At 73.2% G+C, this 56,683-nt stretch carries 55 protein-coding genes and 1 tRNA gene (2 of these 56 running past the window's edge); 33 read left to right on the top strand and 23 right to left on the bottom strand.

The window, feature by feature from the left end:
• The 8 genes from IRY44_RS00785 to IRY44_RS00750 all read left to right on the top strand — a co-directional run.
• On the top strand, nt 1-347 hold the 3' portion of the coding sequence (locus IRY44_RS00785) for a septum formation initiator family protein (protein ID WP_194798557.1). It extends 289 nt beyond the left edge of the window; the window shows 347 of its 636 coding nt (coding positions 290-636); the start codon falls outside the window, past its left edge; its stop codon occupies nt 345-347.
• Nucleotides 348-370: 23 nt separating this feature from the next.
• Nucleotides 371-928, top strand: coding sequence for a DUF501 domain-containing protein (locus IRY44_RS00780; protein WP_194798556.1), 558 nt, complete (start codon nt 371-373; stop codon nt 926-928).
• 1 nt (nt 929) lies between these two features.
• Nucleotides 930-1,439: an amino-acid N-acetyltransferase gene (locus IRY44_RS00775; RefSeq protein WP_194798555.1), complete on the top strand. Its 510-nt coding sequence runs from the start codon at nt 930-932 to the stop codon at nt 1,437-1,439.
• A gap of 52 nt (nt 1,440-1,491) precedes the next feature.
• Nucleotides 1,492-2,433 carry a Ppx/GppA phosphatase family protein gene (locus tag IRY44_RS00770; RefSeq protein ID WP_194798953.1) on the top strand — a complete coding sequence of 314 codons (942 nt, stop codon included), beginning with the start codon at nt 1,492-1,494 and terminating at the stop codon, nt 2,431-2,433.
• A 35-nt stretch (nt 2,434-2,468) separates the two neighbouring features.
• A complete protein-coding gene (locus IRY44_RS00765; protein WP_073824963.1) occupies nt 2,469-2,672 on the top strand; it encodes an Arc family DNA-binding protein in 204 nt (67 codons plus the stop codon).
• Nucleotides 2,669-3,046, top strand: a complete 378-nt coding sequence (locus IRY44_RS00760; RefSeq protein WP_116504050.1) for a type II toxin-antitoxin system death-on-curing family toxin — start codon at nt 2,669-2,671, stop codon at nt 3,044-3,046. The genes IRY44_RS00765 and IRY44_RS00760 overlap by 4 nt, the downstream gene beginning before the upstream one ends.
• Nucleotides 3,047-3,202: 156 nt before the next feature.
• A complete protein-coding gene (locus IRY44_RS00755; protein ID WP_026268078.1) occupies nt 3,203-3,535 on the top strand; it encodes a PadR family transcriptional regulator in 333 nt (110 codons plus the stop codon).
• Entirely contained in the window at nt 3,532-4,479 is a 948-nt protein-coding gene (locus IRY44_RS00750) for a hypothetical protein (protein ID WP_194798554.1), read from the top strand. The genes IRY44_RS00755 and IRY44_RS00750 overlap by 4 nt, the downstream gene beginning before the upstream one ends.
• A gap of 82 nt (nt 4,480-4,561) precedes the next feature.
• Here the strand turns inward: IRY44_RS00750 and IRY44_RS00745 are convergent, their stop codons facing one another.
• The gene (locus IRY44_RS00745) at nt 4,562-4,879 is read right to left on the bottom strand and encodes a helix-turn-helix domain-containing protein (RefSeq protein ID WP_073824954.1); all 318 of its coding nucleotides are present in this window, start codon (nt 4,877-4,879) and stop codon (nt 4,562-4,564) included.
• 194 nt (nt 4,880-5,073) lie between these two features.
• On the opposite strand from IRY44_RS00745, the gene IRY44_RS00740 reads away from it, so the two are divergent.
• From IRY44_RS00740 to IRY44_RS00705, 8 genes are all read left to right on the top strand, one after another.
• A complete protein-coding gene (locus IRY44_RS00740; RefSeq protein WP_135243364.1) occupies nt 5,074-5,760 on the top strand; it encodes a dienelactone hydrolase family protein in 687 nt (228 codons plus the stop codon).
• Between the two features lie 19 nt (nt 5,761-5,779).
• Nucleotides 5,780-6,493 (top strand): uracil-DNA glycosylase, encoded by a 714-nt coding sequence (locus IRY44_RS00735; protein WP_194798553.1) that lies wholly within the window; start codon nt 5,780-5,782, stop codon nt 6,491-6,493.
• A gap of 20 nt (nt 6,494-6,513) precedes the next feature.
• Nucleotides 6,514-7,245, top strand: coding sequence for a DUF4129 domain-containing protein (locus IRY44_RS00730; RefSeq protein WP_194798552.1), 732 nt, complete (start codon nt 6,514-6,516; stop codon nt 7,243-7,245).
• A gap of 20 nt (nt 7,246-7,265) precedes the next feature.
• Entirely contained in the window at nt 7,266-7,826 is a 561-nt protein-coding gene (locus tag IRY44_RS00725) for a hypothetical protein (protein ID WP_194798952.1), read from the top strand.
• Nucleotides 7,826-8,824 (top strand): MoxR family ATPase, encoded by a 999-nt coding sequence (locus IRY44_RS00720; protein WP_194798551.1) that lies wholly within the window; start codon nt 7,826-7,828, stop codon nt 8,822-8,824. Before IRY44_RS00725 ends, IRY44_RS00720 begins: the two co-directional genes overlap by 1 nt.
• Complete coding sequence (locus tag IRY44_RS00715; RefSeq protein ID WP_194798550.1) at nt 8,824-10,185, top strand: DUF58 domain-containing protein; 1,362 nt, start codon at nt 8,824-8,826, stop codon at nt 10,183-10,185. The genes IRY44_RS00720 and IRY44_RS00715 overlap by 1 nt, the downstream gene beginning before the upstream one ends.
• Nucleotides 10,182-10,745 (top strand): hypothetical protein, encoded by a 564-nt coding sequence (locus tag IRY44_RS00710; protein WP_194798549.1) that lies wholly within the window; start codon nt 10,182-10,184, stop codon nt 10,743-10,745. The genes IRY44_RS00715 and IRY44_RS00710 overlap by 4 nt, the downstream gene beginning before the upstream one ends.
• Nucleotides 10,746-10,848: 103 nt before the next feature.
• Complete coding sequence (locus IRY44_RS00705) at nt 10,849-12,180, top strand: NAD(P)/FAD-dependent oxidoreductase (RefSeq protein ID WP_194798548.1); 1,332 nt, start codon at nt 10,849-10,851, stop codon at nt 12,178-12,180.
• A gap of 58 nt (nt 12,181-12,238) precedes the next feature.
• Here the strand turns inward: IRY44_RS00705 and IRY44_RS00700 are convergent, their stop codons facing one another.
• The gene (locus tag IRY44_RS00700) at nt 12,239-14,068 is read right to left on the bottom strand and encodes a hypothetical protein (RefSeq protein ID WP_194798547.1); all 1,830 of its coding nucleotides are present in this window, start codon (nt 14,066-14,068) and stop codon (nt 12,239-12,241) included.
• Nucleotides 14,069-14,158: 90 nt separating this feature from the next.
• Here IRY44_RS00700 and IRY44_RS00695 point away from each other — a divergent pair.
• A tRNA-Leu gene (locus IRY44_RS00695) sits at nt 14,159-14,239 on the top strand.
• Between the two features lie 53 nt (nt 14,240-14,292).
• Here the strand turns inward: IRY44_RS00695 and IRY44_RS00690 are convergent.
• The 4 genes from IRY44_RS00690 to IRY44_RS00675 all read right to left on the bottom strand — a co-directional run bounded on the left by IRY44_RS00690 (nt 14,293) and on the right by IRY44_RS00675 (nt 17,827).
• Nucleotides 14,293-15,063 carry a protein phosphatase 2C domain-containing protein gene (locus IRY44_RS00690; RefSeq protein WP_194798546.1) on the bottom strand — a complete coding sequence of 257 codons (771 nt, stop codon included), beginning with the start codon at nt 15,061-15,063 and terminating at the stop codon, nt 14,293-14,295.
• A gap of 259 nt (nt 15,064-15,322) precedes the next feature.
• On the bottom strand, nt 15,323-16,000 hold the full coding sequence (locus tag IRY44_RS00685) for a VWA domain-containing protein (protein ID WP_194798545.1): 678 nt from the start codon (nt 15,998-16,000) through the stop codon (nt 15,323-15,325).
• Nucleotides 16,001-16,028: 28 nt separating this feature from the next.
• Complete coding sequence (locus IRY44_RS00680; protein ID WP_194798544.1) at nt 16,029-17,477, bottom strand: hypothetical protein; 1,449 nt, start codon at nt 17,475-17,477, stop codon at nt 16,029-16,031.
• The gene (locus IRY44_RS00675) at nt 17,474-17,827 is read right to left on the bottom strand and encodes a hypothetical protein (RefSeq protein WP_194798543.1); all 354 of its coding nucleotides are present in this window, start codon (nt 17,825-17,827) and stop codon (nt 17,474-17,476) included. The genes IRY44_RS00680 and IRY44_RS00675 overlap by 4 nt, the downstream gene beginning before the upstream one ends.
• Before the next feature lie 195 nt (nt 17,828-18,022).
• Here IRY44_RS00675 and IRY44_RS00670 point away from each other — a divergent pair, with 195 nt between their 5' ends.
• The 3 genes from IRY44_RS00670 (at nt 18,023) to IRY44_RS00660 (ending at nt 20,102) form a co-directional block, all read left to right on the top strand.
• Complete coding sequence (locus IRY44_RS00670) at nt 18,023-18,880, top strand: Bax inhibitor-1/YccA family protein (protein ID WP_194798542.1); 858 nt, start codon at nt 18,023-18,025, stop codon at nt 18,878-18,880.
• A 125-nt stretch (nt 18,881-19,005) separates the two neighbouring features.
• Entirely contained in the window at nt 19,006-19,764 is a 759-nt protein-coding gene (locus IRY44_RS00665) for a Bax inhibitor-1/YccA family protein (protein WP_194798541.1), read from the top strand.
• A gap of 17 nt (nt 19,765-19,781) precedes the next feature.
• Nucleotides 19,782-20,102 (top strand): hypothetical protein, encoded by a 321-nt coding sequence (locus IRY44_RS00660; protein ID WP_194798540.1) that lies wholly within the window; start codon nt 19,782-19,784, stop codon nt 20,100-20,102.
• A gap of 103 nt (nt 20,103-20,205) precedes the next feature.
• On the opposite strand, the gene IRY44_RS00655 is transcribed toward IRY44_RS00660, so the two are convergent.
• From IRY44_RS00655 to IRY44_RS00640, 4 genes are read right to left on the bottom strand one after another with little or no spacing between them, the layout of a single operon-like run.
• Nucleotides 20,206-21,690, bottom strand: coding sequence for a CYTH and CHAD domain-containing protein (locus IRY44_RS00655; RefSeq protein WP_194798539.1), 1,485 nt, complete (start codon nt 21,688-21,690; stop codon nt 20,206-20,208).
• A 40-nt stretch (nt 21,691-21,730) separates the two neighbouring features.
• Nucleotides 21,731-22,993, bottom strand: a complete 1,263-nt coding sequence (locus IRY44_RS00650) for an acetyl-CoA C-acetyltransferase (RefSeq protein ID WP_073824922.1) — start codon at nt 22,991-22,993, stop codon at nt 21,731-21,733.
• 58 nt (nt 22,994-23,051) lie between these two features.
• Nucleotides 23,052-23,864, bottom strand: a complete 813-nt coding sequence (locus tag IRY44_RS00645) for an SGNH/GDSL hydrolase family protein (protein ID WP_194798538.1) — start codon at nt 23,862-23,864, stop codon at nt 23,052-23,054.
• Complete coding sequence (locus IRY44_RS00640; RefSeq protein ID WP_194798537.1) at nt 23,861-24,907, bottom strand: SGNH/GDSL hydrolase family protein; 1,047 nt, start codon at nt 24,905-24,907, stop codon at nt 23,861-23,863. Before IRY44_RS00640 ends, IRY44_RS00645 begins: the two co-directional genes overlap by 4 nt.
• A gap of 142 nt (nt 24,908-25,049) precedes the next feature.
• Between IRY44_RS00640 and IRY44_RS00635 the strand changes: the two genes are divergently transcribed.
• Complete coding sequence (locus tag IRY44_RS00635) at nt 25,050-25,406, top strand: YkvA family protein (protein ID WP_194798536.1); 357 nt, start codon at nt 25,050-25,052, stop codon at nt 25,404-25,406.
• A 76-nt stretch (nt 25,407-25,482) separates the two neighbouring features.
• A complete protein-coding gene (locus IRY44_RS00630) occupies nt 25,483-26,853 on the top strand; it encodes a cystathionine beta-synthase (RefSeq protein ID WP_194798535.1) in 1,371 nt (456 codons plus the stop codon).
• Nucleotides 26,854-26,888: 35 nt separating this feature from the next.
• On the opposite strand, the gene IRY44_RS00625 is transcribed toward IRY44_RS00630, so the two are convergent.
• From IRY44_RS00625 to IRY44_RS30545, 9 genes are all read right to left on the bottom strand, one after another.
• Entirely contained in the window at nt 26,889-27,398 is a 510-nt protein-coding gene (locus IRY44_RS00625) for a GNAT family N-acetyltransferase (RefSeq protein WP_194798534.1), read from the bottom strand.
• Nucleotides 27,395-28,324 carry a ribonuclease Z gene (locus tag IRY44_RS00620; protein ID WP_194798533.1) on the bottom strand — a complete coding sequence of 310 codons (930 nt, stop codon included), beginning with the start codon at nt 28,322-28,324 and terminating at the stop codon, nt 27,395-27,397. Before IRY44_RS00620 ends, IRY44_RS00625 begins: the two co-directional genes overlap by 4 nt.
• Nucleotides 28,325-28,634: 310 nt before the next feature.
• The gene (locus IRY44_RS00615; protein WP_194798532.1) at nt 28,635-29,819 is read right to left on the bottom strand and encodes an osmoprotectant NAGGN system M42 family peptidase; all 1,185 of its coding nucleotides are present in this window, start codon (nt 29,817-29,819) and stop codon (nt 28,635-28,637) included.
• On the bottom strand, nt 29,816-31,654 hold the full coding sequence (gene ngg / locus IRY44_RS00610; protein ID WP_194798531.1) for an N-acetylglutaminylglutamine synthetase: 1,839 nt from the start codon (nt 31,652-31,654) through the stop codon (nt 29,816-29,818). The genes IRY44_RS00615 and ngg overlap by 4 nt, the downstream gene beginning before the upstream one ends.
• Nucleotides 31,655-31,656: 2 nt before the next feature.
• The gene (locus tag IRY44_RS00605) at nt 31,657-33,447 is read right to left on the bottom strand and encodes an N-acetylglutaminylglutamine amidotransferase (RefSeq protein WP_194798530.1); all 1,791 of its coding nucleotides are present in this window, start codon (nt 33,445-33,447) and stop codon (nt 31,657-31,659) included.
• 354 nt (nt 33,448-33,801) lie between these two features.
• Nucleotides 33,802-34,464, bottom strand: coding sequence for a peptide-methionine (S)-S-oxide reductase MsrA (gene msrA, locus IRY44_RS00600; RefSeq protein WP_064447692.1), 663 nt, complete (start codon nt 34,462-34,464; stop codon nt 33,802-33,804).
• Nucleotides 34,465-34,540: 76 nt separating this feature from the next.
• The gene (locus IRY44_RS00595) at nt 34,541-34,954 is read right to left on the bottom strand and encodes an HIT family protein (protein WP_194798529.1); all 414 of its coding nucleotides are present in this window, start codon (nt 34,952-34,954) and stop codon (nt 34,541-34,543) included.
• Between the two features lie 121 nt (nt 34,955-35,075).
• Nucleotides 35,076-35,438 carry a hypothetical protein gene (locus tag IRY44_RS00590; protein ID WP_269696151.1) on the bottom strand — a complete coding sequence of 121 codons (363 nt, stop codon included), beginning with the start codon at nt 35,436-35,438 and terminating at the stop codon, nt 35,076-35,078.
• Nucleotides 35,408-35,656: a hypothetical protein gene (locus IRY44_RS30545; protein ID WP_228531232.1), complete on the bottom strand. Its 249-nt coding sequence runs from the start codon at nt 35,654-35,656 to the stop codon at nt 35,408-35,410. Before IRY44_RS30545 ends, IRY44_RS00590 begins: the two co-directional genes overlap by 31 nt.
• A gap of 95 nt (nt 35,657-35,751) precedes the next feature.
• Here IRY44_RS30545 and IRY44_RS00585 point away from each other — a divergent pair, with 95 nt between their 5' ends.
• The 4 genes from IRY44_RS00585 to ilvA all read left to right on the top strand — a co-directional run bounded on the left by IRY44_RS00585 (nt 35,752) and on the right by ilvA (nt 40,494).
• A complete protein-coding gene (locus IRY44_RS00585; protein WP_194798528.1) occupies nt 35,752-36,894 on the top strand; it encodes a cystathionine gamma-synthase in 1,143 nt (380 codons plus the stop codon).
• Between the two features lie 16 nt (nt 36,895-36,910).
• Nucleotides 36,911-38,323 carry an amidase gene (locus IRY44_RS00580; RefSeq protein WP_194798527.1) on the top strand — a complete coding sequence of 471 codons (1,413 nt, stop codon included), beginning with the start codon at nt 36,911-36,913 and terminating at the stop codon, nt 38,321-38,323.
• A 147-nt stretch (nt 38,324-38,470) separates the two neighbouring features.
• Nucleotides 38,471-39,277: a DUF4328 domain-containing protein gene (locus IRY44_RS00575; protein WP_370584810.1), complete on the top strand. Its 807-nt coding sequence runs from the start codon at nt 38,471-38,473 to the stop codon at nt 39,275-39,277.
• Complete coding sequence (ilvA, locus tag IRY44_RS00570; protein WP_194798525.1) at nt 39,274-40,494, top strand: threonine ammonia-lyase; 1,221 nt, start codon at nt 39,274-39,276, stop codon at nt 40,492-40,494. The genes IRY44_RS00575 and ilvA overlap by 4 nt, the downstream gene beginning before the upstream one ends.
• Before the next feature lie 171 nt (nt 40,495-40,665).
• On the opposite strand, the gene greA is transcribed toward ilvA, so the two are convergent.
• Both greA and IRY44_RS00560 read right to left on the bottom strand, forming a co-directional pair.
• Complete coding sequence (gene greA / locus IRY44_RS00565; protein ID WP_013284133.1) at nt 40,666-41,166, bottom strand: transcription elongation factor GreA; 501 nt, start codon at nt 41,164-41,166, stop codon at nt 40,666-40,668.
• 145 nt (nt 41,167-41,311) lie between these two features.
• Nucleotides 41,312-41,746, bottom strand: coding sequence for a DUF4307 domain-containing protein (locus IRY44_RS00560; protein ID WP_194798524.1), 435 nt, complete (start codon nt 41,744-41,746; stop codon nt 41,312-41,314).
• Nucleotides 41,747-41,990: 244 nt separating this feature from the next.
• Here IRY44_RS00560 and mca point away from each other — a divergent pair, with 244 nt between their 5' ends.
• The 7 genes from mca to purE all read left to right on the top strand — a co-directional run bounded on the left by mca (nt 41,991) and on the right by purE (nt 50,760).
• Nucleotides 41,991-42,872, top strand: coding sequence for a mycothiol conjugate amidase Mca (gene mca / locus IRY44_RS00555; protein ID WP_135243394.1), 882 nt, complete (start codon nt 41,991-41,993; stop codon nt 42,870-42,872).
• Nucleotides 42,873-42,920: 48 nt separating this feature from the next.
• A complete protein-coding gene (locus IRY44_RS00550) occupies nt 42,921-43,205 on the top strand; it encodes a hypothetical protein (protein WP_194798523.1) in 285 nt (94 codons plus the stop codon).
• A 216-nt stretch (nt 43,206-43,421) separates the two neighbouring features.
• A complete protein-coding gene (locus IRY44_RS00545; protein WP_194798951.1) occupies nt 43,422-45,917 on the top strand; it encodes a bifunctional diguanylate cyclase/phosphodiesterase in 2,496 nt (831 codons plus the stop codon).
• A gap of 111 nt (nt 45,918-46,028) precedes the next feature.
• Nucleotides 46,029-46,925 (top strand): hypothetical protein, encoded by an 897-nt coding sequence (locus IRY44_RS00540; RefSeq protein WP_194798522.1) that lies wholly within the window; start codon nt 46,029-46,031, stop codon nt 46,923-46,925.
• A gap of 85 nt (nt 46,926-47,010) precedes the next feature.
• Complete coding sequence (locus tag IRY44_RS00535; RefSeq protein WP_194798521.1) at nt 47,011-49,047, top strand: thioredoxin domain-containing protein; 2,037 nt, start codon at nt 47,011-47,013, stop codon at nt 49,045-49,047.
• A gap of 64 nt (nt 49,048-49,111) precedes the next feature.
• Nucleotides 49,112-50,269: a 5-(carboxyamino)imidazole ribonucleotide synthase gene (locus tag IRY44_RS00530; RefSeq protein ID WP_194798520.1), complete on the top strand. Its 1,158-nt coding sequence runs from the start codon at nt 49,112-49,114 to the stop codon at nt 50,267-50,269.
• Nucleotides 50,269-50,760, top strand: a complete 492-nt coding sequence (gene purE, locus IRY44_RS00525) for a 5-(carboxyamino)imidazole ribonucleotide mutase (RefSeq protein WP_194798519.1) — start codon at nt 50,269-50,271, stop codon at nt 50,758-50,760. The genes IRY44_RS00530 and purE overlap by 1 nt, the downstream gene beginning before the upstream one ends.
• A gap of 291 nt (nt 50,761-51,051) precedes the next feature.
• On the opposite strand, the gene IRY44_RS00520 is transcribed toward purE, so the two are convergent.
• A complete protein-coding gene (locus tag IRY44_RS00520; RefSeq protein ID WP_194798518.1) occupies nt 51,052-55,965 on the bottom strand; it encodes an SCO7613 C-terminal domain-containing membrane protein in 4,914 nt (1,637 codons plus the stop codon).
• A gap of 161 nt (nt 55,966-56,126) precedes the next feature.
• A protein-coding gene (locus IRY44_RS00515; RefSeq protein WP_013284143.1) for a UDP-glucose/GDP-mannose dehydrogenase family protein crosses the window boundary here: on the bottom strand, nt 56,127-56,683 show its end. The gene runs 871 nt beyond the window's last position; 557 of the gene's 1,428 nt are visible here — the last part of the coding sequence; the start codon falls outside the window, past its right edge; the stop codon is at nt 56,127-56,129.

The following is a 56,683-nucleotide window of genomic DNA, read 5'->3' as shown; positions in this document are numbered from 1 at the left end:
TCGCGCTCGCCCTGGCGTACACCTATCCGGTCCGGGTCTACCTGGACCAGCAGGCCGACATCGAGCGGATGGAAGCCGCGCAGGCCGCCCAGCGGGCCGAGATCGAGCGGCTCACCGCCGAGGCGGCCAAGTGGAAGGACCCGGAGTACGTCAAGACGCAGGCCCGGGAGCGGTTCTTCATGGGCAAGCCGGGCGAGACGCTGCTCGTGGTGCTCTCCGACCCGGAGGGCGCCGCGAAGGACGCCGGCAAGGACGCGAAGCCGGGGGCGCCGAAGCAGCCCGAGCCCTGGTACGACACCCTGTGGTCGAGCGTTCGGGCGGCCAACGCCGATCGCGGGGACAAGTGAGCTTTGATTCGAGAGGCACAACCTTGAGCGTCGTACCACCGCAGGAGCCGGCGGCGGACTCCGTACCCCCGCCGGAACGCCAACCGGCCACCGAGGCCGACCTGGCCGCGGTGGCCGCGCAGCTCGGACGCCCGCCGCGCGGTACCCGCGCGGTGGCCCACAGGTGTCCCTGCGGCCTGCCCGACGTGGTGGAGACGACGCCCCGGCTGGCCGACGGCACGCCGTTCCCGACGCTGTTCTACCTGACCTGCCCTCGCGCCACGGCGGCGTGCAGCCGGCTGGAGTCGGCCGGGCTGATGAAGGAGATGGCCGAGCGGCTCGCGGAGGATCCGGAGCTGGCGGCGCGGTACCGGGCGGCGCACGAGGACTACCTGACCCGCCGGGAGGCGATCGGCGAGGTGCCGGAGATCGCCGGCATCTCGGCCGGTGGCATGCCGGGGCGGGTCAAGTGCCTGCACGTGCACCTCGGGCACGCGCTCGCCGCCGGGCCGGGGGTCAACCCGTTCGGCGACGAGACGCTGGCGCTGGTGGAGAAGTGGTGGGCGGCCGGCCCCTGCGTGGACGTGCCGCCGGTCCAGTGAGATGAGCGCCGACGAGATCACGGTCCGCCGGGCCCGCACCACCGACGTGCGCGGCATCCGGCGGCTGGTGGACACCTACACCGACGACCGGCGGCTGCTCAGCAAGGCAACGGTGACGTTGTACGAGGACGTGCAGGAGTTCCGGGTCGCGGTGACCTCGGACGGCACGGTGGTCGGGTGCGGCGCGCTGCACGTCATGTGGGAGGACCTGGCCGAGATCCGGACGGTGGCGGTCGACCCGTCCTGCCGGGGCCACCGGATCGGGCACCGGATCGTCGGTGAGCTGATCGACTCGGCGCGCGACCTGGGCATCCGCCGGATCTTCGTGCTCACGTTCGAGACCGGCTTCTTCGGCTCGTTCGGCTTCCGCGAGATCGACGGCGCGCCCGTGCCGCAGCCGGTGTACGAGCAGCTCCTGCGCTCGTACGACGAGGGCGTCGCGGAGTTCCTGGACCTGGAACGGGTCAAGCCCAACACGCTGGGCAACACTCGAATGCTGCTGCGCCTCTGATCGCGCGGGCCTGGGGTCGGGCTGCCGTAGGGTGGGCGCCGTGAGTGCGCGTGTGGCCGCCATCGACTGCGGGACCAACTCGATCCGACTGCTGATCGCCGACCTGCCCGAGGCGTCGGCCGGGGAGGCGGCGCCGCTGCGCGACGTCACCCGGCGGATGGAGATCGTGCGGCTGGGGCAGGGCGTCGACCAGACCGGCAAGCTCGCCCCGGAGGCCATCGAGCGGACCCGGGTGGCGCTCGCCGACTACGCGGCCGAGATCGAGAAGTCCGGCGCCGACCGGGTACGCATGTGCGCCACCTCGGCCTCCCGCGACGCCTCCAACGCCGCCGACTTCCGCGCGATGGTCGAGCGCACGCTCGGCGTACCGCCCGAGGTGGTGACCGGTGACGAGGAAGCGCGCCTGTCGTTCACCGGCGCGGTGCGCGGCCTGCCCGCCGACGCCGAGCCGCCGTACCTGGTGGTCGACATCGGCGGCGGCTCGACCGAGTTCGTCGTCGGCACCCGCGCCGACGGTGTGCGCGGCGCGATCTCGGTGGACATCGGCTGCGTCCGGATGACCGAACGCCACCTGCACGGCGACCCGCCGACCGCGGCGCAGATCACCGCCGCCGAAGCGGACATCGCCGCCGCCGTCGACCGCGCGCTCGCCGCCGTGCCCGGCCGCGAGGCCGCCACGCTGGTCGGGCTCGCCGGTTCGGTCACCACCGTGGTCGCCCTGGCGCAGGGGCTCCAGGAGTATGACCCCAGCCGCATCCACCACGCCCGCATCTCGTACGAGCAGGTGGCCGAGGTGACCGCCGACCTGCTCGGCAAGAGCAGCGAGCAGCGGCTGGCGTACCCGGTGATGCACCCGGGGCGGGCCGACGTGATCGGCGCGGGCGCGCTGGTGCTGCGAGTGATCATGGAACGGGCCGGGATGCCGTCGGTGGTCGCCTCCGAGCACGACATCCTCGACGGCATCGCCTGGAGCCTGGGGGCGATCTCGAGATAGGTGGTTCCCCTGCGTGCGGCCGGTATGATTTCCATATGGTCACCACTGTCAATCTTCCCGACGGACTGCACGAACGGCTCAAGCAGCTTGCCGAGCAGGAGCACCGGTCGATGAACGCCACCATCGTTGTCGCAGTCGAGGAGTACGTCTCGGCGCGCAGTCATCGTGCCCGCGTGCGGGATCTCGCGCGGGAGGTTGCCGAGCGTGACGCCGAGCTGCTGCGGCGGTTGGCGGAGTGATCCACTATCTCGAGGTCGACGACCTCGTGGAGATCGCCTCGATCGTGTTGGGTGGGACGCCGCAGGTCCGTGATTTCGGTCTGCTCTCTTCGGCGGTGGTCCGCCCGGCCACCGTGGCGTTCGGCCAGGAGGCTTATCCCGATCTCTGGACCAAGGCCGCCGCGCTGCTGCACTCGGTCTGCATGAACCACGCGCTGATTGATGGGAACAAGCGTCTCGCCTGGGCGGCGGGGCGGGTGTTTCTGGCCCTCAACGAGGTGCCGATCCAGGATGTCGACGTTGATCAGGCCGAGGCTCTCGTGATGTCGGTGGCGAGCGGCACCCTGACCGAGGTCTCGGACATCGCCCGCGAACTCCGCAAGCTCTACGTCTGAGCCGTCGACGGAAGGTTGCCCTTCCGGCGGTGATCAAGGAGTTTGTGTCCGATCCGGGCGCCTCTGAGGACGCCAACTCCTTGATCACCGGCCCCGGTGGGCGACATGGTGCTGTGTCGTTGACGGTAGTGCGGATTGCGCACTAGTGTGCGGAGCGTGGATACCACGCAGCTCCTCAAGGGCGTGCTCGACCTGGCGGTGCTCGCCGTGCTCAAGGACGAGGACGGGTACGGCTACGACATCCTGCGGCGCCTGCGCGAGGCCGGTCTCGCCGAGGTCGGCGACGCCTCGGTCTACGGCACGCTGCGCCGGCTGTTCGCGGCCGGTCTGCTCACCACGTACGTGGTGCCGAGCGAGTCCGGGCCGCACCGCAAGTACTACTCGCTCAACGCCGCCGGGCGTGACCAGCTCACCCGCTCCGGCAAGACCTGGCGCTCGTTCGCCACCACCATGGACGCACTGCTCGACGATCGGGGGATGGCGGCATGACCGTCACTGGGCAGGAGATCACGGACTACGTCGACCGGGTTCGCGCGGCGCTCGTCGACCTGCCGCCCGGGGTCCGTGACGAGCTGACCGAGGACCTGCCGGAACACCTCGCCGAGGTGGCCGCCGAGGGCGAGGGCGCGCTCGTGGACCGGTTGGGCACGCCCGAGGCGTACGCGGCCGAGCTGCGCGCCGCCGCCGGCGCCGGGGAGGGGCGGCGACCGGCGCGCTTCCACCGGCTGGCCGAGGCGCGGGAGCAGGCGGCCACGCAGCTCCGCCTGCTGGACCGCCAACTCGGCCCGGTGCTCGGGCACGAGACGGTGAGCGACTTCCTGCGTCCGCTGCGCCCGGCCTGGTGGCTGGTGCGCGGCTGGCTGGCCGCGCTGATCGTGGCCTGGATGGTGGACGGCCGGTCCGGCCTGGTGCCCCGGCTGGACGGCAACAGCTCGATGGGGATGCTGCTGCTCATCGGCGCGATCGTCGCGTCCATGTGGTGGGGTCGTCGCTCGGCCGGGATCACCGGGTGGCGGCGACAACTGCACCAGATCGCCACCGCCGCGCTGCTGTTGTTCTCCATCGCCGTGCTGGCCCAGGTGGACGAGCGCGCCGACACCGACGTCTACGGCAGTTACGAGCAGACGTCGGTGGACCACCGGTACGAGCGGATCGAGGACGTCTTCGTCTACGACCAGCAGGGGCGGCTGATCCGCGACGCGCGGCTCTTCGACCAGAACGGCGTGCCGATCACGCTCGGCTGGCCGAGCTGCATGGCCGACACGGGCGCGGTGCCGGAGATGCGTAACACCTACCCGTACTGTCCGGAGCGGGCCCCGTTCGGCCCGCCGGTCTCACCGTCGATCGCCCCGCCCGCATTCGCGCCCACGGACAGCGCCACCCCGACCGCGCCCACCACCAGCGCTTCCCCGGAACCCACGTCAACCCCCTGAGCGCGCTCGACCGCGCGAGATCTTGGAAGGAAACGGCCCTCATAGGGGCCGCAATCTTCCAAGATCTCGCGCGGAGCCGCTGTTAGGCGATGGCGGCGATGTCGCCGTCGTCGAAGTAGATCGCCTGATGGAGTCGGCCACCCAGGGCGGCGGCGAACCGGGCCACCACGTCCTGACCGGAGATCTTTCCCTGCTCGATCTGGGAGATCCGTCCCTTGGTGACGCCCATGCGGTCAGCCACCTGCTGTTGGGTCAACCCCCGCGCTCGGCGCACTTCCGCGAGTCGGTGACCGATGACCTCGGCGAGGAGTTGCTGCTTGCCCGCGTCGACCGCCTCTTCGCCTCCGGCCCGGGCGACGTGGTCGACGCGGATGTCCTGCCATCGGGAGTAGTCGCTCATGCCTTCCCCTCCTCTCGCGTCCGGCACCATGCGACCAGTTTAGCGATCGCTATACCTGTGGGGCGGTTCAACAGGAGGTGAATGCCACTGTTGTTCCGTCTTCCCCGCGCCGGTGACGGCGTGGCACGCTACCGGCACGTAGCAGCCAACTGGGCGACCAGCCAATGATGACTGACCGCTAGGAGGACGGGCCCATGGGCGAGATGGTGAGCTTCACCGGCAACGGGGGGACGAGCGAGGGGTATCTCGCGATACCCTCCGGCGGTGCGGCCAGCCCGGCGGTCATCGTCATCCAGGACTGGTGGGGTCTCGTACCCCACGTCCGGGCCGTGGTGGACCGCTTCGCCGAGGCCGGCTTCGTCGCCCTCGCGCCCGACTTCCGGCACGGCGGGCCGGCCGTGAAGCCGACCGAGCCGCGGCTGATGCTGAACAGCTCCCAGATGGACGAGGCGGCCAGCGACATCGCCGCCGCAGCCGAATACCTGGCGAGCCGGTCCGAGGTCGCCGGCAAGGTAGGCTGCGCCGGGTTCTGCGCGGGCGCCAGCCTGGCCCTGTGGTCCGCCACGTTCTCCGAGCGCATCGTCGCGACCGCCGGGTTCTACCCGCGCCTGCCCTGGGAGGGCATGGCCACCGACTGGGCCGACTACGCCGGGAAGGCAGCGCTCATCCACTGCTCCGAGGCCGACGGCCTGTCCGCCGCCGACGGGGTGCAGAGCGTACGCCGGTCCATCGAGTCCGCCGGTGGCACCTGCCAGACGTTCGACTACCCGGGCACCGCGCACGCCTTCTTCAACGAGGACCGGCCCGAGCACTTCGACCAGCGGGCGGCCGCCACCGCCTGGGCCCGCACGCTGGAACTGTTCCGGGCGAAGCTTGGCTGAGTCGCGTACCCCGCAGGACGTGGCCGCCCGCGCCGCGCGGGCGGCCGACCTGGCCGACCTCGACGGCGCGGTCAGCGACTGCTTCGCCTGCCCACGCCTGGTGACGTGGCGGGAGGAGGTCGCCCGGGTCAAGCGGGCGGCCTTCCGCGACCAGGACTACTGGGGACGGCCGGTGCCCGGCCTCGGGCCGGCGGACGCCCGGATCGCGATCCTCGGCCTGGCGCCGGCCGCGCACGGCGGCAACCGCACCGGCCGGATCTTCACCGGGGACCGGTCCGGTGACGTGCTGTTCGCCGCGCTGCACCGCGCCGGGCTGGCCAACCAGCCGACGAGCGTGTCCGCCGACGACGGCCTGACGCTGCGTGACACCCGTATCTTCGCGGCCGTGCGGTGCGCGCCGCCGGACAACAAACCCACCCCGGACGAGCGGGACACCTGCGCGCCGTGGCTGCACCGCGAGGTCGAGTTGATCCGGCCCACGCTGCGCGTCGTGGTCGCGCTCGGGGCGTTCGCGTGGGCCGCGTGGTGGCCTGTGCTACGCCAGGTGTACGGGCAGCGACCGCCCACTCCGCGACCGGTGTTCGGTCATGGGGCACACTGGTCCGGCGAGTCGGTGCCGGCGTTGCTGGGCTGCTATCACGTCAGCCAGCAGAACACGTTCACCGGCCGGCTCACACCGGCGATGCTGGACGACGTGTTCACCCGGGCGAAGGACCTGGCCGGGGCGGACTGAGGAACACCTGAGGCGGTGGGATGGATTTCGGCGTACTGCGCAGGTGGTGGCCGGTCGCCGCGGTGACGGTGCTGCTCGCGCTCGCCGCGTTCGCCGCCGGTCACTCCGCCATCGGGGCCAGCCGGATCCCGCCCGCCGCCGACACCATCCCGTACGTGCCGGACTACCCGTCGCCCGAGGCCGTGCCGTCGATTCCTGTCGAACCCCGCGACGTGGGTGAGTCCACGTCGGGCGGTGTGCCCGACTGGCTGGCCACCACCGCTGTGGCGTTGCTGTTCGCGGCGGTGCTGGGCGCCGTCGGGTACGTCCTGTGGAACGTGCTCCGGGGCGCGCTGCGGCGCACGACTCGCGCGGTTCCGGTGCGGCGCTCGCGGCGTACCGCGGAGGGGACCGCCCGTGAGGTGGTGGCCGCGCTCGACGCGGGACTCGTCGAACTGGACGACCGCTCCACCGACCCGCGGACCGCTGTGATCGCCTGCTGGGTACGCCTGGAGGAGGCGGCCGAGGACGCGGGTGTGCCCCGGCACACCGGTGACACCCCGACCGACCTGGTCGGCCGGCTGCTGCGCGGCGACCCGGCGGCCGGGATCCCGGCGATCGCCAGTGCCGACGTGCTCGACGGTTTCGCGCACGTCTACCGGGAGGCCCGCTACGCCACGCACCCGGTCGACGAGCGCACCCGGGACCAGGCCCGCGCCGCGCTGCGCCGGTTGCGCGGCGAGTTGACCAGCCTGGCGGGGGAGGCGTCGTGAGCACCAGCATCGACGACCTGATGTCGTTCGGCGAGGAGCCCGCCGGGGAGGACGTCCGCCCTTCGGGGAGTGGCCGGGCGCGCCTGCTGCTGCGGACGGCCGCGGTCACCGCGGCCGTCGTCGTGGTGATCGTGGTCGGGCTGCGCGCGGTCGGCCTGAAGGTGCCGATCTGGATCATCGTGGCCGGGGTGCTCGCCGTGCTCGCCGTACGCCGGGTCACCGCCGCGCTCTCGCCCCCGCCGCCGCCCCGCGCAGGCGCCCGGGCGCCCGCCGGTGAGGAGCCCGGCACCTGGAACTGGTCCGCCCGGGACGCGCTGCGTACCGCGATCAACGGCTGGGAGCGCCCGCTGGACTGGTCCTCAGACAACCGGGAGCGGTTCACCGAACGCATCCTGCCCCGCCTCGGCGAGCTGGCCGACGAACGGCTGCGTCAACGGCACGGCGTCACCCGTGAGTCCGACCCGGCCCGCGCCCGAACCCTGTTGGGCGAGCCACTGTGGACGTTCCTCGCCACCCCCGTCCGCCGCCCTCCGTCGCCGCGCGACCTCGCGGCGATCGTCGCCGAACTGGAGAAGATCTGATGAACGACGTGGACCGGAGCATGGCCCCCGCCGAGGTGGGCCGGCTCGCCCGGGCCGTGCTGGAGGCGGTCGGCACCGTCGTGGTCGGCAAGCGGGACGCGCTGGAGCTGGTGCTGGCCGGCATCCTCGCCGGTGGTCACGTGCTGCTGGAGGATCTGCCCGGCCTGGGCAAGACGCTCACCGCGCGCTGTTTCGCGCAGGCGCTCGGGCTGGACTTCCGGCGCCTCCAGTTCACCCCGGACCTGCTGCCCGCCGACGTGACCGGCTCGTTCCTCTACGACCAGAGCAGCGGCGACTTCGCCTTCCGGGCCGGGCCGGTGTTCACCAACCTGCTGCTCGCCGACGAGATCAACCGGACGCCGCCGAAGACGCAGTCGGCGCTGCTGGAGGCGATGCAGGAGAAGCAGGTCTCGGTGGAGGGCGTGACCTACCGCCTCGACGAGCCGTTCCACGTGCTCGCCACCGCAAACCCCATCGAGTACGAGGGCACGTACCCGCTGCCGGAGGCGCAGCTCGACCGGTTCCTGCTGCGGGTCTCGTTCGGCTACCCCAGCCACGACGAGGAGTGGGACGTGCTGCGCCGCCGGATCGCCCGTCGCCGCGAGGAGGCGGAGATCAAGCCGGTGGTGGACGCCGCCACGCTGCGCGCCATGCAGGCCGCGCTGGAGGACGTGGTGGTCGAGGACTCGGTCGGCCGCTACATCGTGGCGCTCACCGCGGCCACCCGGGAGCACCCGTCGGTGCTCGTCGGCGCGTCCCCGCGCGGCTCGCTGGCGCTGCTGCTGCTGTCCCGGGTCCGGGCGGTGCTCGCCAACCGGGACTACGTGGTGCCGGAGGACGTCAAGGCCGTGGCGGCGCCCGCGCTGGCGCACCGGATCACGCTGAGGCCGGAGATGTGGCTGCGGCGCGTCGACCCCTCGTTCGTCGTCGGCGAGGTGCTGGAGTCGACGCCCGCCCCGGCCAGCGGCGCGCTGCCCAGCTACGCCGCCGGACGCTGATGGACCGGTCCGACGCGGCGAGCGGCTGGGCGCCCACCTGGGCGCTGGGCCGGGCCGTGCTGCTCACCGGCGTGCTGCTCGTCGCCGCCGTCCTGCTCGGCCGCATCGACCTGGTGGTGCTCGCCACGCCGTTCGCGCTCGGGACCGCGTACGCGCTGCGCCGCCGCCCCGCCGGGCTGCCCGAGCTGGAACTGGGCGTGGGAGACACCCACTTGGTCGAGGGCGCGCCGCTGGCCGCCACCGTCGACGTCGCCAACCCCGACCTGATCGGGTACGACCTGGCGGTGGTCCGGACCCGGATGTCGCGCTGGCTTCGGGTGGAGCAGGTCGGCTTCGGCGGCGCCGGGCTGGACGTGAGCCGCTCCGGCGGGGCGGACCGCCCGTTCGTCACCTCCGTACCTCCGGGGAGCGCCGTCGACCTGGAACTGACCGGCACCGCCCTGCGGTGGGGACGGCACCCGATCGGCCCGGCCGGGGTGCGGGTCGCCGCCGCCGACGGGCTGCTGGTCTCCCGCGCGGTGATCACCGACCCGATCCGGGCGCGGGTCTATCCGCGTACCGAACCGTTCGACGCGGTCGAGGCGATGCCCAGGGCCGCCGGGCTGGTCGGCGCGCACCGGTCGCGGCGGCCGGGCGAGGGCGGCGAACTGGCCGGGGTACGCGTGTTCGCACCCGGCGACCGGCTGCGCCGCATCGACTGGCGGGTGTCGCTGCGGGCCCGCCAACTGCACGTCGCCGCCACGCTCTCGGACCGGGACGCCGAGGTGGTGGTGCTGCTGGACGTACTGGCCGAGGCCGGGCGCTCCGGTGGCGTGAACGGCACCGCGTCGGTGCTGGACACCACCGTGCGGGCCGCCGCCGCGATCGCCGAGCACTACCTGCACCGCGGTGACCGGGTGTCGATGCTGGAGTACGGCCCGGCCGCCCGCCGGCTGCGTCCGGCGACCGGCCGGCGGCAGTACCTCACTGTGCTGGAGTGGCTGCTCGACGTGCAGGCCGAGTCGTCCCCGCACGAGCCGTACGACCAGGTCTTCGGCCCGCAGGTGCTCTCCTCGGACGCGCTGGTGGTGGTGCTCACCCCGCTGCTCGACGAGCGGTCCGCGCAGATGCTGGCCCGGCTGGCCCGGGGCGGCCGGTTCGTGGTGGCGGTGGACACGCTGCCGGCCGAGCTGCCGATGCCGAAGGAACGCGGCTGGGCCGAGGTGGCGTACCGGCTGTGGCGGCTGGACCGGGACACGATGATCGGCCAGCTCCGCGAGCACGGGGTGCCGGTGGTGCGCTGGGCGGGCGCGGGCAGCCTCGACGAGGTGCTGCGCGACGTGGCCCGGCTGGCGACCGCCCCGAAGGCAGGTTTCAAATGACGGACGCTCTTGTGGAGCGGGTGCGAGCGCTGCGGTACGCCGTCGCCCGGGTCAGTCCGCTGCCGTTGCTCGTACGCGGCGGCATCTTCCTCACCGTGCTGGCCGGCTTCCTGCTCGCGTACCCGGTGCAGGCCCTCACCCCGCGTTCGCTGCTGGCCATGACGGTGGCCGCGGTGCTCCCGGCGGCCGGGCCGCGCCGGATCTGGCCGACGTTCACCGCGCTGGTGACAGTCGGCGGCTGGCTGCTGGCCACGCTCGGCTTCGACCGGCCACCGGCGCTGTGGCGGCTGCTCGCCGTGGCGACGCTGCTCTACCTGGCGCACTCGCTCTGCGCGCTGGCCGCGCTGCTGCCCTACGACGGGCTGATCGATCCGGACGTGGTGCTGCGGTGGCTGGGCCGGGTGGGCGGCGTGGTGCTCGCCAGCGCCGTGCTCGGCGTGGTGCTGGCGAGGCTCGGGGGAGTGGGCGGCACCGACGGCTCCCAGGCCGCGACAGTGGCGGGACTGCTGGTGGCGGTGGGGCTGAGCGGCTTGCTGGGCTGGTTGCTCCGACGCAGGTGACGCAGCGTTCCGGCGACGTTGCGCAGGTCACACCGGTTGTGCTCCGTCACAGAAGGGGGTCTCGCGCGGGATTACCCGAAGCACCCGGGGAAAGATAGATGACGTGAACCCGAAGCGGATCCTTGTCGTGGGTGCCGGTCACGTGGGCCTGTACGCCGCTCTGCGCCTGTCCAAGAAGCTGAGCAGGCGTGAGGCGGAGGTCATCGTCGTCGACCCGCAGCCGCACATGACGTACCAGCCGTTCCTCCCGGAGGCATCGGCGGGCAACATCTCCCCTCGGCACGCCGTGGTGCCGCTGCGGCGGGAGTTGCGCAAGTGCACCGTGGTGGCGGGCACCGTCACCCGGATCGACCACGACCGCATGACCGCCGTGGTGCAGCCGATCAGCGGCCCGGCCCGGGAGATCCAGTACGACCACGTGGTCGTCGCCCCCGGCTCGGTCTCCCGCACCCTGCCGATCCCCGGCCTGCACGAGCACGGCATCGGGTTCAAGACCATCGGTGAGGCCATCTTCCTGCGCAACCACGTGCTGGACCGGCTCGACGTGGCGGCCTCCACCACCGACCCGGCGGTCCGCAGCCGTGCGCTGACGTTCACCTTCGTGGGCGGCGGCTACGCCGGCATCGAGGCGCTCGCCGAGATGGAGGACATGGCCCGGGACGCGCTGCGCTACTACCCGGAGCTGAAGCCGGAGGAGATGCGCTGGGTGCTCGTCGAGGCGACCCAGCGGGTGCTGCCCGAGGTCGACCGGGACATGGGCGCCTACACGGTGCAGCAGCTGATGAAGCGGGACATGGACATCCGCCTCGACACCCGGCTGGAGTCCTGCGTCGACGGTGTGGTGAAGCTCTCCGACGGGGACAGCTTCCCGTCCGACACCATCGTCTGGACCGCCGGTGTGAAGCCGTCGCCGATGCTGGACGCGACGGACTTCCCGCGTGACGAGCGCCGCCGGGTCACCTGCCGGCCGACGCTGCAGATCGTGGACGGCGACCGGGTGGTCGAGGGCGCGTGGAGCGCCGGCGACTGCGCCGCCGTACCGGACCTGACCAAGGAGCCGGGTAACTTCTGCTCCCCGAGCGCCCAGCACGCGGTGCGGCAGGCGGCGCGGATGGCCGACAACATCGCGAACGTGATCCGCGGGCGCGAGCCGGTCGACTACAAGCACAAGCACGCCGGCAGCGTGGCGAGCCTCGGCCTGCACAAGGGCGTGGCGCAGGTCTACGGCATCAAGATGACGGGCTGGCCCGCCTGGTTCATGCACCGGACGTACCACATGTCGCGGATCCCCTCGTTCAACCGCAAGGTGCGCGTGGTGGTCGACTGGACGCTGGCGTTCTTCCTCAAGCGTGAGGTGGTCGCGCTGGGCCAGCTGCACGACCCGCGCGAGGAGTTCGCCGAGGCGTCCGCCCCGCCGGTCGCCGCGCGCGTCTGACGCCTGCCGGACGGAAGGCCCTTCCCGTACGCGGGAGGGGCCTTCGCCGTGTCCGGGATCAGAACCGCCAGGTCCAGGCGTCGGCGAGCCGCGTACCCGGCCGCCCGAACAGCTGCTCCACGGTGCGGCGCAGCATCTCCGCGTGCGGCGTGTCGTCGGTCACCGCCACGCACGAGGCGTGCCAGAACTCGACGTCCCGCGCGGCCTGGCGGCGTTGCCGGTCACCGATCGCGGGTGCCACGCCCCGGCGGGCCACGTCGGCGAGCAGCGTCGAGGTGGGACGCTGCCAGGTGCCCATTGTCGCCTCGCCGTGCGGGCCGTACGGGCCGATGAAGAAGCCCTCCGGCATGGCGAACGCGACGCCGGTGGCGGTGGCCCAGCGCATCGGCCAGGGAGCCTGCGGAGTGGCGGTGGGCACCGGCACCAGCACCCCGCCGGGGCGTACGCACTTCCGCCAGTGGCCGCCGGTGACGAACTCGGGCAGCGGCGGCCGGTCCATCGTGGGCAGCGGCGTGGGAAGGACACTGAGCAGCGCCGCGCCGACCGCGAACGGGACGACCCGGCGGGCCCGCCCGGGTTCACCGAGCGCCCGGTGCACGGCGAGGGTGAGCACGGTGCCGACGAGCGGCAGCACCGCCAGCGCGAAACGCATCGGCAGCGCGCCGTCCACCACCGGCAGCCCGGCCAGCAGCGCGTACGGGCCGGGGATCCCGGTCCGCTCACCGCCCGCCACCACCTCCGGGCCGAGCGCGAGTGCGGCCATCACCAGCGCCCCGGCCACGAGCGCCACCACCGGGGCCCGCCGCCCCAGCCAGGCCGCGCAGGCGGCGGCGACCAGCAGCAGCGGCCAGCCCAGGAACGTGGTGAACTCGGCCGGGCCGGTGGTGAGCCGTACCGCCTCCGGGCTGCCGAACACCGTCAGCGCGGACAAGCGGGTCCAGCCGATCAGATCGGCGGAGAAGTAGGCGGGCGGGAACATGCCGTCCGCGACACCCTGCGGGCCGGCGAACTGCACCCACAGCGGGTACGCCAGCACCGGCAGCGCCAGCCCGGCGGCGACGAGCAGGCCACCGGCGAACCCGGAGCCGGCCCGGCGCAGCAGGTCCCGGTCGGCCAGCCCGTACGCGACTGCGGTCACCGCCAGGGTGAGCGCGGCGAGGAACAGCACCTCCTCGCCGACGAAGACCTGCACGGTGACGACCGCGGCGAGCCCGGCCGCGGAGGAGGCCGTCCGGCGTCGGTCCGGGCCCTCCGGGCGACCGGCCGGGTCGGCGGCACGCAGCAGCCGGACCACGAGCCAGACCAGCACCGGGACCAGCCACTGCGCGGTCATGTGCAGGTGGCCGTTGCTCTGCGAGACCATGCCCGGCCCGAAGCCGCAGAGCGCCGCGCCGAGTACGGCAGCGAGCCGGCGGGCCCGCAGGACGCGGACGAACAGCAGGTACCAGGCGAGCGCCGTCCCGGCCATGTTCACGGCGACGAGCAGCGCGAACGTGACAGGCGCCCCGAACGCCAGCGTGGCCGGGGCGAGCAGCACGCCGAGCGCCACCACCGAGGTGTTCGCCATCAGGTTGACCCCGTCCGGCGCGTTCAACCGGCCGGTGACCAGGCCCAGCTCGCCGCGCAGGGCACGCGCGTCCAGCGCCAGGAACCACTCGTACAGCGTCTGGTCCGCCGGGTTGAGCGCGAGTGCGCGCGTGCCCGGCGCCGGCCAGAGGCCGTGGGTGAGCCAGGCGGCGAGCGCGACGAACGCCAGCCCCACGAGCAGGTCCGCGCGGTGCCGCCGGACGGCGGCCGTCACCCGCCGCGCGACCCCCGCCGGACCGGCCGTCCGGCGGTGATCGGGCCGGAGGGCCGGGCGGGCGGCGCTGGTCACGGCCTCGACCATAACGGCCGCACCCGCCGGGGTACGCCGCGTCGCGGCCGAGCCGCTACGGTGAGATCTGCACCGCCGCGTGGCGACGCGCCGGTGTCACCCGCCCGGGTGGTGGAACGGCAGACACGGCCGCCTTAAAAGCGGCTGCCGCAAGGCGTGCGGGTTCGACCCCCGCCCCGGGCACACGACAGCTCCCCTCATGATCACGAGCGGCTCGCCGCGGGCCCGCAACGGGTTCACCGGAGGCGGGCCGGATCCTCACCCTGGTCTTCCTCGGCCGGGCCGTTCGCCGCCGCGTCGGCGGGAACATCGTCGCGCCAGACCAGCACCGCCGTTCTGTCGTCGTGCGAGCCCTGCCGCCGATAGCGCAGAGTGTCGCCGACGCCGAACGGCAGATGTGGTACCTGCCACTGCCCGCCCAGCCACTCCCGGAGTGTGCCGGAGTGGCGCAGGTCGTTCGCCAGCCCGTCGGTCCCGAGGACCACCACGGCGGCCGAGGGCAGCTCGGCCACCTCGATGTCCTCCTCTGCCTGATACGGCATCGTCGCCGTCACCAGGTTGAGTGGGCCGGTCTCGGCCGGGAATGCCTCGGTGAAGACGCCGGTCCGGAGAGTGAAGGCGGACACATCCCCGATCCGGGCGACGACGCAGCCACGCTCCGAGAACACCGCTACCGCGCCGACGCAACCCGCCGCCCTGGGATCTATGCCGTACGCCTCCCGGACCTTCTGTTCCATTCGTTCGCTCGCCCGGACGAGTAGCCGAGCAGGATCCGCCTCGGTCGGCTCGTCGGCCTCGGCTCTGCCCGCCGAGATCAGCACCGACTCGACGAAAAGGTGCGCACCCAGTTGCGAGTACGGTTTGGAGCCCAGACCGTCGGCGACGGCTACGTACAACCGGCCGGATTCGCCGAGCATGAAGTTGTACGCGTCCTGCCGCGGTTGCCCGGACTGCAGGTGGCCCACGCCGATCATCGACGCGCCGGCCACCCGGTAGCCGCCGGCCACGATGCCGTCCAGGGCGATCGCGGGTGGGCGGAGGGTGAGGCCGGCCTTGAGCCGCCCGTGCTGGACGTCTGCGACCCGCCCGATCACCGGGGCGGCCGACGGGAGGTCGGCCGGCTTCGGCTCGTCCTCCGGGAGGGGCGCCGGCTGCACCGGAACCGGCTGTTCCGGTGCCGAGGATGGCTCGGACGGGGTGAGGTCCGGCTCAGCCGGTGCCTCGCCTCCGCTCCACAGGTGGGCGAACGGGAAAGGCATGCCGGCCTCAGATCGTCAGGGCCGGGAGGGGCGTGAAGTGGTCGCTCGGCGCCTCCAGGTACAGCCCTTCCTGCTTGGTCGGGTCGGCGAGGCTCGTCGAGGTGGTCCGGATGCTCCCGATCAGCGCGTTCATGATCTCGCGGACCTGGCTGACCGGGTCGGCGTCCTTGGCCATGAAGGCGAACCGGGTGGCGATCTTCTGGAGCTCCTCCCGGTGCGCGTCGGCGAGACCGAAGGCGACCACCTCGGGCGCGAACTTCCATCCCGGGTCCCGCAGGCTCTTGAGCGCTTCGGTCCAGTCTTCGGCGGCCTGGTGCGCCCCGTCGCTCATGAAGAACACGACCGGCCGGTAGACCGGCGTGCCCTTGGGCAGGGAGCGCATACCGGCCTCGATCGCCTGCCGGGCGCCACGGAAACCGGCTGCGAAGTTGGTGCCGCCCTCGACCAGCAGTTCGGGCAGCGGAGCTTCGGCGATGTCGCAGAGGGGGAGGGCTACCCGGCTCTCATCCGAGAACGTCACCACGGCGATGCGGGCGATCTCGCCGACCGTCGGGTTGGACCGCATCTCGTGCTGAATCTCCGGCAGGGCCTTGTTCACCGCCTCGATCGGGCCACCCGACATCGAGGCGCTGACGTCGACCAGCAGGAAGACCGGGAAGATGGTGAAGAGCTCGTTCGATGACATGTTGGTTCTCCCTTTCCGGGGTGTGATGTCAGGCGGCCAGGCCTACCAGCCACGACAGGAGAGCGAAGCCGCTCAGACCGAGGCCGAGGCAGCTGCTGACGATGGCGGCGGTGCGGCCGGGGTAACCGGAGTAGGTCCTGATGGACTGGGCCAGGACGAGACCACAGACGATTCCGCCGACCGGCCACAGGCAGAACGACAGCAAGGCCAGCGGCAGGTACCAGGCGACTCCGCCGCCCATCGCCCAACGTGCCAGTGCCCCTGGATCCTTTCCGGGTGTCGGCGCGTAGGGCGGTGGGGACACGTATTGAGGCGGCGGGTACTGCGGAAGAGGCGGCTGCGGTATGGGCGGCCTCTGATACACCTGCGCTGGTCGATGTGGCGGCGGAGGTGGGGGCCGATGCCAGTAGGGCTGCTGTTGCGGTTGTGGTGGCCGGTACTGCTGATACGGCGGCGGCTGATGCCGTGTCCCGGACGACGGTTGCGGAGGGCTGGGCGGCGGTAGCGGGGTAAAGGTTCCCGGCGTCACGCCCTGCCGGGGTCTCGGCGCGTTCAGCTCCTTGTCCAGCCGGGCCAACGCGGTCTCGTCGTACTTCCCGCCGGCCACGTAGACCTCGATCAGGACCCTGACCCACTCGGCCGGCTCCGGCCGCTTGCTCGCGTCCAGCGGATCGGTCAGTCCTCGCCGCATCAGCGCAGCAACTCGCGGATCGAGGTCCGACGGGATCTGGCCCGGTGCCGACCAGGTGCCGTCCTTCTGCTTGCCGAGCGCGCCCCCCTTGATCAGCAACAGCCCGCGGTAGAACGCCAGCGCCAGGCAGTACCAGTCGCTGTAGTGGTCGTGCGCCGGCACGACCTTGTCCACCACCCGCGGGTCGGTCCAGTAGACGGCCTGCACCCCCACCTTCGGCGGCGGATCCTGCGGCACCATGCCGTCGCAGTCGATCAGATACGCCTCCGGCGTCGGGGTGACCGTCCAGGCGACGTTCTTGGCGTTGATGTCGCCGTGCACCAGCCCTTTGCTGTGCACGAACGCGAGGATCTCGGCCATCCGGAGCAGTACGATCAACCGTTTGGTGGCGGGCGGTGGTTTCGACCGGATCATGACCAGGAAGTCGAGCGTGTTGACGGTGCCGAGCGTCGGGTGGAAGTAGCGCTGTGGGATGGCCGGCAGCACGCATCCGATGATCTGGCGATCGGACTGGCGGACGATGTCGACCGGCCAGTTGACAGACGACTCCGGCCGAGCACCGATCTCCAGCCCCTGCTGGATCAGCACGTCCCGGCCGATCTCGACGAGCTGCTCCAGGTGCACGGCCGTCGGGGCCTTGTCCGGGGAGTGGTACTCCTTGTAGACCCAACGCGGGTCGGTGAGACGGTAGATGGCTCCGACACCGCCCTTGCTGATCGGGCCGCCGACCACCGTGTACGTCCCGTGATCACCGTGGGCGATCCGCCGGGCGGCGGGGGTGGTCATGAACTGCCCAGCCCGGAGAGGCTGTCGATGGTGCCGTCGACCCGCCCCGAGTTGCCGCAGCGCGGGCAGTTGAAGACTTCCCAGCTGCGGTCATGGCAGCTGAGCTCACGGCACCGCCCGCAGCGGACGAAATTGTCCGCTGCGCAGTACACGCAGCCCGGATAAGCCGCGCCGAGGCTGAACGACCCGTTGATCGAGCCGTTCCCGTGCTGCGGTGGCACCACGCTGCCGGGCCGTTGCTTCGAACCGGCTGTCGCCACGTACGACTCGCCGTCCCACCGGAACCGGATCACCGCAGGCAGGCGCGTCGAGCTGCACACCATGCTGACGAAGAGAGCATCGTCCGTCATCGGCCTGAGTCCTTCCCTGTACACATCCACCGTTCTCTGACGGACAGGGCTTCCCCGGCCGACGAAAGCCCGTCGGCGCCTGGTACGGAACTCTCAGCTTTCCCACAGCTAGCCGTGGCGCGCGCGATTGCGCCCACGTCTACCCTGGAGTAGCACGTCTTTCGTGCGATCGACCCCCTGAGGGAGGCCTGAGAAGTGAAGACGTCGAACCCGGTGCTCGCCCGGCTCGGCCAGGCGGCAGAGCGTGAGCGGGCGGCCGGGTACGCCCAGCCCGGGCCGTACGGTCAGCCCGGATACCCCCAGCAGTACCCGCAGCAGCAGTACCCCCAGCAGCCCTACGCCCAGCCCTACCCGGGCGGCTACGGCCAGCCGGTGGCCCCGCCCACCGTGACCCCGATGACCCTCGACGACGTGGTCGTCAAGACGGTCCTCATGCTCGCCATCCTCGGCGCCTCGGCCGCGGCGGCCTGGGTCCTCGTGCCGGACTCGCTTGTCGGCGTCGCGTGGATCGGCGCCGCGGTGGTCGGCCTGGTGCTCGGCCTGATCATCTCGTTCTCGCGGATGGCCAACCCGGCGCTCGTCGTGGCGTACTCGGTCATCGAGGGCGTCTTCGTCGGCATGGTCAGCAAGGCGTTCGAGTCGCTCTACGACGGCATCGTGCTCCAGGCGGTCGTGGCCACGTTCGGCGTCTTCTTCCTGATGGCGATGATCTACAAGGCGCGGATCATCCGGGCCACGCCGAAGTTCGCCCGGATCATGGTGGCGATCATGGCCGGCCTGTTCGGCGTGATGCTGGTCAACCTGGTGCTGGCGCTGTTCGGCGTCAACACCGGCCTGCGTGACGGCAGCCCGCTCGCGATCGGCTTCAGCCTGGTCTGCATCGTGGTGGCGTCGCTGAGCTTCGTGCTCAACTTCGCCGACATCGAGGAGGGGGTCCGGATGGGCCTCCCGCAGCGCTACTCCTGGACCGCCGCCTTCGGCATCGTGGTCGGCCTGGTCTGGCTCTACATCGAGATCCTGCGGCTGCTCAGCTACTTCCAGGGCGACGACTGACATCACGCCCTCCCCGACGACGCCCGCCTGCCGCATCCGCGGCGGCGGGCGTCGCCGTTTCCCCGTCCCCGCCGGGCCGCCCGGGGCAGAGTGGGATCCGGGTACGTGGGCGGGAGGTGGTCACGGTGCGCAGTGCCAACCCGGTGCTGGACCGGCTGGACGACGTCGGCCGCGTCGAGCGGCAGGTGCTCAGGGCCGGGACCGCCGACACGATGACGGTGGCCGACGTGGTCAGCCGGACCGTGGGTCTGCTGCTGGTCACCGGCGTCACGGCGGCGGTGTCCTGGGTGGTGGTGCCGCAGGCCGCGTGGATCTCCGCCGCGCTCGCCGGGAGCGCGCTGGCCAGCCTGGCCCTGGTGCTCGTCATCTCGCTGAAGCAGATCACCAGTCCACCGGTGATCGTCGGGTACGCGGTGCTCCAGGGACTGCTGCTCGGGGTGGCCAGCCGCGCCTTCGAACTGGTCTATCCGGGCATCGTGGCGCAGGCGGTGGTCGGCACGTTCGGCGTCTTCCTCGGCATGGCGGTGCTCTACCGGGCCCGGCTGGTACGCGCCACCCCGCGCCTGGCCCGGCTCGTCATCGGCATGCTCGTCGGGATCGTGGCGATCGGCCTGGTCAACCTGTTCGCGTACCTGTTCACCGGGCGGCAGGGGGTGGTCGTCTACAGCCTCAGTGACCGGGTGGGCTGGTTGCCGTACCTGTTCTCGGTGGTGGCGATCATCGCGGGCGCGCTCAGCTTCATCCTCGACTTCGACCTGGTCGAACGGTCGGCCGCGAACCGGCTGCCCAGCCGTTACGCCTGGTACTGCGCCTTCGGTCTGCTGGTCGGGCTGATCTTCCTGTACTGGCAGATCCTCCGCCTGCTCAGCTACGTACGCCGCTGACCGTAGACTCGGCGGCGATGAGCGCAGCGGAACTGGACCGGGCGGTGACCCTGCTGGTCCGACAGGTCGGGCACTGGCAGCAGCCGCGCTGGTCGGCCAAGGCGGACGGCGGCAACGTGTCCCGGGCCGACCTGGTGCACAAGCTGGTCCAGGAGATCGCCAACCTGGCCGCCGACGCGGCCGGTGAGCCGCGCCGCGACGTGCCCCGCCTCCCCAGCGACCTGGCCCTGCCCGACCAGCTCCGCGTGGTCACCGCCGACCTGACCCTCGCCGCGCCCCCCGACCAGATCCTGGCCACCGCCACGGAAGCGGTGACCCGAACCCGCGCCGCCCTCTGACCCCCCGCCCTGACCCCGTTGATCATGAAGTTGGCGGCGACAAAACGGACGCTGATCCCCGTCAACTTCATGATCGACCGAGTGGGGGCCGGGAGAGGGCGGGTCAGGGGTTCAGCCAGCGGCGTACCTTGCGGTGTCTTGAGCGGTCGCGCGCCCGCAGGACGGCCGGGCGGTCGTGGCCGGCGGCCTCGGCCTGCCTCGCGTGCAGCAGGCCGTACGTGAACGCGTTCTCGCCGTCGGCGTACGCCTGGAGCGCCTGCCGCCGCAGCACCTCCCGGGTGACCACCGAGTCCTGCTGGGTGCCGAGCAGGTCCTGGAGCGCCTTGAACCGCTTCACCAGGCGAGCGGCCCGCTTGCCGGCGGCCGGCGCGCGCACCTCCACCGCGTAGCGGGCGGCCTTGAGCTTCTTGCGCGCCTCGTGCAACGCGACGTCCCCGTCCGGCCCGGTGGTGGCGAGCGCCCGGTCCAGCCGGGTGTCGGCACGGCGTACCGCCTTGCGGACCCTGCGGTCCACCCACCGCCGGCCGACGTCGGCGGGCGGGCCGTCGGCCAGCCGATCCAGGCGGGCCAGCAGAGCGGGGTAGCGGTCGGCGTCCAGCGCGGACCGCAGCGCGATGGTCGCCTCGGCCCGGTCGGCGGCGAACCATTGGCCGATCCGCGCCGCCACCGGGCCGAGCACCAGCTCGTCCGGCAGCTCGTGCATCGCCTCGGTGAGCCGGTCGGCCATCACCTGGGTGTCGCGGACCCGGCCCAGCTCGCCGCCGAGGCGGCGCAGCTCGGCCCGGACCGCCTCACTCTCCCGGCGGTCCCACAACCCCCGGAAGGTACGCAGGGTCGCCCGCAACCGGCGGGTCGCCACGCGCATGTCGTGGACCGCGTCCTCGTTCCCCTGGTACGCGGCCGCGTGGTTGCCGACGATCGCGTCGCGCTGTGCCCTGACGTACGCGAGGACAGGTCCCGCCGGGCCGACCGGCTCCCGGTCGTCGAAGCGCTCGATCCGGCCGGCGACGGCCCGGTGCGACTTGCTGACCGCCACCTCGCGGGCGCCTGCCGCGCGCAGCCGCTCCCCGAGTGCGTCGAGCAGCGCCTCGTCGCCCTCGACCAGCTCGATCTCGATCTCGTGCCAGGTCCGCGCGGTGCCGTCCACCAGGTCCTCGGACCGGACGTCGTCCTCGGCCACCTCGGCCAGCACCCGGCCGTCCGCGTCGAGCAGCCGGTGCTCCCGGCGGCGATTGACGACCCGGGCCGCCGGAGTGACAGGGCGACCGCGCGACGCGCCCCGGATCAGCGCGACCAGCTCGGGCGGCGGGCCGTCGTCGGACGCCCCGGCCGGGAACTGGTGCTCGACCCGGGCGCCACCGACAGCGCCCACCTTGAGGTGCCAGCCCGCGTCGTGCCCACCGGTACGCCGGCGCAGTGCGTGCCCGCTGCGCAGCAGGAGCAGGTCGCCGGTGTCCCAGTAGACGGCGTCCAGATCCGAGACGGTGGCGTCGGACATGGTCACGACGCCACCGCACCCGGTCAGGTCGGGCAGCCGGAAACCCTCGTCGCCGGAGTACTTGCGCTCACGTTCCACGACGGTCGCCATGCGGCCTCCCGTACTCGGCTCGCGCACCGGCGAACCGGTCTCAGCTCAGTCGTTCGAGCACCATCGCCATGCCCTGGCCGCCGCCGACGCACATGGTCTCCAGACCGATGGTCTTGTCGTGCCACTCCAGCGCGTTCAGCAGCGTGCCGGTGATCCGGGCACCGGTCATGCCGAACGGGTGGCCGACGGCGATCGCGCCACCGGCGACGTTCAGCTTCTCCTCCGGGATACCGAGCTGCCGGTACGAGGGGATCACCTGGGCGGCGAACGCCTCGTTGATCTCGACCAGGTCGACGTCGTCGATGGTCATGCCGGCGCGCTTGAGCGCCTGCTTCGACGCCTCGACCGGGCCCAGGCCCATGATCTCGGGGGAGAGCCCGGTGACGCCGGTGGAGACGATCCGGGCCAGCGGGGTGAGCCCCAGCTCGGACGCGCGCTCGGCGCTCATGATCACCACGGCGGCGGCGCCGTCGTTGAGCGGGCAGCAGTTGCCCGCGGTGATCCGGCCGTCCGGGCGGAACACCGGCTTCAGGCCGGCCACCGCCTCCAGGGTCACCCCGGCTCGCGGGCCGTCGTCGGTGCTGACGACGGTGCCGTCCGGCGTGGTGACCGGGGTGATCTCGCGGGCCCAGAAGCCGTCGGCGATCGCCTTCTCGGCGAGGTTCTGGCTGCGGACGCCGAACGCGTCCATGTCCTCGCGGGTCACGTCGTACACCTGGGCCAGGTTCTCCGCGGTCTGCCCCATGGCGAGGTAGATGTCGGGGAGCTGCCCGGCCTCGCGCGGGTCGGTCCACACCTCGGCGCCGCCCTGGGCGCGGGCCGCGGAACGCTCCCGGGCCTCGGCGAAGCGGGGGTTCTCCCAGCCGCCGCCGACGAGGGCCTGCGCCTCCGGCGGCAGCGTGTCCGAGTTGCCCCGGGCGTACCGGGACACCATCTCCACACCGGCGGAGATGAACACGTCACCCTCACCGGCCCGGATCGCGTGCATCGCCATCCGGGTGGTCTGGAGCGAGGACGCGCAGTAGCGGGTCAGCGTGGCGCCGGGCAGGCCGTCGAGGCCCATCAGGGTGGCGACCACCCGGGCCATGTTGAAGCCCTGCTCGCCGCCGGGCAGACCGCACCCGAGGTAGAGGTCGTCGATGGTGGTGGGATCGAGCGCCGGGACCTTGTCGAGGGCGGCCTGGACGATGGTGGCGGCGAGGTCGTCCGGGCGGACCTCGCGGAGGGAACCCTTGAACGCGCGGCCGATGGGGGACCGGGCGGTGGCGACGATGACGGCGTCGCGGGGCGACTCAATCGGCATGAGCCAACGTTAACGCGCGAGTAACATGCCCGGGAAGTCGCACGGCGGGCGGGAAATGTCACCCCGTGGGCGGTCGCCGGTGATGCCGGAACGCGACGGCAGCGGCCGCCTCGACCGCCGGGAGCAGGGCGTGCGCCCACACCCGGTAGCCGTCGGCCGACGGGTGGAAGCCGTCGTGGCAGAGCGTCCCCGCGTCCGCGCGGAACACCGGGCCGGTCTCGGTGCCCAGGTCGACGACGGTGCCGCCGGCGTCCAGCACGGCCGCCGTCTGCGCCCGCGCCATCCGCCGCCCGGACCAGCCGAGCACCTGACGCAGCGGTGCGGCGACCGCGCGTACCGCCCCGAGGTCGGGGCACGTGCCCACCACCACCTCGACGTGTGCCTCCCGCAGACGGCGTACCGCCGAGCCGAGATAGGCCGCCGCGTCGCCGGGCCGGGACATCGCGGTGGCGTCGTTCGCCCCGATCAGCACCACCGCCACGTCCGGCCGCTCACCGAGCAGCGCCCGGGCCACCTGGGTCGCCAGGTCGGTGGCGCGCGAGCCGGAGACCCCGACGCTGGACAGCTGCACCCGGCGCCCGGTCGGACCCTCGGCGAGCAGGTTGGCGAGCTGACCGCCGATGGTGTCCTCGAACCGGTCGACGCCCACACCGAGCGCCGACGAGTCACCCAGCAGCACCAGCCGCAGCGGCGGCGCGTCCGCGCGGCCGACAGTCGCGCGCAGGACCAGACCCAGCTCGGGCTGGGCGTACTCGCGGGTGCGGGCAGCGATGGCCTGGCCGGCCAGGACCGCCGCGCCGCCCACAGTGCCGGCCAGCAGCGACAGGGCCGCGGCCCGGCCCCACCGGGCCACCTCACCGCGCTCGCTCATGACGTTCCCTCCAGCGTTGCCGAGTCGGCGGCGCTGCCGGTCGGTGGCACCGCGCCGACGCCGAAGAAGGCCCGCCGGCGAAGCTGCGCCCACCGCCCGCCCGGCCCGCGGTCGCGACCCCGGAGCTGGGCGCCGCTGACCTCCGTGCCTGCGTGCCGGGCCGCTTGGTGGGCGGCCTCCGGGAGCGACCGTACGCCTTCCACGCCCGGCAGGACAGGCCTGCGTTCCGGGACCGCGCCCAACGCGGACAACACGGTGGGCAGCAACGCCGCTGCGGCTATCGCGTACCCCTCGGCGGAGGGGTGGAACCGGTCCCAGGCGAACATCCGCCCGGGGTCGGCGGCGAAGCGCGGCCCGAGCATGTCGCCGAGCGAGACGGCACGGCCGCCGGCCTCGACCACGCCCACCGTCTGCGCGGCGGCGAGCTGGCGGCTCCAGCGCCGGGCCAGCCAGCGCAGCGGCGGCTGAATAGGCCGGATGGTGCCCAGGTCGGGGCAGGTGCCGACGACCACCTCACAGCCGGCCGCCCGGAGCGTACGGACCGCGTCGACCAGATATCGCACCGCTACCGAGAACGGTGAGCGGTTGGTGACGTCGTTGCCGCCGACCAGGATCACTGCGACGTCCGGCTCGACCTCCAGGGCGGACTCGACCTGCGGCTTCAGCCCTGACGACAACGCGCCGACCACGGCGAACCGGTGCAGCCGGACCGGCCGGTGCAGGCGGCGGGACAGCCCGGTGGCCAGCAGTGATCCCGGTGTCTCCCGGCGCCTGTGCACGCCGTACCCGGCCGCTGAGGAGTCGCCCAGGATGACCACGGTGATCGGCGGGCCGGGCAGTCTCGCGCCGTACACACCGTCGCAGCGCGGCGGCGGGGCCTGCGCCATCGGGATGGTGCGGCGGGCCTGCCGGGCCTGGCCGAGCAGCACCCCACCGGTGGCGGCGGTGGCCGCCACCGTGGCGCCCGTGCCGATCGCCGCGAGGCGGGCGATCTGCCGGGCGCGCTGCCGGCGGACCGGCGCGACGGAACCAGCGTCCCCCATGAACCGACAGTATCGCGCCGGTACGACCACTGCTGTCCTTGATCGGATGGCTGGGCGGTGCCCGGATTGGGTACCGATGAGGGGCAGCGGACATGGACTTGCCATCGGGCCGCACCATGGTCGAGCGGAGAGGGGCGACATCATGGGGAAGACGTTGAAGCGCAGCGCCGCGTTCGCGGCGCTGGCCCGGGCGCTGGCGGCCGGTACGCGGGGCGGGCCGTCGCTCGGGGCACGGCTGGCGGCGCTGCCGCGGATGATCCGCGCGACCACCCGGGGCGAGTACGACGGTGGCCTGCGCCTGGCGCTGATGGCCGGGGCGACGGCGTACATCGTCTCCCCGATCGACCTGCTGCCGGAGATCCCGCTGGCGATCTTCGGGCTGGCCGACGACGCGGTCATGGTCACCTGGCTGGCCGGCAGCGTGCTCGCCGAGACCGAGCGGTTCCTGGAGTGGGAGGCACGTCGCAGCTCCGTCATCCCCGGGCATGCGGTGCCCTGACGGCACGTACGCTGGTCGGCGAACTGACCGCTGACCGACCGCCCCACGACGGCGGCGCGACGAAGGGCACAACGAGGTGCAGTACTACGACAACGTCGTCGAGCTGATCGGCAACACCCCGCTGGTACGCCTGCGCAACGTCACCGAGGGCATCCAGGCCACCGTGCTGGCGAAGGTGGAGTACGTGAACCCGGGCGGCTCGGTCAAGGACCGGATCGCGCTGCGCATGGTGGAGGACGCCGAGAAGGCGGGCATCCTGGGGCCGGGCGGCACGATCGTGGAGCCGACCAGCGGCAACACCGGCGTCGGGCTGGCCCTGGTGGCCCAGCTCCGGGGCTACCGCTGCGTCTTCGTCTGCCCGGACAAGGTCAGCCAGGACAAGCAGGACGTGCTGCGCGCGTACGGCGCCGAGGTGGTGGTCTGCCCGACCGCCGTCGCGCCGGAGGACCCGCGCTCCTACTACAACGTCTCCGACCGGCTGGCCCGGGAGATCCCCGGCGCGTGGAAGCCCAACCAGTACAGCAACCCGGCCAACCCGCGTTCGCACTACGAGACCACCGGCCCGGAGCTGTGGCAGCAGACCGAAGGCAGGATCACCCACTTCGTCGCGGGCGTCGGCACCGGCGGCACCATCTCCGGCATCGGCCGCTACCTCAAGGAGGCGTCCGAGGGCCGGGTCAAGGTGATCGGCGCGGACCCGGAGGGCTCGGTCTACTCCGGCGGCACCGGGCGGCCGTACCTGGTCGAGGGCGTCGGTGAGGACTTCTGGCCCGAGACGTACGACCGGGGGATCGCCGACGAGATCGTCGAGGTGTCGGACAAGGAGTCCTTCGAGATGACCCGCCGGCTGGCCCGCGAGGAGGGGCTGCTGGTCGGCGGCTCCTGCGGTATGGCCGTGGTGGGCGCGCTGGAGGTGGCCCGCAAGGCCGGCCCGGACGACGTGATCGTGGTGCTGCTGCCGGACGGCGGCCGGGGCTACCTGTCGAAGATCTTCAACGACAAGTGGATGGCCCGGTACGGTTTCCTGGACGACTCGGGCACCGAGCCGACCGTCGCCGACGCGCTCGCCGGCAAGCCCGGCGGCCTGCCCGAGCTGGTGCACGTGCACCCGACCGAGACGGTCCGCGACGCGATCGACTACATGCGCGAGTACGGCGTCTCCCAGCTCCCGGTGCTCAAGGCCGAGCCGCCGGTGGTGACCGGTGAGGTGGCCGGTTCGATCGCCGAGAAGGACCTGCTCGACGCGTTGTTCACCGGCCAGGCCCACCTGCACGACACGATCGAGCGGCACATGGGCGAGCCGCTGCCGATGATCGGCGGCGGCCAGCCGGTGAGCGAGGCGGTCGGGCTGCTGGAGAAGGCGGACGCGGCGCTGGTGCTGGTCGACGGCAAGCCCAAGGGCGTGCTGACCCGCCAGGACCTGCTGGCCCACCTCGGCGCCCGCTGAGCGGGGCGGGGCCCCGGGATCCGGGGCCCGCCCGTTCACAGCTCGCGGCCGTACCGCAGTTGCGGCACCAGCGCCGAGCCGATGTGCTCGTCCCGCTGCAGACCGGTCAGGACCCAGCCGCCGCGCTCGTAGAACCGGCGCGCGGCGGCGTTGTCCCGCAGCACCCACAGCACCGCGCGGGTCCATCCCCGGGCCCGCATCGCGTCGAGCGCGTCCACCATCAGCGCCCGGCCGGTGCCCCGGCCCCGCTCGGACGGCTCCAGGTGGATCGCGTTGAGCAGCCCGGTCGCCGGGTCGCCCTCGTCGTCCGGCCCGAGGTAGCTGAAGCCCACCAGCCGCCCGCCCCGCTCGGCCACCGTCATCCGGTGGTCGGCGCCCTCCCAGGTCAGCCGTTCCACCCAGTAGCGGCCCATCGCCTCGGGCGTCGGGTCGGCCAGCGCCTCGGGCGGCAGGAACGACGAGTACGCCGCCACCCGTGAACGCTGGTGCAGGGCGCCGACCGCCATCAGGTCGGCTTCGGTCGCGGAACGTAGGGAGATCGTCACCCGGGCGACGGTACCCGCCGGGGCGGCACCTGTACCGTCTGAAGATCCTCGGCGATCACCAGGTCGCCGGTGAAGTGCTCGCGGGCCTCGTCGTGGAAGCGGCGCGGGTCGGCGTACCGCTGGGAGAAGTGGGTGAGCACGAGCGTCCGTACCCCCGACTCGGCCGCCACCCGCGCGGCCTGGCCGGCGGTGAGGTGCCCGACCTCGGCGGCGAGGGCCGCCTCCGACTCCAGGAACGTCGACTCGATCACCAGCAGGTCGGCGTGCTCGGCCAGTGCGTACACGCCGTCGCAGAGCCCGGTGTCCATCACGAACGCGAACCGCTGCCCCGGCCGGGTCACGCTCACCTCGTCGCGGGTCACGCGGCGTCCGTCGCGGTCCAGGTGGCCGTCGCGCAGCAACCGCCCCACGTCCGGACCGGCGATGCCGTACGCGCTCAGCCGCTCCGGAAGCATCCGGCAGCCGTCCGGCTCGACCAGGCGGTACCCGTACGTCTCGATCGGGTGCCGCAGCCGGCGGGCCTCCAGCGTGCCGATGCCCAGCGTGATGCGCTGCCCGTCGGCGTCGATCGGCTCGACTGCCAGTTCGGCGGTCTCGTAGAAGCTGGAGGCGTGCCGCAGCCGGGCGAAGTACTCGGCGCCGCCGGCCGGGAAGTGCACCGCCACCGGGCGTGGTACGCGGTCCAGCGAGAGCCGCTGGATCATGCCGGGCAGCCCGAGGCAGTGGTCCCCGTGGAAGTGGGTGACGCAGATCCGGGTCAGGTCGGTGGCGGTGATCCGGGTGTGCAGCATCTGGCGCTGGCTGCCCTCGCCCGGGTCGAAGAGGATCACCTCGTCGTCCCAGCGCAGCAGGTAGCCGTTGTGGTTGCGTTGCCGGGTCGGGGCCTGGCTGGCCGTACCGAGCACCACCAGCTCACGCATGGACACGGCATCCTCCGGAAGGCAAAAAGCGACCCCCGGGGCTTCCGCGCTCGCGCGCGGGCCGGCTGGACTGGGCCGGCACCCCGGGGGTCGGGTGGCTGTCGTGGTTTCGCCGCACCGCTGCCACACGGTCTCGACGATCCTGCAGGTGCCCGCCTCGCGGCGGACGAGATTTCACTGTCGAGGACAGCGGCTAGCGGACAGCCACCTCACGAGTCCGATTGCTATACAAGTCTGGACCACCTCCTTTCCCGTGTACCGCCACGCTATCCAGTTCGCGGCGGCCGCGGCAACGGATTTCGATCACAGACCCCGGTCAGTCCAGGCCGATCGGGCCCTCGCGCGGGCCCTCCTCGTTCGCCGGCTGCACTGCGAGCGACGGGAAGTCGGCCAGGTCGCCCTCCGGCTCGGCGTCCCACTCCGGGAAGACCAGGGGGCTCTGGAGATAGAGGCAGAGCAACTGGGTGAGCTGGTGCAGGCCGTCGAGGTGGGTGCGTTCGTGCCCGTGGGTGGCGTCCACGCCGAACCCGAGCAGCGCCACCCGGGCGTGCGCCCCGGCCTCGACCGCGGCGGCCACGTCCGAGCGGTAGTAGTCGAACACGTCCCGGACCAGGTCGACGCCGTGCTCCTTCGCGATCGAGGCGAGGTTGCGGGTCAGGTGGTAGTCGAACGGGCCGACGCCGTCGCCCATCGCCAGCGTGGCGGCGGTCTCCCGGGACTGCTGGCCCGGCGCGACCACCGCCGCGTCCACCGAGACGATCTCCGCGACGTCCGGGTCCAGCCCGTGGCTGGCGCCGTGGCCGATCTCCTCGGTGACGGTGACCAGCAGGTGCGCGGTGACCGCCGGGATGATCCCGGCGTCGACCATCGCCTTGAACGCGGTCAGCACCGCCGCCACGCCCGCCTTGTCGTCCAGGTGCCGGGACTTGACGTACCCGTTCGGAGTGATCGTGGGGTTGGGCAGGAACGCCACGAAGTCCCCGGCGTCGATGCCGAGCGCCCGCAGCCCGGCCTCGTCGTGCACGGGCTCGTCCACCCGCACCTCGACCAGCTCCCAGCCGACGCCCTGGAGGTCGACCGCCTCGTTGTAGCGGTGGCCGCTCGCCTTCAGCGGCAGCACCTGGCCGGTGACGACCCGCTCCAGGTCGTCGGTGAAGATCCGCACGTGGGCGCCCTCGGCGAAGCGGGCGCTGTGCGTACCGATCGGGTTGACCTCCAGCCGGCCGTTCTCCTTGAGCCGCTTCACCATGCCGCCGATGGTGTCGGTGTGCACCACCACGGCCCGGTCTGCGCCGGTCGACCGGGGGCCGGGCAGACAGGCGCTCAGCGCCCCGCGACGGGTCAGCGTGGAGCTGATCCCGATCGCGGAGAGCCGCTCGCCCACGTACTGCTGGATGTGGTCGGTGCGCCCCGACGGGCTGGGGATCTCCAGCAGCTCCACCAGCACCTGGCGGAGGTAGTCGAGGTCGAGCTTGAGCGGTTGGGGCTTGCGTGCGGTCATGCCCCAGAGCTTGCCGCACCGGCCGGTGACCAGAGTCGCTGCGGTGCCCGGGTACCCGGGAAGAGCAGGTCGACGAAGCGCTCGGCGGTGGGCTGCGGCTCGTGGTTGGCCAGTCCGGGCCGCTCGTTCGCCTCGATGAACACGTGTTCCGGCTGGTCCGGGGCGGGGACCAGCAGGTCCAGCCCGGTGACCGGGATGTCCAGCGCCCGGCTCGCCGTGACGCACGCCTCGGCGATCGCCGGGTGCAGATCGGCTGTCACGTCGTGGATCGTGCCGCCGGTGTGCAGGTTGGCCGTCCGCCGGACCGCCAGCACCTCGCCCTCCGGCAGCACGTCGTGCATCCGGTACCCGGCCTCCGCCACCACCTCGCGGGTCATGTCGTCGACGGGGATGCGGGACTCGCCGCCGGTGGCGGCGGCCCGGCGGCGGCTCTGCCGCTCGATCAGCTCGGTGATGTCGTGCACGCCGTCGCCGGTGATCTGCGCCGGCCGGCGTACCGCGGCGGCGACCACCTCGTGGTCGATCACCACGACCCGCAGGTCCTCGCCCGCGCGCAGTTCCTCGATCAGCACGTCCGGGCAGAACCGGCGGGCCAGCTCGACGGCGGCGGTCAGCGCCTCCGGCGTACGCACGCCGACGGTGATGCCGTTGCCCTGCTCGCCCCGCGCCGGCTTGACCACCACCGGGCCCACGTCGTTCAGGAATGCGACGTCGTCGGGCTCGCCGGTGGCGGTGCGCCCGCGCGGCACCGACAGCCCCGCCTCGGTGAGGATGCGCCGGGTCACCCGCTTGTCGTCGCAGCGGCTCATCGCCACCGCCGAGGTCAGCTCCGACAGCGACTCGCGGGTGTGGATGGTCCGGCCGCCGGTGGTCAGCTTCAGCTCACCCCAGTGCGGGTCGGTCACCTCGACCCGGATGCCGCGGCGCATCGCCTCGTCCGCGACGATCTTCGCGTACGGGTTCAGCTCGTCGTACCCCTCCGGCATGGCGGGCAGGAACAGGCGCTCGTTGATCGGGTTCTTCCGCTTCACGCAGAGCGTGCCGGTGCGGTGGAAGCCGAGGCGCTCGTACAGCCGGATCGCACCCGAGTTCTCGGCCAGCACGGACAGGTCCACGAACGCCCGGCCGCGCTCGTCGAGCCGGTCCGCGAGCGCGGTGAGCAGCGCCTGCCCGGTGCCGGGCGGGGCGGTGTTGAAGTCGACTGTGAGGCACCACAGGCTGGCGCCGTCCTCCGGGTCGCCGAAGACCGCGACGTGGTCCACGCCGGTGATGGTGCCGACCACCTCACCGGTGGTGTCCTCGGCCACCAGGTGCAGGAACCGGTCCGTGCCGGCGTTGTCCACCAGCACCTCGACCGGTGCGGTGACCATGCCGTTGCGCGCGTAGATCCGGTTCACCGCCTCGGCGTCGGCGGCGTCACGCAGCGGCCGGACGGTCAGCCCGGGCACCTCGCCGCCCTCGGTGGCGGCGGGCCGCTTGTCGCCCAGCGGCAGCCGGTACGTCAGCGACGGGTCGATGAACAGCTCGTCCGGCAGCCGGGACACCAGCACGTGCGGGTCGCGCAGGTAGATGCAGATGTCCCGGGCGCCGACCGCCTCGGAGCGCAGCACGTCGGCCACGTGCACCTGGTCGTCGAACGTCTGCCCGAACACCAGCCGGCCCCAGCCGCAGTCCAGCACCACGCCCGAGGCGTCGGTGGACGCGGTCTCCGGCTGCCGCGGCTCCGGCGTACCCGGTGCGATCGGGTCACCGCCCGGGCCGGTGCGTTCCCGGCGCCGGCCCAGCACCCGTTCCCGGTCGGTACGCGCCGTTCCGGTGGCGAGGGTGTCGGTCACGGTCAGTCGATTCCGTGGCTCTGGAGCCACATTTCCAGGAGTCCCAGTTGCCACAGCTTGTTTCCGTTCAACGGGGTCAGTTCGGCATTCGGGTCGGCGAGCAGCGCGTCGACGTAGTCGGCGCGGAACAGGTCACGACGGCGCGCCTCCGGGGCGGTGAGCGCGTCGCGTACCCGGTCGAGGAGCTTGCCCTCCAGGTGGGTGAGACCGGGCACCGGGAAGTAGCCCTTGGGCCGGTCGATGACCTCGTGCGGCAGGACCCGGCGGCCGATCTCCTTGAGCACGCCCTTGCCACCCTGGGCAAGCTTCAGCTCCGGCGGGCAGCTCGCGGCCAGCTCGACGAACTCGTGGTCGAGGAACGGCACCCGGGCCTCCAGCCCGTGCGCCATGGTCATGTTGTCGACCCGCTTCACCGGGTCGTCGGTCAGCATGACCTGGGTGTCGATCCGCAGGCCGGCGTCGACGGCGGTCTGCGCGCCCGCGCGGCCCAGGTGCGCGGCCACGAACTCCCGCGCCGGGTCGCCGTCGGCCAGCCACGCCGGGTTGAGCACCCGGGCCAGTCCGGCCGCGTCGCGGTCGAAGAACGCCTTCGCGTACGTCTCGAGCGCCTGCTCCCGGTCCACCCCGGCGAGCGGCGGGTACCAGTGGTAGCCACCCAGGATCTCGTCCGCGCCCTGGCCCGACTGCACCACCTTGACGTGCTTCGCGACCTCCTGGCTGAGCAGCCAGAACGCGACGCAGTCGTGGCTGACCATCGGTTCGCTCATCGCCGCGACGGCGGCCTCCAGCGGCGGCAGCAGGTCACCGGTGGGCACCCGGATCTGGTGGTGGTCGGTGCCGAACGTCTTCGCGACCAGATCGGAGTAGACGAACTCGTCGCCCTCCCGGCCGCCGACCGCGTCGAAGCCGATGGAGAACGTGGCCAGACCGGACCGGGCCTGCCCCTCGCCGGCGAGCAGCGCGACCACCAGGCTGGAGTCGAGGCCGCCGGAGAGCAGCACGCCCACCGGGACGTCGGCCACCATGCGGCGGCGCACGGCGGTGGTCAGCGAGTCGAGCAGCGCGTCCTGCCAGTCCCGCTCGGACCAGCCGGCCCGCTCGGCGGCGCGGCCGAAGGACGGATCCCAGTAGACCCGCTCGTGGGTGGAGCCGTCCGCCTCGTACACCCGGACCGTGGCCGGCGGCAGCTTGGTGACGCCGGCCAGGATGGTGCGCGGCGGCGGCACGATGCTGTGGAAGCTCAGGTAGTGGGCGAGCGCAACCCGGTCGATGGTGGTGTCGATGCCGCCGCCGGCGAGCAGCGCCGGCAGCGTCGAGGCGAACCGGACCACACCGGGGCTCTCGGCCAGGTAGAGCGGCTTGATGCCGAGGCGGTCCCGGGCCAGCACCAGGCGGCCGGTGTCGCGCTCGCTGATCGCCGCCGCGAACATGCCGATCAGGTGGTCGACGAAGTCGAGCCCCCACTCGGCGTACGCCTTGACCACGACCTCGCTGTCACCGGACGAGAAGAACCGGTGGCCCTTGGCCTGCAGCTCGGCGCGTAGTTCCCGGTAGTTGTAGATGCAGCCGTTGAAGACACCGGTGAGCCCGGCGGCGGCGTCCACGATGGGTTGGCCGCTCGCCGCGGACAGGTCGATGATCTTCAGGCGCCGGTGTCCCAGCGCGGTCGGGCCCTGCGACCAGATGCCGCTGTCGTCGGGCCCTCGGTCACTCATCGTGGCCGCCATCCGCTCCACGGCCGAGACGTCGGCGCGTGAACCGTCACGGCGGAACTCTCCCGCAAGTCCGCACATACGAGCCAATGCTGCCAGAGCTTGTTGCAGTTCGCCTGTTGAGACGATGACGAACGTGTGACAGCTTGCTACGATGCGCCGTCACGCAGGGTGGTTGCCTGTCACGCCTTCGGTTCCTGCCCCTCCACGCCCGGATGCCGGAAACCCGGCCCGTCCCCGGTGTGAGGAATACCGCACGGACCGGCGCGCCCCGGCATCGGCGGCTTTCCCCGATCTTGCACTTTGGTGCCCCGTAATCCTCGTAATCCGGGCAACTCGTGGGCCGAAACTGCAAGATCGCGTGAGCGTAGACGCTGCCGGCACGGTGATCGGCCTCGCCGTTCACCGTGCCGGACTCGTGGTGCGGGTCGCGGGCTAGCCCGCGGTGCGGGCCACGCCGACCGGGCAGCTCAGCCCGTTCGGTCCGTGGTTGCAGTAGCCGTTCGGGTTCTTCGTCGGCGCCAGGTACTGCTGGTGGTAGTCCTCGGCGAAGTAGTAGTCGCCGAGCGGGGCGATCTCGGTGGTGATCTCACCCTTGCCGGCCCGGGCCACGATCGGCGCGAACGCGTCCCGCGACGCCTTCGCGGCGGCGGCCTGCTCGTCGGTGGTGGTGTAGATCGCCGAGCGGTACTGGGTGCCCACGTCGTTGCCCTGGCGCATGCCCTGGGTCGGGTCATGGTTCTCCCAGAAGACCTTCAGCAGGTCCTCGTAGGCGATCTTCGACGGGTCGTAGACCACCTGGACCACCTCGGCGTGCCCGGTCATGCCCGAGCAGACCTCCTCGTACGTCGGGTTGGTGGTGTAGCCACCCGCGTAGCCGGCGGACGTGGTGATCACGCCGGGGAGGGTCCAGAACAGCCGCTCGGCGCCCCAGAAGCAGCCCATCCCGAAGACGGCGACCTGCGCGCCCTCGGGGAACGGGCCCTTCAGCGTCGACGGCAGCACCTCGTGCCGGTCGGCGATCGGCATCGCGATCGGGCGACCCGGCAGGGCTTGGTCAGGAGAGATCATTTCAGCCTTCATGCGGCGGAGGAACACGGTGGGACTCCTCTCTTGGCTTTCCCAGCGTGTGCAACAGCGTCGCCCCCCGGTTCCTTACCCGCCCACGCTCCCGTCAGGCCAGCGCCGCCGAGATCCGCCCGGCGAACGTCTCGGCCTCGGCGTCGTCGGCGTACCGGGTACGCGGCCAGAAGAAGCCGCGCAGCCCGTCGCCCTTCGTCCTGGGAACCACGTGGGCGTGCAGGTGCGGTACGGACTGGGACACCCGGTTGTTCATCGCCACGAACGTCCCACCGGCGTCCATGCCGGTCTCCACGGCCACGGCGATCCGCTGCACCAGCCGGAAGTAGCCGGGCAGCGCGTCGGCCGGCAGGTCGGCCAGGGTGACCAGGTGGGTACGGGGCACCACGAGCACGTGCCCCTTGAACACCGGGCGGGTGTCCAGGAAAGCGACCCCGTCCGGCTCGTCGGTTACCCGGAAGGCCGGCACCTCGCCCGCCACGATCCCGCAGAACATGCACCCGCTCATCCGACCACCCTAGGCCCGGCCCGGCCACCCCACCTCCGGGCGAGCGTTGATCATGAGGTTGGCTGCGACAAATCGGACCGTCGGCACCGCTAACCTCATGATCGGCGCGAAACCGGGCGGGTCAGGAGCGGTCCAGGTAGGCGTCCCAGTCGTCTTCGGGGATGCCAGTCGGGCCGGTCTCGCCGTTGGCGAGGCGCGCCCGGATGTCCGCCTCCCATCGCAGCGCCCATCCGCGCAACTCGTCGACCTGTTGCTCGGTGAGCCCGTACGAACGGAAGGTCCGGCCGTCCCGCTCCGTCACACCACCCAGCCGGTCGGCCAGTTCGTCCAACGAGAAGCCGGCGGTGTGACGGGCGCCGAGGTGCTCCAACTCCGACCAGGTGAGCCGCTCGGAGGCCGCGCGGACGTCGATGTAGTCCCGGTGGGCGGCTCGGTCGTGCAGCGCGCGGACCTTCAGCCCCACCGCGTCCTCGAAGGCCAGCACCGGGCCCCGAGGCGATCCGTCACGGCGTCGAGCGGCAGCGCGGCGGCCGTGGCGAAGTCGATGTCCTGGGAGGGCCGGTCGACCAGGTCGTGGGCGCACATGGCATAGCCGCCGGCGAGCATCAACCCTAGGTCGTCACCGGCAGCGAGACCCAGCGAGGCCGGGATCCGGTCGGCGACGCCGTGCAGGCGAGAGGGGAGCGCCTCGGTCGAACTCACCGGACCAGTATGGCCGACCGCCCCGACACCTTCGCGCTTGTGACTCGCACCGGGTTGCCGGGAGCGGGACCGGGCGGGGGACTAACGTCTGCGGCATGAGCCACGGCTTCGAGACACTCGCCATCCACGCCGGTCAGGACCCGGAGGCCCGCACCGGTGCGGTGATCCCGCCGATCTACCAGACCAGCACGTACGCCCAGGACGCCGTCGGCGCGCCCCGCGAGGGCTACGAGTACAGCCGCTCCGGCAACCCGACGCGCGACGCGCTCCAGGAGTGCCTGGCCGCGCTGGAGGGCGGCCCGGTGGCGCTCGCCTTCGCCAGCGGCCTGGCCGCCGAGGACACGCTGCTGCGGACCGTCTGCAAGCCGGGCGACCACGTGGTGATCCCGGACGACGCGTACGGCGGCACGTACCGGCTGTTCGCCAAGGTGGCCGAGCGCTGGGGCCTGGCGTACACCCCGGCGAAGGTCTCCGACCCGGACGCCGTGCGGGCCGCGATCCGTCCCGGCGCGACAAAGATCGTGTGGGTGGAGACGCCGACCAACCCGCTGCTCGGCATCGCCGACATCGCCGCGCTCGCCGCGGTGGCGCACGACGCCGGCGCGCTGCTGGTGGTCGACAACACGTTCGCCTCGCCGTACCTCCAGCAGCCGATCGCGTTCGGCGCGGACGTGGTGGTGCACTCCACCACCAAGTACGTCGGCGGACACTCCGACGTGGTCGGCGGCGCGCTCGTCGCGGCGGACCGCGCGCTCGGCGAGGAGCTGCGCTACCACCAGAACGCGATGGGCGCGGTCAACGGGCCGTTCGACGCCTGGCTCACGCTGCGCGGCATCAAGACCCTCGGGGTACGGATGGACCGGCACTGCGACAACGCCGAGCGGATCGCGGCCTACCTGGACGGACACGCCAAGGTCGCCCAGGTCGTCTACCCGGGCCTGCCCTCGCACCCCGGCCACGAGGTGGCCGCCAAGCAGATGCGCCGGTTCGGCGGCATGATCTCGTTCCGCGCGGCGGGCGGCGAGGAGCACGCCGTCCAGATCTGCAACCGGGCCCGGTTGTTCGTGCTCGCCGAGTCGCTCGGCGGCGTCGAGTCCCTGATCGAGCACCCGGGCCGGATGACACACGCAAGCGCTGCGGGCTCGCCGCTTGAAGTTCCCGGCGATCTCGTGCGACTGTCTGTCGGCATCGAGACGGTCGACGACCTGCTCGCCGATCTGGAGCAGGCCCTGGGCTGACCGCTGGTTGGGGAGGGTGGCAGTGCCGGACATCTTGCCGACGACCTGGGTCGGGACGACCGCGAAACAGATCGCCCGGGCGGTACGCCGTGGCGACGTCTCCGCCACCCAGGTCGTCGCCGACCACCTGGACCACGTCGCCCGGGTGGATCCCGAGCTGGGCGCGTTCCGCGCGGTGCGCGGCGGTGAGGCGATCACCGAGGCGGAGAAGGTCGACGAGCAGGAGGAACTGGCGAACCTGCCGCTCGCCGGGGTGCCGGTGGCGGTCAAGGAGAACACGCCGGTGGCCGGCCTGCCCACCTGGAACGGGTCGGCCGCGATGCGTACGCCGGTGGCGGAGGCCGACCACGAGGTGGTCCGGCGGCTGCGCGGCGCGGGCGCTGTCATCCTCGGTGTGACCCGGATGCCGGAGCTGGGCCTGTGGGCGCTCACCGACGACGACACCGCTGTCACCCGCAACCCGTGGGATCCGGCGCGTACCCCCGGTGGTTCGTCCGGCGGCGCGGCCGCCGCGGTGGCCGCCGGGCTGGTGCCGATGGCCCACGGCAACGACGGTCTCGGGTCGATCCGCATCCCGGCGGCCTGCTGCGGCCTGGTCGGGCTCAAGCCCGGCCGGGGCGTGGTGCCCTGCCAGCTCGGCGCGGACGACTGGTTCGGCCTCACCGAGCACGGCATGCTGACCAGCACCGTCGCCGACGCGGTGGTGGGTTTCTCGGTGCTGGCCGGCCGCCGGCCGGACAAGCTGGTCCCGCCGGAGCGGCTGCGGGTGGGCGTCTCGCTGCGCTCGCCGGTGCGTGGCGTCTCGCCGGACGCGCCGAACCGGGACGCGGTCGCCGCCGCCGGCCGGCTGCTGGCCGCCGCCGGTCACGACACCGTGCCCGCCGATCCGGTCTACCCGACCCGGCTCGGCCTCCAGGGCATCGCCACCTGGTTCGCGGCGGCCGCCGCCGACGTGCGCGCCGCCGGGGTGGCGCCGCGTCAGCTCCAGCGCCGCAGTCGCCGGCACGTCACGCTCGGCGAGTGGGCGCAGCGCCGGGGGTACGTGCGGGAGGCCGACCGGGCCGCCTGGCGCGAACGGTCGGTGCACTTCTTCGCGGACAACTCGATCGACCTGCTGCTCACCCCGGCGCTGGCCGGGCCCCCGCCGGAGGCCGCCGGGTGGTCGGGCCGCTCCTGGCTGGCGAACATGTCGACCAACATCAGGTACGCCCCGTACGCGGCGCCGTGGAACATCGCCGGGCTCCCGTCGATAGTGGTGCCGGTCGGCCGCCGCCCGGACGGCCTGCCGGTGGGCGTGCAGTTCGTCGGCCCGCCCGGCTCCGAACTGCTGTTGCTCGGCGTGGCCGGCCAGTTCGAGATGCAGGCGCCGTGGGCCCGGCACGCACCCGGCTATCCCCGGGTCGGAACGGGGTCGCCGGCCACCGCGTGATCGTCTAGCGTGTGCGCACCCTGTCGCGCACACCACCTCGGACGGTCCCCGATGAACTGCCAGACCTGCGGGGACCCCACGTCCCCGGCCTATGAGGAGTGCCGGCGCTGCGGCACCCGAGTCGGTCAGCCCGCCGTGAGTCCCGGCGTGCCCACGTACGGCGTGCGCGGCCTGGCCGTGGCCGGCGCGTTCGCGGTCGGTGCCGCCACCGTGTGCTACCTGCTCACCGCCCTGTTCCCGCTCGTGGGTGTGCAGATGGCCCGCTCGGCCGCCGAGCAGCTCGACCGGGACGTGCTGCTCGGCGCGGTGCTGGCCGAGGTGCTGTTCTCGCTGCCGTACCTGCTCGCCCTGCTGACCGCCGGGACGCTCGTGGTGATCTGGACCTGGCGGGCGCGCAAGAACCTGGACGCGTTCCCGGGCGCGGTGCCGAACCTGAGCCCGGCGTGGGCCATCGCCGGGTGGCTGGTGCCGCTGGCCAACTTCGTCGTCCCCGCCCGGGTGCTCGCCGACCTGCTCCGCAACAGCGTGTGGCAGCGCCGCCAGTCGTGGCTGGTCGGGGTGTGGTGGGTGAGCTGGCTGGTGTTCCTGATCGGTGACCGGTTCGTCGCGCGGGCCGAGCAGCAGCGCTACGACCGGCTGACCGAGCTGCCCCGCAACGACGCGGAGTTCGCCACGTACGTGCGCTTCTACGAGGACGCGCTCGCACCCCGGCTGGTGCCGGCGGTGGCCTGCCTGGTCGCCGGGATCGCGTTCGTCGTGCTGATCCGCCGGATCTCCGCCGCCCAGCAGGACCGGCTCTCCCGGGCCGTGCCCGCGTGGCCCGGCCCGCCGGGCTGGCCCGGTCAGCCCGCCTGGCCCGGCCGACCGGGCCGGCCCGCGCCCGCCGCGCCGATGCCGGTTGCGCCGACGTCGCCGCAGGTTCCGCCTGCCCCGGGTGGCACGATCGGGGCATGACGGAACTGGTCGGCCTCGCCGACGTACAGGCCGCGCGGGAGCTGCTCGCCGGTGTCACTCGTACCACCCCGCTGGAGCCGTCCCGGCCGCTCAGCGCCGCGCTCGGCGGGCCGGTCTGGCTCAAGTGCGAGAACCTCCAGCGCGCCGGGTCGTACAAGGTGCGCGGCGCGTACGTGCGGATCTCCCGGCTCTCGGCCGAGGAGCGGGCCCGCGGTGTGGTCGCGGCGAGCGCCGGCAACCACGCCCAGGGGGTGGCGCTCGCCGCCGGGCTGGTCGGCGCGCACGCCACCGTCTTCATGCCGGTGAACGCGCCGCTGCCGAAGGTCGCCGCGACGAAGGGGTACGGCGCGCAGATCGAGCTGGTCGGCAACACGGTGGACGAGTCGCTCGTCGCGGCGCAGACGTTCGCCGAGCGGACCGGGGCGGTGTTCATCCACCCGTTCGACCACGCCGACGTCATCGCCGGGCAGGGCACCGTGGCGCTGGAGATCCTCGAACAGTGCCCGGAGGTGCGCACCATCGTGACCGGGGTGGGCGGCGGCGGGCTCGTCTCGGGCATGGCGGTGGCGGCCAAGGCGCTGCGTCCCGACGTACGCGTGATCGGGGTCCAGGCGGCGAGCGCCGCCGCCTTCCCGCCCTCGCTGCGGGCCGGCGAGCCGCTGCGGCTGCCCTCGTTCGCGACGATCGCCGACGGCATCGCCGTGGGCCGTCCGGGCGAGCTGACCTTCACCCATGTCCGCAAGCTGGTCGACGACGTGGTCACGGTCTCGGAGGAGGACATCTCCCGGGCGCTGCTGATGCTGCTGGAACGCGGCAAGCAGGTGGTCGAGCCGGCCGGCGCGGTCGGCGTGGCGGCGCTGCTGGCCGGCGCGGTGGAGGTGACCGCGCCGGTCGTCGCGGTGCTCTCCGGCGGCAACATCGACCCGCTGCTCATGCTCCGGGTGATCGAGCACGGCCTGGCGGCGGCGGGGCGGTTCCTGCGCATCACCGTGCGCTGCACGGACCGGCCCGGCCAGCTCGCCTCCCTGCTCGGCGAGATCGCCGAGCACCGGGCCAACGTGGTGGACGTGGTGCACCAGCGCGCCAACCCGCACCTGCGCCTCGGCGAGGTGGAGGTGGCCCTGTCCGTGGAGACCCGCGGGGTGGAGCACTCGGACACGCTGATCAGCGCGCTGCGGGCCAGCGGCTACCAGGTGGTCTTCACCGGCGAGGGCTGAGCCCCCGGCGGCACGGGCGCCCGCAGCGGATCGCGAACGTCACAGCCGAACGCGAACGCCCCGGCCGGATGATCCGGTCGGGGCGTTCGGGTGTGCGGCTCGGGTCCGAGGAGGGCCTGTCAGCCTCGGTCGGGTTCGGGACCCGAGCCATCCGGCGCGGGTCCGGAGGGGTCAGCCGCTGTACGGCTCGAAGGAGACGATGGTCACCTTGATATCGGCGCCGCTGGGCGCCGTGTAGGTGCAGGTCTGCCCCGCCTTGCCGCCGAGGATGGCCTTGCCGAGCGCGGACTCGGGGCTGTAGACCGTCAGGTCGGTGGTGGAGGCGATCTCCCGGGAGCCGAGCAGGAAGGTCTCGCTGTCGTCGGCGTCGTCGTCGAAGTAGATCTTCACGACCATGCCCGGCGACACCGCGTCGGTGTCCGGTGCCTCGCCGACCTTGGCGGTGCGCAGCAGCTCCTTGAGGTAGAGAATGCGGCCCTCGGCCTTGCCCTGCTCCTCGCGGGCGGCGTGGTAGCCGCCGTTCTCCCGCAGGTCGCCCTCCTCGCGCCGGGCGTTGATCTCGGCGGCGATGACCGGCCGGTTGGCGATCAGCTCGTCGAGCTCGGCCTGCAGACGGTCGTAGGCGTCCTGGGACAGCCAGGTGGCGGGCGCCTCGTTTCCATTTGTGGACACAGGCGGTCTCCTCGATTGGTGCGGACTGGCTGACAGGTGAACTTGCAAGGCTACCAGTGCGGGTCGCGTCGAGGTGTGATCAATCACCCCGGGTGCCGGCGGCGGGACCGGGGTGCGGTGGCCGGCGACTCGCCGGCGGCCCGGCTCAGCCGGCGGGCCGGCAGCGCAGGACCTCGCCGATGAACGGCCGGGCGCTCGTGGGCACCTCCTGCCGGGTCCGGATGTGGCGCTGGCCGGGCTCCGCGGTCACGGTGGCCTCGGCGCTGCCCACCTGGGCCCCGTCGTGGGAGCGGGCCCGCAGCAGACAGGTGGCGGAGCCGCCCGGCGGCACGGTGACCCGGAAGTCGACGATCACCCGGGAGTCGGTGATGTCGGAGTAGCTGATCATCTCGCCCTGGTACTCCGGGTCGCCGTACTGGTAGTAGAGCTTCGCCGCGCCCAGCCCGAGGACGGCGAGCATGACCGTCACCGTCAGGGCGAGCAGGACCGGCCGGCGGCGCCCCGGCTCCCGGCGGCGGCCGTAGCGGCCCGGCGGGAAGACCGGTGCCTTCGCGGCGACTGTGGCGTGCGTCTCGCTCACCGGCGGGTATCTCCTGGCGTTGTTGTCGGCGGCATCGGCAAGAATGGCTAGGTCCATCTTCCCAGCCCGGCGCTGAGTCAAGGATGGCAGGTCGGCCTGGACCGGCGGGCGTGGCCCTGGCCACTCCGGTGGCGGCCCCCCGACCGGCCGTCACGGGGGCTTTCGCGGGCGCGGGGGGAGATTCCGGCAGGTCAGCCGGTCGGCCCGGAGGCCGGTCGGCGGGCACAGACGAGGAGCGCCGAAGGTGGCAGAACAACTGCGTCTCATGGCGGTGCACGCCCATCCCGACGACGAGTCGAGCAAGGGCGCCGCCACCATGGCGAAATACGTCGCCGAGGGAGTGGACGTCCTGGTCGTCACCGCCACCGGTGGCGAGCGGGGCAGTGTGCTCAACCCCAAGATGGACCGCCCCGACGTCTGGGCGAACATCGGTGACATCCGGCGGGCCGAGATGGACGCCGCCCGGGCCATCCTCGGCGTCGAGCAGGCGTGGCTCGGCTTCGTCGACTCCGGGCTGCCCGAGGGCGACCCGCTGCCGCCGCTGCCGGAGGGCTGCTTCGCCCTCCAGGACGTGGACGTCGCCGCCGCGCCGCTGGTGCGCCTGATGCGGCAGTTCCGGCCGCATGTCGTCACCACCTACGACGAGGAGGGCGGCTACCCGCACCCCGACCACATCATGACCCACAAGGTCACCGTGGCGGCGTTCGACGCGGCCGGTGACCCGGACCGCCACCCCGAGCTGGGCGAGCCGTGGCAGCCGCTGAAGCTCTACTACGACGTGGGCTTCTCCCGCGCCAAGATCATGAGCCTGCACGAGGCGGTGCTCGCCGCCGGGCTCGAGTCGCCGTACGGCGAGTGGATGAAGCGCTGGGACGAGCGCCCCGACAAGGGCGCCCGGATCACCACCCGGGTCGAGTGCGCCGACTACTTCCCGGTCCGCGACGACGCGCTGCGCGCGCACGCCACCCAGATCGACCCGGACGGCTTCTGGTTCCAGGTGCCGATGGAACTGCAGAAGCGCGCCTGGCCGACGGAGGACTTCCAACTCGCCCGCTCGCTGGTCGACAGCCCGCTGCCCGAGTCCGACCTGTTCGCCGGCGTACGAGAGGCGTGCCGTGCCCACTGACCCGGCCGGGGTCTACCCTGGTGCTCAGTCGCACATCGGAGGAACACCATGCTGACCACCGTCGAGGTGCTCGCGCAGAACAACTTCGGTGACACCCGTACGGGTGGTCTGGCCGGTCCGATGGGCCTCTTCCTCATCGTCGCGCTGGCCACCGTCACCGTCCTGCTGATCCGCAACATGAACGCCCGGCTGCGCCGGCTGCCCGACCGCTTCCCGCAGCAGGGCACCCCGGGCCGGGCCGATTCCGCAGTCGCCGATCCGACAGACGGGCTCGTCGAGCAGGATTCACCGACGAACGCCCCCAACGGCTCCCAGCAGGGTCGCAACAGCTGAACACCGCGTGAATCACGTCGAAGCCGGTCGCCGCCCCCTGTTGCGGCCACCGGCTTTGGCTTAGCCTTCCGCCGGGGGGACCGTCAGGCCCCGGACCCTGCGCGGAAGGGGGACGCCGATGTCGATGGCAGCACCGGCCCCCGACCATGCCCCGGCCCGACGCGTCGACGGGGCGGCCCCGTGACCACCGAGCCGGCCGACCGTTCCCCCGACCGGATCGGCCTGCGCGGGACACCGGTGGGCGTCGTCCTGCTCACCGTCGCGGTCGCGCTGACCGGTCTGCTCGCCGCCGTGCTGGGCCTCACCGTCCCGTCGCACCTGCCGGCCGACGACTCGCTCCCGGGTGCGGCCCGGTTCGGCATCGCCGCTGCCGCGTTCGCGGTGGCCCAGCTCGCCCGGCTGCGCTTCCGCAGCGCTTCGGGCATGGTGAGCATCACCTGGGGCGAGGCCGCACTCGTGGTCTGCCTCTGGCTGGTGCCTGCCGGCTGGCTCCCGGCCGCCGCCCTGCTGGGCGTGGGCACCTCCTGGACCGTGATGTCGCTGGTCTCCGACCGTCGTCCCGCGCTGGAACTGGTGGGGATCGCCGGTTCGCTCACCGCCGCCACCGCGCTCGCCGCCGCCGTGGCCACCGCGCTCGGCCCGCCGCTGCTCGCCGCGCCCACGCCGGAGCTGGCGCTCACGCTCAGCGCCGCCGCGGTGACGTACCTGCTCACCACAGCCTTCCTGGGTGCTGTCACGCTCGCCCTGCGGCACGGCATCGCGATCGGGCCGCCGCTGCTCGCCGCGTTGCGCGGCAAGCTGCTCATGTTCGTCGGCAACGTGGCGGTCGGCCTGGTGGTCGTCGCGCTGCTCGAACTCGACGCGCGCTGGCTGCTGCTCCTGCCGCCGCCGCTGTGGCTGCTCCAGCAGACGTACCGCCACCGGCTCCGCGCCGACCAGGAGCGGCGTACGTGGCGGGCGTTCGCCGAGGCCACCGCCGCACTCAACCAGCTCGACGAGCGCGGCGTGGCGACCGCGGCGGTGACCGGCGCGCTCACCCTGTTCGGCGCGGAACTGGTCGAGGTCGACGTGGCCCGGGGCGAGGGCCGCTGGCGCCGCTACCGGGCCGACCGCGGCGGGCAGGTACGCGACCGGGAGGTGGAACCGTCGGCCGGCGCCGAGGCGGGGGAGCACGAGCTGGTGCGCCGCCTCGTGGTTGGCTCCGCCGACGTCGGCCGCCTGCGGGTGCGCTTCGCCCGGTCCGCCCCGCCGAGCGCCCGGGAACGCGACGGCGTGGCGGCCTTCGGGGACGCGCTGGCCGCCGCCCTGCACGACGCCGCCACGCACCGGGAGCTGCGGCTGGTCACCGCCCGCTCGTCGTACGACGCGGTGCACGACCAGCTCACCGGGCTGCTCAACCGGGCGGCGCTGCTCGCCAAGGGGGACCAGGCGCTGCGGCAGCGCGCCCACGACCACCCGGTGGCACTGCTGCTGCTCGACGTGAACCAGTTCAAGGAGGTCAACGACACGCTCGGGCACTCGGCGGGCGACCAGCTGCTGCGGCTCACCTCCAACCGGCTCGCCGCGCTGACCCGGCCGGGTGACCTGCTCGGGCGCCTCGGCGGCGACGAGTTCGCGCTGCTGCTGACCTCGGTGCCGCTGGTCGAGGAGCGGACCGCCCCGCTGGCGTACGCGCTGCGCCAGGCCCGGGAGGTCGCCGAGCGCCTCGCCGCGCCGACCGAGGTGGCGGGGGTGCGGATGTCCGTCGAGGTGGCGGTGGGCGTCGTGGTGGCCGACGCGGGCGCGGCCGACCTGACCGAGTTGCTGCGGCGCGCCGACATCGCCATGTACCAGGCGAAGGAGGGCGGCGGCAGCGTCGCCGCGTACGACAGCTCCCGCGACGCGGCGAGCACCGACCACCTGGCGCTGCTCGCGGAGATGCGGGAGGCGCTGGCCGCCGACGACCAGCTGGTGCTCGCGTTGCAGCCGGCGGTGGACCTGGCGACCGGCGCGCCGACCGGGGTGGAGGCGCTGATCCGGTGGCGGCATCCGCGCCGGGGCTGGCTCGGCCCGGCCGACTTCATCCGCCCGGTGGAGAACAGCGAGCAGCTCGGCAGCTTCACCCGGTACGTGCTGGACAAGGCGCTGGCGGTCGCCGCCGGGTGGGCGCGGGACGGGCTGGACATCCCGATCTCGGTGAACCTGTCCGCGCGCAGCCTGCTCGACCCGCGGCTGCCCGCGGAGATCGACGAGGCACTGCGCCGTCACCAGGTGCCGCCGCACCGGCTGGTCCTGGAGATCACCGAGACGGTGGTGATGAGTGAGCTGGAGGTCATCGACGAGGTGCTGGCCACGCTGCGGGGCATGGGCGTGCAGCTCGCCGTGGACGACTTCGGCACCGGGTTCTCGTCGCTGACGTTCCTCACCCGGATCGCGGTGGACGAGTTGAAGGTGGACCGCTCGTTCGTGCTCCGGATGGCTGACTCGCCGGAGGCGGCGGCGATCGTCCGGACCACAGTGGGGCTGGCCCACGAGCTGGGGCTGCGGGTGGTGGCCGAGGGCGTGGAGACGGCCGAGCAGCGCACCGCGCTGGCCGAGCTGGGCTGTACCGCCGCCCAGGGCTACCACTTCTTCAAGCCGATGCCGGCCGACAAGATCTCCGCGGTGCTCGGATCACTGCGCGACGCCGCCCGCGGCAACGTCTTCCCGCTGCGCGCGGACGGCGCCTCCTGACCCGTCCGTCCGCCGTGGACGGGGCAGCGGAGAACGCCCGGCCGGTCCTACGCTGCTGGCACGGCGGGTGCGGCAGGCGTACCCGCTGACGTCCACACGGGGAGGACGACGATGAGACGTTCCTGGCGACGGATTCTGCTCGCCTCGACCTTGGCGCTGACCACCGGCGCTGCCGGCCTGGTCATGTCCGCGCCGGCTCAGGCCCGGCCGGCGGAGTCCTGGTCGTTCGCCGTGACCGGCGAGCCGGGTGATCCGATCACCGCCGGCAACTCCTACTCCTACAGCTCCGCGGCACCGACGCCCGGCGACGAGATGAACGCGTGGGGCCACGACCAGCAGCACTTCGGGATGGAGTTCTGGAGCGACGCCGACAACACCTGGCGTCTGGGCATCTCCGCCCCGGCCGGTCAGACGCTGAAGGCGGGTGACACCTACCAGAACGTCAGCCAGCCGGTCTACGGGAGCGACGCGGCCAGCCTGCAGCTCTACAACGGCGGATGGGGGCGCTCCTGCGCGCAGAGCATCGGTTCGTTCACGGTCCTGCACGCCGACTGGGGCCCGTTCGACTACGTCGAGCGCTTCGACGCCACCTTCGAGATCCGGTGCGAGGGCGCGACCGGCGGCCTGCGGGGCGAGATCCACATCGGCAACCCGCCGCCGCTGCCGGCACTCGACGTCACACTGACCGTCGACCCGGTGGCGACGGTGGACAACAAGGGCATCGCCACCGTCCGCGGTTCGATCACCTGCACCCGGGCGGACTCCTTCTCCATCGCGGGCGAGCTGGTCCAGGAGCAGAAGAAGGCGGGCATGGTGCGCGGCTACTTCTCACCCCACATCCCGTGCGTTCCGGGCCAGGTGGTGCCCTGGTCGGCCACCACCTACCCGGCCGACGTCAAGTTCCAGCGCGGCACCGCCCAGGCGGTCAGCGAGATCCTGGTCCGCGACTTCGAGTACTGGAACGAGTTCACCGTGCGGGACACCTCGACGCTCACCCTGACCCGGTGAGAGGGCGGCCGGGCCGGGACCACGACCCCGGCCCGGCCGCCGCACTCGCGCCGCACCGGCTCCGCGCGCTCGCTAAGGTCGGGTGGTGAACCGACTCGCCGAGGCCACGTCGCCCTACCTGCTCCAGCACGCCGACAACCCGGTCGACTGGTGGCCCTGGTGCGACGAGGCGTTCGCCGAGGCGAAACGGCGCGACGTGCCGGTTCTGATCTCGGTCGGCTACGCGGCCTGCCACTGGTGCCACGTGATGGCCCACGAGTCGTTCGAGAACGAGGCAGTGGCCCGGCTGATGAACGACGACTTCGTCTGCGTCAAGGTCGACCGCGAGGAGCGTCCCGACGTCGACGCGGTCTACATGACCGCCACCCAGGCGATGACCGGGCAGGGCGGCTGGCCGATGACCGTCTTCGCCACGCCGGACGGCACCCCGTTCTTCTGCGGCACGTACTTCCCCCGCGCCAACTTCATCCGGCTGCTCGGCTCGGTCGCCACCGCCTGGCGCGACCAGCGCGAGGCCGTGCTGCGGCAGGGCGCCGCCGTGGTCGAGGCGATCGGCGGCGCGCAGGCAGTCGGTGGCGTGACGGCCCCGCTCACCGCCGATCTGCTCGACGCCGCCGCGAGCCGGCTCGCCGGGGAGTACGACGAGACGAACGGCGGTTTCGGCGGCGCACCGAAGTTCCCGCCGCACATGAACCTGCTCTTCCTGCTCCGGCACCACCAGCGCACCGGCTCGGCGCGCAGCCTGGAGATCGCCCGGCACACCTGCGAGGCGATGGCCCGCGGCGGCCTCAACGACCAGCTCGCCGGTGGGTTCGCCCGCTACTCGGTGGACGGCCACTGGACCGTGCCGCACTTCGAGAAGATGCTCTACGACAACGCGCTGCTGCTGCGGGTCTACACCCAGATGTGGCGGCTCACCGGCGACCGGCTGGCCCGCCGGGTGGCCCGCGACACCGCCCGGTTCCTCGCCGACGAGCTGCACCGCGCCGGTGAGGGCTTCGCCTCCGCGCTCGACGCGGACACCGAGGGCGTCGAGGGGCTCACCTACGTCTGGACGCCCGGCCAGCTCGTCGAGGTGCTGGGGGCCGACGACGGCCGGTTCGCCGCGGACCTGTTCGGGGTGACCGCCGACGGCACGTTCGAGCACGGCACCAGCGTGCTGCGGCTGGCCCGGGACGTCGACGACGCCGACCCGGCGGTGCGGGCCCGCTGGCAGGACGTGGTGGGCCGGCTGCTGGCCGCCCGCGACACCCGCCCCCAGCCGGCCCGCGACGACAAGGTGGTGGCCGCGTGGAACGGGCTCGCGATCACCGCCATCGCGGAGTTCCAGCAGGTCGCCGCGCTGCTCGTGTCGCCCGACGACGAGGACGCGAACCTGATGGACGGCGTGCTGATCGTCTCCGACGGCGCGATGCGGGACGCCGCCGAGCACCTGGCCACCGTGCACCTGGTGGACGGCCGGCTGCGCCGGGTCTCCCGGGACAAGGTCGTGGGTCAGCCGGCCGGGGTGCTGGAGGACTACGGCTGCGTCGCCGAGGCGTTCTGCGCGATGCACCAGCTCATCGGCGAGGGGCGGTGGCTGACGCTGGCCGGTGAGCTGCTCGACGTGGCGCTGGCCCGGTTCGCCGGCCCGGACGGCGCGTTCTACGACACCGCCGACGACGCCGAGCGCCTGGTCACCCGGCCCGCCGACCCGACCGACAACGCGACCCCGTCGGGCCGGTCGGCGATCGTCGCGGCGCTCGTTGCGTACGCGGCGCTGACAGGCGAGACCCGCTACCGGGAGGCGGCCGAGAAGACGCTGTCGACGGTCGCGCCGATCGTCGACCGGCACGCCCGGTTCACCGGGTACGCGGCAACCGTCGGCGAGGCGCTGTTGTCCGGGCCGTACGAGATCGCGGTGGCGACCGGCGACCCGGAGGGCGACCCGCTGGTGGCCGCGGCGCGGCGTCACGCCCCGCCCGGCGCGGTGGTGGTGGCCGGCGCCCCGGACCAGCCCGGCGTGCCGCTGCTGGCCGGGCGGCCGTTCGTCGACGGGAAGCCCGCCGCCTACGTCTGCCGGGGCTTCGTCTGCCAGCGGCCGGTGACCGGCGTCGAGGAGCTGATCGCGCAGCTCGGCTGAGCGGAGTGGGCCGGACCGCCCTCACGGTCCGGCCCGGCACCGGCCCTTATAGGCTGGCGGCGCTATGGACTCCCGTACCGGTCTCCCCGTCGTGGGCATGGTGGGTGGCGGCCAGCTGGCCCGGATGACCCACCAGGCCGCCATCGCTCTCGGCCAGTCGCTGCGCGTGCTGGCGCTCGCCCCGGACGACGGTGCCGCGCTGGTCGCCGCCGACGTCCAGTACGGCGACCACACCGACCTGGCCGCGCTGCGGACGTTCGCCAAGGGCTGCGACGTGGTCACCTTCGACCACGAGCACGTCCCCAACGAGCACATCCGCGCCCTGACCGACGAGGGCGTGAAGCTGTTCCCGCCGGCCGAGGCGCTGGTGCACGCGCAGGACAAGCGGGTGATGCGGGAACGGCTCGGTGAGCTGGGCGCGCCGAACCCGGCCTGGCGTCCGGTCGAGTCCCCGGCCGACCTGATCGCCTTCGGCGAGGAGACCGGCTGGCCGGTGGTGCTCAAGGCCGCCCGTGGCGGCTACGACGGGCGCGGCGTCTGGATGGTCGACGACGCCGGTCAGGCCGGTGAGCTGGCCGCCACGCTGCTCGCCGGTGGCACCCCGCTGCTGGTCGAGGAGCGGGTGGCGCTGCGCCGGGAACTGGCCGTGCAGGTCGCGCGTTCGCCGTTCGGGCAGGTCGCCGCGTACCCGGTGGTGGAGACGGTGCAGCGCGACGGCATCTGCGTCGAGGTGCTGGCGCCCGCGCCCGACCTGCCGGAGGAGCAGGCCGTGGCCGCGCAACAGCTCGCCATCGACCTGGCGACGGCGCTCGGCGTGGTCGGCCTGCTCGCGGTGGAACTGTTCGACACGCCGTCCGGGCTGGTCGTCAACGAGCTGGCGATGCGGCCGCACAACTCCGGGCACTGGACCATCGAGGGGGCCCGGACCTCGCAGTTCGAGCAGCACCTGCGGGCGGTGCTCGACTACCCGATGGGGGACACGTCGCTGACCGCGCCGGTCGTGGTGATGGCGAACGTGCTCGGCGGCGAGCCGGGCGGCATCTCCATCGACGAGCGGCTGCACCACCTGTTCGCCGCCGAGCCCGGGGCCAAGGTCCACCTGTACGGCAAGCAGGTCCGCCCGGGCCGCAAGATCGGGCACGTCACGGTGCTCGGCAACGACCTTGAAGACGTACGGGCCCGGGCCGCGCGCGCCGCCCGCTGGCTCCAGGAGGGGCACTGATGAGCACCGTCGGGCTGATCATGGGCAGCGACTCGGACTGGCCGGTCATGAAGGCCGCCGCCGAGGCGCTCGACGAGTTCGGCGTGCCGTACGAGGTGGGTGTGGTCTCGGCGCACCGCACCCCGGTCAAGATGATCGAGTACGGCCGGGCCGCCGCCGACCGTGGCGTGCAGGTGATCATCGCGGGCGCGGGCGGGGCGGCTCACCTGCCCGGCATGGTCGCCTCGGTCACCCCGCTGCCGGTGATCGGCGTCCCGGTGCCGTTGAAGTACCTCGACGGCATGGACTCGCTGCTGTCGATCGTGCAGATGCCGGCCGGCGTGCCGGTCGCCACCGTGTCGATCGGCAACGCCCGCAACGCCGGCCTGCTCGCGGTACGCATCCTGGGCGCCTCGGATCCGGTGCTGCGCGACAGGATGGCCGCCTACCAGGCGAGCCTGGAGGACCTGGTCGCGGAGAAGGACGCCGCACTGCGCGCCTCCCTGATCTGACCGTCTCGTCACTCTCTGTTCCACAGGCGCCCGGTCGCTCAGCGTGACGGCCGGGTCGACGGGTGTCTGTGCCCTCCGCCGACTTTGCTCTGCAGCCATCGGCGCAGCATGGCCCTGACCTGCGCTCCGACCTCGCGCCGCCAAACGGCTCGGCTGCAGCCGTCGTCACGGCTGGTGACTGTCGCCTCCGTGGGTGCAGAGCAAAGGCGGCAGAGGGCCGGCATCCCCGCCGCAGCTCGTCGACACGGAGCGTGACCTGTTCCGCGACGGGTCAGGCCGGCCGGGACCGGCTCACCGCATCCCGCGCAGGGCGGTCTGCAGGCGCTCCTGGGCGCGGCGACGCCGCTCGTTGCTCGCGCCCAGCGCCAGCAGGACGATGCCGACCGGGATCAGCACCAGCCACGGGCCCAGGCTGAACAACGCGTGCACGGCCGCGATCGCGGTCACCGTCGCCCCGACGATCACCGGCGCCTGCTGCCGGCTGGTCGAGCCGAAGATCAGCACCGCGACGGCGCCGAGCAGCAGCAGCACCTGGCGCAGCATGCTGGATTCGGTCGCGATCACGATCGCCAGCGTGGGCAGGAACGCGGTGACCAGCGCCGGCCCGTACGCCACCCAGCTCGACAGGTCGGGCCGGTGCCGCAGTTGCAGGACGCCGACCAGCAGGGCGAGCGCGGCGAACGGCAGCGTGTACGCCTCCGGCAGCGCCACGTCGGCCACCCGCATCAGGATCCACCAGGCGCTGATCTCGCAGGCCACCACCGCCCAGAACAGCAGATTGCGTTCCATCGGGCGGCGTCCCGGACGGCTCGCCGCCACCCCGAGGACCGCACCCCAGGCGGCGAGCAGCGCGGCGATGTGCCGGGGCGAGTCGTACGCCAGCGCCAGCGCGATGAGCGCCGCCCCGTAGCCGCTCCACTCGACGGTGGCCGCCTCCCGGTACGCCTCGGGACGGCGCAGCCGGGGCAGCGTGGCGGCGAACACCTGCAACGCCGCGCCGACAGCGAGCACCCCGAACGCGGACCAGACAGCAGCCAGCCCGGACTTGAGGCCGATCGTGAGTACGAACAGCTGCGCCATCACCGAGCCGAACAACCAGCCCAGGATGCGCGCCCGCTGGGTGGTGCCGAACAATGCGGCGACGGCGCCCACGCCGACCGCCCCGCCGAGCGTGAACACGGTCAGGTCGCTCGTGGCGAGGCTGCCGGCCAGCCCGGCGCCACCGGCGGCCAGCCCGAGCGCGAAGACCAGCACCCGGGCCACCCGGATCGACCGGCCCGGCTCGGCGATCGCCGGCGGCGGGGTGAGCGCCAGCCCGAGCATCGAGATGGTGAACACCGCCAGCGCGGCCAGCGCGGTCACCGGCCAGCCCTTGCCGAGCGCCACCGGCGTGATCAGCAGCGTGATCGCCGCCCCGGGCAGGATCACCGGCACCGCCCGGGACCGCCGGCCGCCGCTGAAGCCGGTGGCGGCGAGCGCCGCGGTCACCGTCAGAAGCAGCGCGGTGAGCACGTGCGTGGGGTCGACCGCATCCGGCGGCGGGGTCAGCAGCTCCGGCGGCGGCCCCTGCCACACCCGGCGCAGCACCGCGAACGGCGAGAACAAGGCCACCACGAGCGAGGGCGCGAGGGTGGCCAGGGCCAGCGCGGTGGGCAGCGCCGCGGCGGCGAGCGCACCGGCGGCCGGGCTGACCCGCCAACGCAGCTCGGGATCGTCCGGGGCGCGCCGTAGCGCCCCGTTGAGCAGCACGGTCCAGCGGCGTACCGGCCGGCCCGAACCGGCGGGCGGGACGGTGGCCGCCCGGATCAGCTCGGCGAGCACACCGAGCAGCGCGGCGGCGGCGGCGAAGACGCCCGCCGGCAGGCCGACCGCGAGCGCCGCGGCGGCGGTCACGGTGGCCGCGCCGACCACCGCGACGCTGGCGTACGGGAGATATTGCGGCACCTGCCGTCGTACCGCCGCGATCGCGGCCAGACCGATGCTGGCGGCGGCGAGCGCGGCGGTGAGCACCACCTGTGGTGGGCGGCCGTACTCGACTGCCAGCGCGGCCACCGCGCCCGGCAGCGCGAGCAGTGCGGCTCCGGCACCCGCGCCGCCCACCTGCACCAGGTGCGGCGGCATGCCCTCGGTGCGAACGTCGTCGACGAGCGACGGCGCGACCGTCCGGGCCACGGCGGCCACCGTGGCGCCGATCAGCGCGATGCTGCCCAGCGCCAGCGCGGTGGTCCACGGCCGCACCAGCCCGGCCCCGGCGGCGTGCAGCGCCACCACCCCGGCCACAGTGGCCCGGGACAGTGCGGCCCGGGGATCGGCCGACGCGGCGGCCGCCATGCCGTAGACGGTGGCCACCATGCAGCCGACCAGCACCGGGGACCACCAGGGCAGGTCGAACGCGGCCGGGGCGCCCACAGTGGCGAGCACGGCGGCCAGCCCGGAGACGTCGTACTTCCACGGCGGCGGCAGCAGGATCGCCGCGGTCACCCCCAGCAGCGCCAGCGCCACCGGGGCCTGCCAGGTCGATCCGCCGGTCGGTGCGGCCGGCCAGCCGGTCAGGTCACCGGCCCAGATCGGGCCGGGCGTGGCCAGCACGCCGAGCCCGCCGCGCAACGCGCTCCAGGCGGCGATCAGGCCGATCAGCGTGCCACCGGCGGCGATGCCGAGGATCGGGCCGCGCCGCCACTCCTCGGGTAGTGCCCGGGCGGCCACCGCCACCAGCAGTACCAGCGCGGAGGCCACCACGAGCTGACCGCCGGGGGCGAGCACCGCGGCGATCCGGGCCAGCGTGGCGACGAGCGCCACTGTGGTGGCGGCGAGCGCCAGGTCGGACCCGTCGAGGGACATGTCCGCGCGGCGCCCGGCGTCGATGCGCGGGGCGAGCGCCAGCAGCGCGGCGGCGACCAGGAGCAGGCTGCCCACCCAGGCGTCGGCCGAGGTCGCACCAGGCGCACCGAACGCGGCGGCGGCGACCGCCACCGCGCCGAGCACCGTACCGAGCGCGTGCGGCATGCTCAGGTGCCGCTGCGCCACCTGCACCAGGGCGGCATAGCCGAGCGTGACGCAGACGGCGAGGAAGCTCGCCGCGAGGATCGGCACGGTGATCTCGCGCAGGTTCGCCGGTGTGGCGACCGGCGGCGTCGGCACCGTGGCCGCCACGAACGCGGCGACGGCACCGGGCAGGGCGAACGCCGCGCCACCGGCGGCCCAGGAGCAGACCGTCTCCGTCGCGGCGGCGGCGAGCCGGACCCGCGGGGCGAGGGACACCAGCGCCCCGGCCAGGAACAGCACCGTCAGCGCGGCGGCGGTGAGCGCCGGGCGGGCGAGCGAAGCGCCCGCGCCGATCAGGCCCAGCCCGGCCGCCGTCACCGCGTGCGCCACAGCGGACCGTTCGGTACGCGCGGTCAGCCCGAGCACGCCGACCGCTACTGCTGTGAGCAGCATCGGCCAGCAGGCCGCCGCCCAGCCCAGACCGAGCGACGCGGGTACGGCGAGGGCGGTGAGAGCCGCGCCGACCACAGCGAACTCGCGCCGGATCTCGGCCGGCAGCGCGATCACGGCGGCGATCGTGAGCAGCAACGCGCTGGCCGCGAGCTGCCAGCCGGTCGGGCCGACCGCCCGGGCCAGCTCGGCGTGCCATCCGCTCAGATCCGCCGACCAGGCCGGCAGGGCGGCCCGGACCGGGGCCAGCCCGGCGCGCAGCGCGCCACCGGCGACCACCAGGCCGCTGACCGTGAGCGCCACCGCGGAGGCGATCTGCGGCCCACGCCGGGCCGTCTCCGGTACGGCCCGGACGGCGAGCCCGGTCAGCGCGATGACGGCGGAGATGAGCAGCAGGGACCGGCCGGGCAGGGCCACCGAGGCGACCCGGCCGAGCGCGCCGATGACCGCCAGCGTGAGGATGCCGGCGCCCACGTCCGGCAGCGGCGGCCGACGCAGGACGAGCGTCCCGGCCAGCGCGACCAGGGCGGCGAGGAGCAACGTCGCGCCCGCGGCGGCGGCCGGCGGCACCGTGGCGGCGCGCAGGAGGCCGGTGACCGCGTACGCCAGCGCGAACGCGACCGCCACGCCGTGCAGCAGCCAGGTCAGCTCGGGCAGCCAGGGCACCGGCCGGGCGGTGGCGGTGGCGGCCGGACCCGGCGGCGTCTCACCGCCCAGCACCTCGGCGGACTCCTCCGGCGCCGACTCGGGCCGGACGTCGTCGGCGCGCTGCCGGGGCGGGACCGGCGGTGCCGGCTCGGTGACCGGCAGGTCCTGCCGGACCGGCCGCTCGCGTACCACCGCTGAGCGGGCCAGCGCCAGGTCGAGCACCGCCACCACGGTGAGCACCAGCGCCCAGCCGACCGGCCCGGTGATCCGCTCGTACGCGAGCAGCGGCAGCACCGGCTGGGCGGCCAGCACCGTGGCGAAGCGTGGCGCGCGCAGACCCGTCCCGTACGCGTACCCGAGAGCGACGAGCGTGGTGACCAGGAAGATCGTCCCGGCGAACGCGGCACCTGATCCGTCGCCGCCGATCCGGTCGACGGCCCACAGCGCGTACCCGGCCAGCGGCACCAGCAGCAACCCGACCGCGGCGATGGTCTCGGCGGTGGAGGTGAGCCCGCGCCGGGCCAGCACCGGCGGGGCGAGCAACATCAGCGCCGTCGCCACCAGCAGCACGCCGAGGCGGGCCAGCGCGTCCATCGAGCTGGTGGCGACCGCGGCGAAGACCACCGCGGCGACGCCGAGCAGGAGCGCGCCCAGCCCGAGCGGGATGTTCTGCACCTCGCGCGAGGACGCCTCGGGCGGGTGCTCCGGGTCGTCCGCGTCGAGCCAGCGCGGGCGGCCGCGCGGCGGCGACGGGGGCAGGTCCTCCGGCGGGCCGGGCGGCGGGGTGCCCTGGCGGGGCACCCGGGGCGGCGCGCCGGTGGCCGCGGTGGGCGGGCGGCGGCCGGGCCGGCGGCGCAGGACCCGGCGCGGCCGGGTGGCCTGCCGGATCCGTTCCTCACCGGCGTGCGCCAGGATGTCCCGCTGGAAGAGTGCGGCCTGCATCTTGGCGGCGATCTGCCGCTGTTCCCGGGCGATCTCGGCGTCGCGGGCCTTCATCTCGGCGATCGAGCGCTCGATGTCGGCCAGGTGCTCGGCCCACTGCGGCTGGTGCGCGCCGCAGTGCGGGCAGACGACGGCGGGCTTGATGTCCTGCCCGCACGAGGCGCACCTGAAGCTCTCCACGACAGTCTCCCGTCCGCCCGTGCCCCCGCACTGTGGACCTCCCAGAGGCAGCATGCCTTGAGTGGGCCGGGATTTCGACAGTTGCCGCCGCGTTCCGGACAACAAAAACGGACCGGCCGCCGGGAGACGATCCCCGGCGGCCGGTCCGCGCGCTCAGCGGATCAGGGGCGGCCCATGCCGCGGTACTCCCAGCCGGCCTGAGTCCACAGTGTGGAGTCGAGGCAGTTGCGCCCGTCGACCACCTTGCGGCCGTTCGCCAGCTCGCCCAGGGCCACCGGGTCGGCGTTGCGGAACTCGGCCCACTCGGTGAGCACGCAGACCAGGTCGGCGCCGCGGACGGCGTCGTTCATCGTCTCCTCGTACGTCAGCTCGGGCACCGCCCGGCGCGCGTTCTCGACCCCCTGCGGATCGAACACGTGCACGTCGGCGCCGGCCTTGCCGAGCAGCGAGGCGACCGCGAGCGCCGGCGCGTCGCGTACGTCGTCGGTGTTGGGTTTGAACGTGGCGCCGAGCACCGCGACCCGCGTGCCGGACAGGTCCGGGCCGGCCGGCCCGGAGCGGCGGCCGAGCAGCTCGGCGGCGAGCTGCACGACGCGGCTGCGGCGGCGCTGGTTGATCAGGTCGACCTCGTGCAGGAAGCGCAGGGCCTCACCGGCGCCCAGTTCCTGCGCGCGGGCCTGGAAGGCGCGGATGTCCTTGGGCAGGCAGGCGCCGCCGA

Origin of the sequence: Micromonospora sp. ANENR4, assembly GCF_015354395.1 — a bacterium.
GTDB lineage: Bacteria > Actinomycetota > Actinomycetes > Mycobacteriales > Micromonosporaceae > Micromonospora > Micromonospora aurantiaca.
Note: the sequence above shows the minus strand (reverse complement) of the source record. Positions and strands in the feature narration are given on the sequence as shown.

What these genes read in the sequence shown, in the direction of transcription:
- IRY44_RS00775 (WP_194798555.1), top strand. Translation starts at nt 930, where the DNA reads ATGAGCGCCGACGAGATCACGGTCCGCCGGGCCCGCACCACCGACGTG.
- IRY44_RS00765 (WP_073824963.1), top strand. Translation starts at nt 2,469, where the DNA reads ATGGTCACCACTGTCAATCTTCCCGACGGACTGCACGAACGGCTCAAG.
- IRY44_RS00750 (WP_194798554.1), top strand. Translation starts at nt 3,532, where the DNA reads ATGACCGTCACTGGGCAGGAGATCACGGACTACGTCGACCGGGTTCGC.
- IRY44_RS00745 (WP_073824954.1), bottom strand. Translation starts at nt 4,879, where the DNA reads ATGAGCGACTACTCCCGATGGCAGGACATCCGCGTCGACCACGTCGCC.
- IRY44_RS00740 (WP_135243364.1), top strand. Translation starts at nt 5,074, where the DNA reads ATGGGCGAGATGGTGAGCTTCACCGGCAACGGGGGGACGAGCGAGGGG.
- IRY44_RS00730 (WP_194798552.1), top strand. Translation starts at nt 6,514, where the DNA reads ATGGATTTCGGCGTACTGCGCAGGTGGTGGCCGGTCGCCGCGGTGACG.
- IRY44_RS00725 (WP_194798952.1), top strand. Translation starts at nt 7,266, where the DNA reads ATGTCGTTCGGCGAGGAGCCCGCCGGGGAGGACGTCCGCCCTTCGGGG.
- IRY44_RS00720 (WP_194798551.1), top strand. Translation starts at nt 7,826, where the DNA reads ATGAACGACGTGGACCGGAGCATGGCCCCCGCCGAGGTGGGCCGGCTC.
- IRY44_RS00715 (WP_194798550.1), top strand. Translation starts at nt 8,824, where the DNA reads ATGGACCGGTCCGACGCGGCGAGCGGCTGGGCGCCCACCTGGGCGCTG.
- IRY44_RS00710 (WP_194798549.1), top strand. Translation starts at nt 10,182, where the DNA reads ATGACGGACGCTCTTGTGGAGCGGGTGCGAGCGCTGCGGTACGCCGTC.
- IRY44_RS00700 (WP_194798547.1), bottom strand. Translation starts at nt 14,068, where the DNA reads ATGGTCGAGGCCGTGACCAGCGCCGCCCGCCCGGCCCTCCGGCCCGAT.
- IRY44_RS00685 (WP_194798545.1), bottom strand. Translation starts at nt 16,000, where the DNA reads ATGTCATCGAACGAGCTCTTCACCATCTTCCCGGTCTTCCTGCTGGTC.
- IRY44_RS00680 (WP_194798544.1), bottom strand. Translation starts at nt 17,477, where the DNA reads ATGACCACCCCCGCCGCCCGGCGGATCGCCCACGGTGATCACGGGACG.
- IRY44_RS00675 (WP_194798543.1), bottom strand. Translation starts at nt 17,827, where the DNA reads ATGACGGACGATGCTCTCTTCGTCAGCATGGTGTGCAGCTCGACGCGC.
- IRY44_RS00660 (WP_194798540.1), top strand. Translation starts at nt 19,782, where the DNA reads ATGAGCGCAGCGGAACTGGACCGGGCGGTGACCCTGCTGGTCCGACAG.
- IRY44_RS00655 (WP_194798539.1), bottom strand. Translation starts at nt 21,690, where the DNA reads ATGGCGACCGTCGTGGAACGTGAGCGCAAGTACTCCGGCGACGAGGGT.
- IRY44_RS00650 (WP_073824922.1), bottom strand. Translation starts at nt 22,993, where the DNA reads ATGCCGATTGAGTCGCCCCGCGACGCCGTCATCGTCGCCACCGCCCGG.
- IRY44_RS00645 (WP_194798538.1), bottom strand. Translation starts at nt 23,864, where the DNA reads ATGAGCGAGCGCGGTGAGGTGGCCCGGTGGGGCCGGGCCGCGGCCCTG.
- IRY44_RS00640 (WP_194798537.1), bottom strand. Translation starts at nt 24,907, where the DNA reads ATGGGGGACGCTGGTTCCGTCGCGCCGGTCCGCCGGCAGCGCGCCCGG.
- IRY44_RS00635 (WP_194798536.1), top strand. Translation starts at nt 25,050, where the DNA reads ATGGGGAAGACGTTGAAGCGCAGCGCCGCGTTCGCGGCGCTGGCCCGG.
- IRY44_RS00615 (WP_194798532.1), bottom strand. Translation starts at nt 29,819, where the DNA reads ATGACCGCACGCAAGCCCCAACCGCTCAAGCTCGACCTCGACTACCTC.
- IRY44_RS00605 (WP_194798530.1), bottom strand. Translation starts at nt 33,447, where the DNA reads ATGTGCGGACTTGCGGGAGAGTTCCGCCGTGACGGTTCACGCGCCGAC.
- IRY44_RS00595 (WP_194798529.1), bottom strand. Translation starts at nt 34,954, where the DNA reads ATGAGCGGGTGCATGTTCTGCGGGATCGTGGCGGGCGAGGTGCCGGCC.
- IRY44_RS00585 (WP_194798528.1), top strand. Translation starts at nt 35,752, where the DNA reads ATGAGCCACGGCTTCGAGACACTCGCCATCCACGCCGGTCAGGACCCG.
- ilvA (WP_194798525.1), top strand. Translation starts at nt 39,274, where the DNA reads ATGACGGAACTGGTCGGCCTCGCCGACGTACAGGCCGCGCGGGAGCTG.
- IRY44_RS00550 (WP_194798523.1), top strand. Translation starts at nt 42,921, where the DNA reads ATGCTGACCACCGTCGAGGTGCTCGCGCAGAACAACTTCGGTGACACC.
- IRY44_RS00540 (WP_194798522.1), top strand. Translation starts at nt 46,029, where the DNA reads ATGAGACGTTCCTGGCGACGGATTCTGCTCGCCTCGACCTTGGCGCTG.
- IRY44_RS00530 (WP_194798520.1), top strand. Translation starts at nt 49,112, where the DNA reads ATGGACTCCCGTACCGGTCTCCCCGTCGTGGGCATGGTGGGTGGCGGC.
- purE (WP_194798519.1), top strand. Translation starts at nt 50,269, where the DNA reads ATGAGCACCGTCGGGCTGATCATGGGCAGCGACTCGGACTGGCCGGTC.